Source organism: Corynebacterium phoceense (genome assembly GCF_900092335.1).
In the GTDB taxonomy this organism is placed as follows: domain Bacteria; phylum Actinomycetota; class Actinomycetes; order Mycobacteriales; family Mycobacteriaceae; genus Corynebacterium; species Corynebacterium phoceense.
Map to the genome: position 1 here is coordinate 1,202,259 of NZ_LT596208.1, position 45,700 is coordinate 1,247,958.

Consider the following 45,700-nt stretch of genomic DNA (forward strand, 5'->3'; position numbering starts at 1 on the left):
CCCGTCGTCTGGCCGCACGCACCGTCGCCGAGCGCATCGCGCAGGAACTGGATCAGAAGATCGGCGAGACCGTTGGCTACGCCATCCGCTTCGACGACCGCGTGTCGGCAACGACCGCGGTCAAGCTCATGACGGACGGTATTTTGCTCGCGGAGATGCAGCGCGACCGCTTCCTCAACGCCTATGACACGATCATTATTGACGAGGCGCACGAACGATCGCTAAATATCGATTTCCTGCTGGGCTACTTGAAGCGTCTGTTGCCCAAGCGTCCGGACCTCAAGGTCATCATTACGTCGGCGACGATTGACCCGGAGCGCTTTGCGTCCCATTTCGCGTCCCAGGATGGAACGCCGGCGCCCATTATTGAGGTCTCTGGGCGCACCTTCCCCGTCGAGATTCGCTACCGTCCCCTCGAGTTTGAGGCCGGCGGCAAGATTGTGGACCAAGATCCTCTTGACGGACTATGCGAGGCCATCGAGGAGCTCATGGCCGAGGGCGAGGGCGATATCCTTTGCTTCTTCCCCGGCGAGCGCGACATCCGTGACGCGATGGAGGCCCTCGAAGGCCGCACATGGCGCGGAGTGGAGGTCACGCCCCTGTTCGGACGCCTGTCCAACGAGGAACAGCACCGCGTGTTCTCCTCGCACCGCGGACGGCGGATTGTGCTGTCCACCAATATCGCGGAGACCTCCCTGACCGTCCCCGGCATCCGCTACGTCGTGGACACCGGCACCGCGCGCATCTCTCGCTACTCCACGCGCACCAAGGTCCAGCGCTTGCCCATCGAGCCCATCTCGCAGGCCAGCGCCAACCAGCGCTCCGGTCGCTGTGGCCGTGTCGCCGACGGCATCGCCATCCGCCTCTACTCCGAGGACGATTTCAACTCGCGCCCCGAGTTCACCGATCCGGAAATCCTGCGTACCAACCTGGCCAGCGTCATCCTGCAGATGATCTCGCTGCGACTGGGCGATATCTCCGAGTTTCCCTTCGTCCAGCCGCCGGACCAGAAGGCCATCCGCGACGGCCTACTCCTCCTTCACGAGCTCTCCGCTCTCAAGGACGAGGAGAAAGACGGCCTGCCCGTCCTCACCCCAGTCGGCCGCGACCTTGCGCGCATCCCTGTCGATCCGCGCATGGCCCGCATGCTCGTCGAAGCCCGCACCACCAGCTGCCTCGAGGACGTCATCGTCATCGTCGCCGCCATGACCATCCAGGACGTGCGCGAGCGCCCCACCGAATTCAAGGCCCAGGCCGACCAAGCCCACGCCCGCTTCAAGGACACAAAGTCCGATTTCCTGGCGATGCTCAAGCTGTGGGACTACATCGTGGAAACCCGCGACGAACAGTCCGGCAACGCCTTCCGCAAGCGCATGAAGAAGGAATACCTCCACTACATGCGCATCCGCGAGTGGTTCGACTTGGTGCGCCAGCTGCGTGACGTAGCGAAGCAGCTGGGCTGGCAGTTTAATGAGTCCTCCTCCAGGGATGATGACCGTATCCACATGTCCCTGCTGTCCGGCCTGCTGTCTAACATCGGCGCGCGCGACGGCAGCTCCAAGGAATTCCAGGGTGCGCGCAACACACGCTTCCTCGTCTTCCCCGGCTCCGCACTCGCGAAGAAGCCGCCGGAGTTCCTCATGGCCTCCGAACTCGTGGAGACCTCCCGCCTCTGGGCCCGCGACGTCGCAGCCATCGATCCCGCCTGGGTGGAAAAACTCGGCGCAGATCTGCTCAAGCGCCATTATTCGGAGCCCACGTGGTCGCGCAAACGCGCTGCCGCGATGGCGCATGAGAAAGCGACGCTCTACGGCGTTCCCATCTTCAACGACCGCCTCGTGCCCTACCACCGCGTCGATCCGGTGGCCGCGCGCGACATGTTCATCCGCGAGGCCCTCATCGCTGGCGACTGGAACACGCACCACACCTTCTTTAAGAAGAACGCGCAGGCCTTGGAAGACGCCGCCGAATACGAGGAGAAGGCACGCCGCCGCGGACTTGTGGTCGACGAGGACCGGCTCTTCGACTTCTACGACTCGCGCCTGCCCGCAAAGATTACGACCGGCCGCCATTTCGACTCCTGGTGGAAGAAGGAGCGCCAGAAGCACCCCGACCTCCTCGACTTCGATCCAGCGAAGCTTGTGGAAGACGACGCCGGCGTCACGGAGGAAGCATTCCCTGACCGCTGGCTCAAGGGGTCTATCGACTACGACCTCACGTACAAGTTTGAACCGGGCGATCCTCTCGATGGCGTCACCCTCATGGTGCCCATCCCGCTGCTCGCGGGTCTTGACACCGAGGGCTTCGATTGGCTGGTCCCGGGTCTGCGCTTGGAGCTACTCACCGAGCTCATCCGCACTCTGCCCAAGGCCCTGCGCCGTACCGTCGTTCCTGCGCCCGAGTTCGCCGAGCGCGCGCTCGACCGCGTCATCCCTTACGAAGGCACCGTCACGCAGCAGCTTGCCGATGTCCTCCGCGAGCTCGGCGGCTCCGGCATTCAGACCGAGGACTTCCGCCCGTCCGCCCTGCCCGCTCACCTCAAGATGAACTACGCGGCCATCGACAAGCGCGGCAAAATTGTGGATTCGGACCGTGACTTGGCCGCTCTCGTCGAGCGCCAAGCCGGTTCCATCAAGTCCTCCGTCTCCCGCGTAGGCCGCAAGTCCGAGTCCAAGGCCGTGAAGGAATGGACTGCCGAGACCCTCGGCACCGTGGAGGAGACCGTCTCCACCGTCGTCGACGGCCACGAGGTCCAAGCCTATCCAGCGCTCGTCGCCACCAAGGATGGCGTGGAGCTCAAGGTGCACCCGACCAAGGCTGCTGCCGATGCCGCCATGCTCACCACCACGCTCACCCTGCTCATGCGCGATATCCACGTGCAGGCTGGGCCCATGGTCAAGGGTCTGCCCTTGCAACAGCGGGTTGCCGTGGACTCGTATCCGCACGGCGGCGCCCAGGGGCTCGTCGACGACGCCCGCGTCGCCGCAATTCGCGACCTCATGATGTCCGCCGGCGGTCCCGTGCGCTCACCCGAGGAATTTGAGAAGCTGCGCGCCAAGGTCAAGCCCGATGTCCCCGGTGCCGTGCGCCGTACCGTCGTAGCACTCGCGCCCGGTCTCGTGGAATACGCTAACGTCGTCACAGAGCTCGCCAAGTGGGAAGGCCCCGCCATCGACGATATGCGCCGCCAGCTCGAGTTCCTGCTGCCGCGTAACGCCGTCACGGTCCACGGGCTTGTTCATCTGCAGCACCTGCCGCGCTACGTTGCCGCCATGCGTATTCGCTTGGAGGAAATGGGCATGGACGCTGACAAAGATGCCGACCGCCAGGCAGAGATCGACGAGGCCCACGCCTACCTGAAGAACCGACTGCGCAACCTCCCCGCTGGCCGCAAGAAGACCCGCGAGGTCAAGGAGATCCACTGGATGATCGAGGAACTGCGCGTCTCCCTCTTCGCTCAGCGCCTCGGCACCGCCCGCCCCATCTCGCTACGTCGCGTGCAAAAAGCCGTGGACAAGCTGCGCTAAACAGCGCCCCCACGGCAACGCGTCGGGTCGGGGCGATCTCATGAATAAGGTCGCCCCGGCCCTTTGTGCTCTATGTATCCGGGCACAGTGCGCGCGGCCCGGCTCTTCTAGCTGTCTGCGCGGTCGCGACGCTTCATGAGGCGAATCTCGGACTCGAAGTCGTCTGCACTTTCGAAGGACTTATACACCGACGCGAAACGCAGATAGGCCACCTCATCGAGATGTCGCAACGGCTCGAGAATCGCCAAACCGATGTCGTTGGCGTTGACCTGGGAGCTGCCGTGGCTGCGCACGGTTTCCTCGACTTCTTGGGCAAGGCGCTTCAACGCGTCATCCGGCACGTGGCGTCCCTGGCATGCGCGGCGCACCCCGCGGATGAGTTTGTCGCGGCTAAACGGCTCCGTAATGCCGTTGCGCTTGACCACGAGCAGCACGGCCTTCTCCACGGTCGTGAAGCGACCCGTGCAGTTCGTGCATTCGCGGCGCCGGCGAATGGCTGTGCCCGCGTCCACGACGCGTGAGTCGATGACGCGCGACTGTTCATTGTGGCAAAACGGGCAATACACTGGGACTCCTCTCCACGGTGCCGCAGCGACCACGGCCACTTGTGCGGCCATGGGTGCGGTACGGATTCGATGTCCCAGTGTAGCGCCCTGCCCTCGCGGGCCCTATTTACTTATGTCTCGCTTGCGAACGTCCCCGGCATGCCGCGCCGTGACGTCCCCAAGCGAAGCTTTCCCTACCGCCCGCGTGACCAAGCGACCTAGCGGGCACCGTTGACAGCGGCCACTTCTGCCTGCGGCGCCATATCCGCACCAGTCATGGTCTCTTCCGCGGCGCCGCCGCCGAAGACGATGGTGAAGAAGAGCGCTGCTCCAAACACGGCACCGAGCACTGCGCCGCCGCGCAACGATTCCCTCTCCTCCGTGTTCGAAACATCAACACGAGCATTGCGAGGACGCACGGATGCTGGTCCATGACCGCTCCGGCGTTCGATATCTAGCGTTCGAACGCTCCCACCGTAGGCGCCGGTTCGACGTGGAGTGCGATGCCCCGCCGGGACATCCCACACGGCCGCCGGCGGCACGACTGCGGCGGAGTGATTGTCAACCAAAGACGAGGTACGAGCTGCGAAGCGACTAGTGTTCAATGCGATAGCCATGAGAGAGTCCTTTCGTCGTGTGCGGCCATCATACGAAGCGGTAAGAACATGTTCGAAAGTTGGTCGCTGTTATGTTCGAATTAGTTGCTATGTTCGATTTATAGCAAGGTTTCGAAAATTTGTCCACAAATCGTACAAATTTCTCGAACATCCGTGCTTAGCGTGCTACAAATAGAGGGGAAGCCATTTCATGGCAGTCGCACGTCTCTGGCACGACTCGGAGGTAGCATCACGCGGATCATATTCCTCGCCCAGCCATCTCCCGGTTCGTGCAAATACGCCCAGTCCGTATCCGCACGTTCGTCCCGTCCACCGACCACACGACTTTTCGCCCCACCCAAAGGAGCCTTGACCCCATGCCCCGCAAGTCAGCAAAAAATACCGGCAAGCCTGACGTTTCCGCGCTGAGCGAGCGCCAGCGTCGCATTCTCGAAGTCATCAGCGACGCAGTCCTGCTGCGCGGTTATCCGCCAAGCATTCGCGAGATTGGTGACGCTACCGGACTGCAGTCCACCTCGTCCGTGGCCTACCAGCTCAAGCAGCTGGAGGAAAAGGGGTTCTTGCGCCGTGACCCTAACAAGCCGCGCGCGGTGGACGTTCGCCACCTCCACGATCAGAAGAAGAAGCCGGGCCCTGCACCGAAGTCTGCGGACGCACAGCCGGTTCCGCCGGAGGCCTCGGGAGTGAGCTACGTGCCGGTCGTCGGCCGCATTGCCGCAGGCGCCCCCATCACAGCAGAGGAAAACGTGGACACTTACTTCCCCATGCCGGACGAGATTGTCGGCTCCGGGGATCTGTACATGCTCCAGGTCGTCGGCGAGTCCATGAAGGATGCGGGCATCCTCGACGGCGACTGGGTCATCGTTCACTCGCAGTCCACCGCCGAGGAAGGCGACTTTGTCGCAGCATTGTTGGGTGGCGATGAAGCAACGGTCAAGGAATTTCACCGTGACTCCACCGGCGTGTGGCTATTGCCGCACAATGATGACTTCGACCCCATCGACGGCACTCATGCCACCATTATGGGCAAGGTCGTGTCCGTTTTCCGCAAGATTTAATCGGATAACCTTTTACGAGTCAAGGGTGGGATTACCCACCCTTTTCTGGTATTTTTTTACCCCTTAATTGGGGCGATACCTGCATGGACACTCATCACAGATTGAAGTCCGCACACAGCCGAAATCCCATGTAGAACAATTTTTAGGGGCGATGTGGCGCACACCTCAATGTGAGATTAGATCCGAACGCCTTTGTTTTACGCGTGTTTTGGGACAATGGTCTTATATCTTCATACGGCAACGCGACCGCAGCAATGCAGTGCGCCGCGACGCACCAGCTCCCGGCTCCCTTACCGAGGCCTGCGCAGCACTGGTCCTGTTCGCCGCACCACGCGTTGACCGGAATTGTCCCCGAGTAAAAGAAGTGATGCCGCCATGTACGCTGAGGAGCGCCGCCGCCAGATTGCTTCGTTGACCGCCGTCGAAGGGCGCGTCAACGTCACCGAACTTTCCGAGAGATTCGATGTCACCGCGGAGACCATTCGACGCGACTTAGCGGTGCTCGACCGCGATGGCGTCGTCCACCGCGTCCACGGCGGCGCTGTTGCTTCCCAGTCTTTCCAGACCGCGGAGTTTACCCTCGACGCACGCTCACGCTCCGCGTCAACCGCCAAGTCGGCCATCGCACGCGCCGCGGTGGACTACCTCCCACAGCCGGGCGGCTCCATCTTTCTCGACGCTGGTACCACTATCAACGCTCTCGCTGACCTCATCTCGGTTCAGCCTAACGCGCACAGCTGGTCCATCGTTTCCAATAGCCTTCCCATTGCGCTCTCTCTGGCCAGCAATGGTCTCTCCGAGGTCCAGCTGCTGGGCGGCACGGTCCGCGCCATCACGCAGGCGGTGGTCGGCGATACGGCGCTGCGCACCATGGCACTCATGCGCGCTGACGTCGCCTTCATCGGTACGAACGCGCTTACCCTCGACCACGGACTGTCCACGGCAGACTCCCAAGAGGCTGCAATGAAGTCCGCTTTCGTTACCCACGCACAGAAGGTTGTCGTGCTCTGCGACTCCACGAAACTGGGCAATGACTACCTCGTGAGCTTCGCGTCAATCGCTGACCTTGATGTGGTCATCACGGATTCCGGCGCACCGCAGTCCTTCATCGACCAACTGCGCGACCGTGAGGTTGAGGTCATTGTCGTAGAGGACAAGTAAACCAGACTTTCCAACGCTCCACTGCACAACGCCCCATCGGTTCACACAATGAGCCAATGGGGCGTTTCGGTATCTCCAACCATGTTCCGGTCGACCGACACGTGGCGAGACACACGAGTTGGCCAAGACGACAAAGCCGCCCATGCACGGGGCACGGGCGGCAGCGGCTGCAGAAGTCGCTTAGATGTTCGCGATGTACTCGCGGACAGCCTCGCGGGCCTCAGAAGCGCCAACGGAGTTGACGGCGATGTCGGCGATCTTCTGGCACTGCTCCAGGGTGAGCTCCGAGAGCTGAGCGCCCACGCCGGCGACGGCGGTGGCGGCGCAGGACAGGGAGTTCACGCCCAATCCGACGAGCACGCCGGCGAGCATCGGATCAGCGGCGGCCTCGCCACAGACGCCCACGGCCACGTTGTTGTCGCGGCCGACGACACAGGTGTGTTGGATAAGACGCAGCACGGCCGGTTGCCACGGGTCGGTGAGGTAGGCCAGCTGCGGGGACAGACGGTCCGCAGCCATGGTGTACTGCGTGAGGTCATTGGTACCGATGGACACGAAGTCGAGGTACGGCATGATGGTGTCGGCCATGAGCGCAGCGGCGGGGACCTCAATCATCGCACCCGCGGTGAGGTTGCGCTCACGGCACAGATCTGCGAACCACTTGGCTTCAGAGGATGTAGCAACCATCGGAGCCATGACCCAGGTGGGAGCGTTCTCGTCACGCTCAGCGGCGGCCTTCGCAATGGCGTCGAGCTGGCGCGTAAGAAGCGACTCGTTGTCACGGGCAATACGCAGACCGCGCACACCGAGAGCCGGGTTTTCCTCGGTCTCCATGGTGGCGTAGGAAATCGGCTTATCCGAGCCTGCGTCGAGCGTACGGACAACGACCTTGGACTGCGGGAAGGCAGCGAAGACCTTGCCATAGATGCGTGCCTGCTCATCAACAGTTGGCTCTTCCGTCGCGGACAGGAAGGACATCTCCGTGCGGTAGAGGCCAATGCCCTCTGCCTGCGTGTCAGCGGCGACGCGAGCGGCATTGCCGTCTGCCACATTGGCGAGCAGCTGGAAGCGGTGGCCGTCCTTGGTCTGGGCCGGACCGGTCCACTGCGCCACCTTGGCGGCGCGCTCGCGGTACTCCGCGACGGCGGCCTCAGAGGTAGCCGGGTCAGCACCGAGGGTCACGGTACCCAACGAACCGTCGACGAAGACCTTGGTGCCCGGCTCGATGTCGCGCAGCTTGGCGCCTACGGCGACGATGCACGGGATGTCGAGCTGACGCGCGATGATCGCGGTGTGCGAGGTCGGGCCGCCGAGCTCGGTGACGAGCGCCTTGATGTGGGTGCCGTCGAGGGTCGCGGTATCCGCCGGCGCGAGGTCATCGGCGAAGAGAACGGCTTCGCCCTCAACGGCGGGCAGGCCGGGCTCCGGCTCGCCGCGCAGCTGTGCAATAACGCGGTCACGCACGTCCTTTAGGTCGGTCGTGCGCTCAGCCATGACGCCGCCCGCAGCCTCGAACATGGCGATGAATTTGTCGGTCGCGCCGACGACGGCGTATTCCGCGTTATTGCCGGCGTTGATGTTCTTACGCACGGCCTTGTGCCAGCCGCGGTCCTTGACCATGCCGGCGGTCGCGTTGAGCACCTCAGCCGCGTTGCCTTCCGCGCCCGCGGCGCGGGTCTCCAGACGACCGGAAACGGTGAGCACGGCCTCGTTAAAGCGATCGAATTCTGCCGCTGCCTCATCTTCGGCGATCGGCGTGCCCGAGGTCGGCAGATCGGGGCGGGGTCTTACCCAGACGGCCTCAGCAAAAGCGACGCCCGAAACGACGCCGGTGCCCTTGATAGTGGACTGAGATGCGTTTTCCATGCGTGGAAACTCCCTTGCATTCATATCGAATGGTGTCTTTTGTTCAGATCATCACAAATCGGACGCAAAATCAATAGAAAACACAGGAAACCATTGACAAACGGACAGATTCGGACAAAAATCAACAGTGACCACAAATGTAATTCACAAGCGTTTTCCCAGAGTGTCCACCATCCGGGAGAAACACCAACAAACACCAGCATACGGAAATATCCGGAGAGGGATGTTTATTAGATGATCGTCACACTGACACCGAACCCCAGCGTCGACGCCACCCAGGAGCTGGGTGGACCGCTGGAGCCCGGCGCCGTCCAGCGCACCGTGGCTTATAGCCACGCCGCCGGTGGCAAGGGACTTAACGTCTCCCACGCCGTGCATCTCGCAGGCGCACCGACGCTCGCGCTGTTCCCGGCTGCGAACCGCGACGGCTTCCTCAGTCTCGTCGAGGATTCCGAAGTCCCGTTCGAGAATATCCCTATGACGGATCTCGTGCGTACGAACTCCACCATCACGGAGCCGGACGGCCGCACCACGAAGATCAACGGCTTGGGCCCGACGCTGTCTGAAGACACGCAGGCCGAGCTCGTCGCCCGCTTGAGCGCCGCAGCGGCCACGGCCGACTGGGTCGTCCTCGCCGGTTCTCTGCCACGCGGCGTGGACAAGGACTGGTACGCCACCCTGGTGCGCGCCGTGCGCGCGGCCAACCCCAACTCGCAGATCGCCGTCGACACCTCGGATGGCCCCATGGAGGCCCTCGGCGCCCGCCTGGACGACTCCGCGCCGGACCTCATCAAGCCCAATGGCTTGGAGCTGGGACAGCTCACCGGTCGCGACGGTCTGGCACTCGAGCGCCAGGCGGAAGACGGGGACTTCAGCGGCGTCGTCGAGGCGGCGCGCGAGGTCAACGCGCGAGGCATCCCCCAGGTGCTCGTCACCTTGGGCGGCGCAGGCGCCGTCCTCGTTACCCCGGAGGGCGCCTGGATTGCGACCCCGCCGCCCGTCGAGGTCAAGTCGACCGTCGGCGCAGGCGACTCCTCTCTCGCTGGCTACATCCTGGCACGCAGCCAGGGCAAGAACTTCGCGGACTCACTCGCCCAGTCGGTTGCCTATGGCACCGCGGCAGCCGGACTGCCCGGCACAACGATTCCGCGCCCGGAACAATTGAATATTGAAGAGACCACAGTCTCTGCCCTGTAATCCACCCCAGATAAATGAAGTAAGGAGCCTGACATGGCATCCGATCTGATTACGACCGACCTGGTCGCGCTTGACGCCGACTTTGGTGACAGTGTCGAATCGGTCATTACGAACCTCGCCACGCTAGTCCACGGCACTGGCCGCGCGACTGACATCGAGGGACTCGCGCAGCCCGCCATCAACCGCGAGGCACAGGCCGGTACCGGCGTGCCCGGCGGCGTGGCTATCCCCCACTGCCGTTCCGAGGTTGTCACTGAGCCGACCCTCGCATTCGCGCGCCTGTCTCAGGGCGTGGATTTTTCGGGCCCGGACGGCGACGCTCACCTCGTCTTCCTCATCGCAGCCCCCGCCGGCGGCGGCAAGGCGCACCTCAAGATCCTCTCCAAGCTCGCACGCGCGCTCGTGAAGAAGGACTTCCTTGCGGCTCTTCGATCCGCAAGTACGAAGGAAGAAATCGTCACGCTCGTCCTCGACGTCGTCAACGCCGAGAAGAAGCCTAAGGCCCAGCCTGCCGATGCCCCCACTACCGCAGCCGCCGCACCGGCTGCCAACGTCACGCGTATCGTCGCCGTCACGGCCTGCCCCACTGGCATCGCCCACACCTATATGGCTGCCGATGCCCTCACGCAGACCGCCGCCGAGCGTTCCGACGTCGACCTGCAGGTCGAGACCCAGGGTTCCTCCAACAACACGGCCCTGTCCCAGGCGACCATCGACGCGGCTGACGCCGTCATCTTCGCCACCGATGTGGGAGTCCGCGACCGCGAGCGCTTCGCGGGCAAGCCCGTCATCGAGTCTGGCGTCAAGCGCGGCATCAACGAGCCGGGCAAGATGATCGACGAGGCCATCGCTGCCTCAAAGAATCCCAACGCCCGCAAGGTAGCCGGCACCGCTGGGGCGGCATCGGCAAGCTCTGCACAGGAAGAAGGCGCAGGCCTGGGCTGGGGCAAGCGCATCCAGCAGGCGATTATGACGGGCGTGTCCTACATGGTGCCGTTCGTTGCCGCCGGCGGTCTGTTGCTCGCCCTCGGCTTCCTCTTCGGCGGCTATGACATGGCCAACGGTTGGGGCGCCATCTCTACGCAGTACTCGCTTAACAACCTGCCGGGCCACGAGGTCGACGTCGATGGCACGATGATGACCTTCGAGCGCTCCGGCTTCCTGCTCTACATCGGCGCGGTGCTCTTCGCGACCGGCCAAGCGGCGATGGGCTTCATCGTTGCGGCCCTGTCCGGTTATATCGCGTTCGCGCTCGCTGGCCGTCCGGGCATCGCACCGGGCTTCGTCGGCGGCGCCATCGCCGTGACCCTGGGCGCCGGCTTCATCGGCGGTCTGGTCACCGGTCTTATCGCTGGTCTCGTCGCCATGTGGATCGGCAACTGGAAGGTCCCGCGCTGGCTGGGCTCCCTCATGCCGGTCGTCATCATCCCGCTGCTTGCTTCCCTCGTTACCGGCCTGCTCATGTACCTCGTCCTCGGCGCACCGCTCGAGGCGATCATGAACGGCCTGCAGAACTGGTTGTCGTCCATGTCCGGCTCCTCTGCCGTGCTGCTCGGCATCATCCTCGGCCTCATGATGTGCTTTGACCTCGGTGGCCCGGTCAACAAGGCGGCCTACCTCTTCGCGACCGCTGGCCTGTCCACGGGCGACGAAGCCTCCATGCAGATTATGGCTGCCGTCATGGCCGCCGGTATGGTCCCGCCGATTGCCCTGTCCATCGCCACGTTCTTGCGCAAGAACCTATTCACCCCTGCCGAGCAAGAAAACGGCAAGTCTTCCTGGCTGCTGGGCCTGTCCTTCGTCTCCGAGGGTGCCATCCCGTTCGCCGCGGCTGACCCGCTGCGCGTCATCCCGTCCATGATGGCCGGTGGCGCCGTCACCGGTGCCCTGTCCATGGCCTTCCACGTCGGTTCCCGTGCTCCGCACGGCGGCATCTTCGTCTTCTTCGCCATCGACCCGATTTGGGGCTGGATCATCGCGCTGCTCGCCGGCATCGCCGTCTCCACCCTCGCGGTCATCGCCATGAAGCAGTTCTGGCCCAACAAGACGGTCGAGGCCGAGGCCGCCAAGGCTGAAGCAACCGCCGCGTAACTCTTCTCACGTATGGTCCCCGGCGCATCCGGCCGGGGACGAGTACACTGGTTTACAACGATTTACCCCGTATGAAAGGACTTACATACCATGGCTTCTAAGACCGTTAAGGTTGGTTCCTCCGTCGGCCTGCACGCCCGTCCGGCTTCCATCATCGCTGATGCTGCTGGCGAGTACGACGAGGACATCTTCCTCACCCTCGTGGGTGGCGACGATGATGACGAGACCGACGCTGCCTCGTCCCTGATGATCATGGCCCTCGGTGCCGAGCAGGGCGACGAGGTCACCGTTACCTCTGACAACGAGGACGCTGTCGAGAAGATCGCCGCTCTCATCGAGAAGGACCTGGACGCCTAAGTCTTCATCCTGACAAGCGGGCCCTCGGGCCCGCTTTTCGCGTTTTCAAAAGGCTTGTCCCCTGGCGTACCCGGATTTCACGACGACCAAGGCCTCAAAACCGAGGACATTCGGGCGCTTCGTTGTCGTGAAATCCCGTCTCCCCTTCCGCGAAGTCCGCGGGTTCGGTTTTCAGGACAACGAAGGCGCCCCGGAACGCGGACCTCAAGGGCTTCGTTGTCGTGAAATCCGCGCAAAGACTGTGCGGTGGGCGGCCAGGGACATGTGAAAGCCCGCTGCGGTGAGGCAGCGGGCAGGCAGAACAGCGGCGGGGTTAGACGTACCAGTACAGGTCCGTCACGGGGCCGCCGTCCTGTCCGGGCATGAGGACGTAATCCTCGAAGGCGACCTCGCTAGGGTCGTGACCGGACTCGCGCAGGGCGGTCTCAAACTGGTTCCATGCTTCGGGGAGCATGGCGTAGTCCTGTTCAAAGCGCGCGACCACGGCGGAACCCTCGGGGAAATCAAGGAGCTGCGCTGGGTACTCCGCGGCGTCGAGGACGGTGGCGACGGCGGCACGATGGGCATCGGAAAGCACAAAGGCAGCGGCGACGTCGAAGCTTTCGTCGGGTGCCGAGAAATAGTAGGCCCGGCAGGCGGCGGGAACGACGCCAGCGGCCTCGAGGACGCGCGCGAGAACCGGATAGGCGGCGTCGAAGAAGGTCCGGAGGTCAGTGACCTCGCGGCGCAGGGCAAGCACCGTGTGGCGCGGGAGGGGACGCGGCTCCATTAGTATTTCGCTCCATGCCCCTCACCCATGCGCTCATAGAGCCACCTGGCCAACGGGTAGACGACGATAACGCCCACGGAGCCCCAAGCGATGCCCTCGAGTGAGACGGAGCCGACATTGAGCGTGAGGTTGCCGATGCCGGCGACCAGTGCCACGGCCGCGCAGGTGAGGTTGACCGGGTTGTTGAAATTCACCTTATTGTCCATCCAGATGCGGATGCCGAGCATGCCGATGAGACCGTAGAGCACGAGCGTGGCGCCACCGAGAACGCCGGTAGGGATGGTGAAGATGAGTGCGCCGAACTTCGGGATGAAGGCGAGCGCGATGGCGAAGAGTGCCGCAACCCAGTACGCGGCCGTCGAGTACACGCGGGTCGCGGCCATAACGCCGATGTTCTCCGCGTAGGTCGTGGTGCCGGAACCGCCGAAGCCGCCCGCGATGGCGGTGCCGAGGCCGTCCGCAATGAGGGCGTCGCCAGCGAGATCGTCGAGGTCGCGCTTGGTCATCTCGGACACAGCCTTGACGTGGCCGACGTTCTCCGCGATGAGGACGACGAGGACCGGCAGCGCCACGAGGATGGCCGAGAGGTGGAAGGAGGGCGTGTGGAACTGCGGCACACCGATCCAGTCAGCATCGGCGATGGTCTGCGCGGTGTCCGGCGCGAGGTTGCCCGTCACGGCGGCAAAGACCCATCCGATGACGACGCCAATGAGGATGCCCAGGCGGGCAACCATTCCGCGGCCACCCACGGTCGCGACGATGATGGCGACGAGGGTGACGAAAGCAACGAGCGGCTGCGTCTGGAAGTTGGCGGTGGCGCTCGGTGCCAGGTTCAGGCCGATGAGCGCGACGATGGCGCCAGTCACGGCCGGCGGCATGACGGCGTCGAGGACGCGACGGCCAGCAGCCTTCACGATAAAGCCGACAAGCACGAGGACAAGGCCTGTGACGAGGACGGAGCCCGCCTGGACGCTGATGCCCTCAGACTGCGAGGCCGACAGCGGTGCGATGAACGCAAAGGACGAGCCCAGGTACGAGGGCAGGCGGTTGCGCGTGATGAGAAGGAAGAGGATGGTCGAGATACCTGAGAACAACAGCGTGGTGTTCACAGGGAAGCCGGTGAGCGTCGGCACGAGTAGCGTCGCGCCGAACATGGCGACGACGTGCTGCATGCCAATGCCGATCGTCCGGCCCCATCTCAAGCGTTCTTCCGGCGCGACAACCGCGCCCGGAGCAATTTTCTGACCGTCACCGTGGACGGTCCAACCTAGAGAGTAAGTCACGAACCCTCATTATGGTCGACCTGCGACGAATACGGAAACGTGAACGCCTCAGCGGCTCCGTCTACGCGGCGTCGGAGACGTGGAACTCCTTGAGCTCGTCCGCGACGGCGACGGGCAGGCGCACGTCGAGCAGCGTGCCGTCCTCGGTGTAGGACTCGGAGCGCACGGTGCCCACGGCGTGGGCACGGGCCACGACGTCGCCGCGGGTAAACGGCACGAGCAGCTGTACGTGAGCGTCGCGGGCGTTGAGGAAGAGCTCGACGCGGGCGGTGAGCTCGTCGATGCCCTCCCCCGTCTTCGCCGAGACGTACACGACGTTGTCGCGGTCAAGGACGTGGCGCAGCTCTGCGAGCACGAGCGGGTCGGCCTCGTCGATCTTGTTGATGACGATGATCTCTGGCGGGGCGTCCTCGCCGGTCTCGCGCACGATGTCGTAGATGACCTTGTTCACGGCCTCGATCTGCTTGAGCGGGAACGGGTCCGAGCCGTCGACGACGTGGAGCATGATGTCTGCGGCGAGGACCTCCTCGAGCGTGGACTTGAAAGCCTCCACGAGCTGCGTGGGCAGGTGACGAACGAACCCGACGGTGTCTGTAAAGACGACTTGGCGGCCATCGGCAAGCTCTGCACGGCGCGTGGTGGGATCCAGGGTGGCGAAGAGGGCGTTCTCGACGAGAACGCCCGCGCCGGTCATGGCGTTGATCAGGCTCGACTTGCCGGCGTTCGTGTAGCCAGCGATGGCGATTTGCGGAATGGCCGACGCGCCGCGGCGGGCACGCTTGACCTCGCGCGCGGTCTTCATAGCCTTGAGCTCGCGACGTAGCAGCGCCATCTGGGTGCGAATGCGGCGACGGTCCGTCTCGATCTTCGTCTCACCGGGACCACGCAGGCCCACGCCGCCGTTGGAGCCGGCGCGGCCACCCGCCTGACGCGAGAGGTTGCCACCCCAACCACGGGTGTGGGTGTAGAGGTATTCGAGCTGGGCTAGGGAGACCTGCGCCTTTCCCTCTTTGGACTTCGCGTGCTGCGCAAAGATATCGAGGATGAGCATGGTGCGGTCGATGACCTTGGTGTCGAGCTCGCGCTCCAGCGCGGAGAGCTGACCGGGGGTGAGCTCACCATCGCAGACCACGGTATCGGCACCGGTGGCCATGACGATGTCTTTGAGCTCCTTGACTTTGCCCGAGCCAACGTACGTGCCCGGGTCTGGCTTATCGCGCTTTTGGTAGAGGGCCTCGACAACTTCAGCGCCGGCGGTCTCTGTGAGCGCGGCAAGCTCGGACATGGTGGCCTCAACCTCGGCGACGGTGCCTTCGGTCCACACGCCGACGAGCACGACCTGCTCAAGGCGCAGCTTACGGTACTCAACCTCGTAGCCGTCAGTGGTGTCTTCGGCACGAATGGTCGTTGCCTTCGTGACGCGGCGGAAGGAGTTACGCTCGGCGAGGTCGAGCTCGCCGGTGGTTGGGTCACCGTGGTCTCCGCGGTCGACTGGGCGCACACCGTGCACCGGCGCCGCATGGTCGCGAAAGGCCGCGGCGAGGAGATCCTCGTGGGATTGCTTTTCTTTCTCTGTCATATGCTTTCCCATCTTTCCACGTCGCGCGGGAAAACGGTGAATAATTCGCCCACAGCGCACAGCACCCCCTCATTGATTAAATACGGAGAACCCTGTGGGAATGAACACGCCCGCGCAACGGTTGAACGTTACTGGAAATATTGGCCCCCACGCTAGGATGATCCCCATGACCACACCTGTTGAATCCACCGCTAATCCGGAGATGCAGGCCATCGGCCTCAACTACTCCCGTTGGCAGGACGCGGTTGAAGCCGCCATCGCCACGAACCAGCTCACCGTCACCGGCGAGGTCCGCGGCGGCCAGCTTATTCAGTTCGCTGATCCGTCGGGCGCACAGCTCAACATCCTGGCCGTTGAGCCTTTCGCGACCTTCATCGGCTTTGAGGCGACCACGCAGACCTTCGCCCACGTCGACATGGTCAACGACGTTCTGTCCTACATGGACGTCATCGACCCGTTCGGCAACTCGCTGGCTCAGGTCACCGCGAACTTGGCACAGGGCCCGCTACTCGCCGAGGAAGATACGCAGGAATGGCAGCAGGTGAGCCTCACCGCCATGGGCGTCGCCGTCGAGTCCTTTGACTCCGCCGAGGCCTACGAGGCCGCCACCGGCATCTTCCCGTCGGCCTTCGAGTCCGAGGGCGCCGAGATCGTCAATGCCGGTTCCGCCGCAACACCTACCGCTGCCGCGACCTTTGCAGCGCGTGTCATGGAGTCCGAGTGGCGCCACAACCAGCTCACGGGCGAGAAATTCATGCACCTCGTCATGGACGGTCTCTTCCCCTTCGATCTCTGCCTGCCGGCTACCTTCGGTGACGGCGAGCTCCCGGCCAAGGACACCGTCCTCGCTGGCCGCGCGATGATCGTCGCCTCCGTCAACCTGCCCACCGGCGGCTGCGGTTGCGGCGGTGGCGGCTGCGGTTGCGGCGGCCACTAGGACGACCCCTAGCGCGGCGCGGGATGCTCCGTGCCGCGCTTTCCTGATCCCGCACCCACACAAAGTTGACGCGGCACTTTTCATTGGGCATCGCCGCCGCGGTGCGGTAAAATTCCCTGAAGAATTTATTTATTTACGCGCGGAGGGCAGTGACATGGTCTTATTTTCGAATTCCTATTCACGTCGCTCCACGCTGGCCATGGCGCTCACGCTCGGCGCGTGCATCGTCCTCATCGCCCTGCTCAAGGTGCCGGGGCTCATGATTTCCTTCCTGCTCGTTGGCGCTGCCTTGCTCATGATGAGCGCCCGTCCCGAGTCCACGGAGCACGACGCGCTGCGCACGTCCATCCAGCTCTCCAGCGAGGATATCCGGGACGTCATGGCGCAGTTCGAGGACTTCGAGGTTTCCCAGGACACGGACATCATCGCGGACCGCACGCTTCACCGCCCGGCTCTGCTCGATCTCGATACCAACGATCCGGACATCGAGGCCTTCCACTACCAGTACGCTTCTGCATCGCGCTTCCTCAAGCGCCTCCCGGCTCGTCTGGCCTCCCCCATGCTCGACACGAATCAGCTCGAGCAGATCTTGAGCGTCACTGACCAGCGCGCCGCGAGCCTCCAGGAATCCTGGCTCGCCGCCCGCCAGGCTGCGTTCCGCTTGGGCCCGGACTACAAACAGCAGCCTTCCAGTGCCCCTTCTGACGAGGATGAGGACTGGCGCGACTCCGCCTAGCCTCCCCCGCGGTCACTCCGCCCTCATGCCCACTTCATGGCGAAGGCACTATCTCAAAGGCAATAACCCCAGGTCAATAAAATCGGCACTCTCGCCGCGACCTGGGGTTATTGCTGCTACAACATTGCCTTCGTCTGAAAGGCGAATGTCTGGCGGTTTTAGAGAACCGTCGTGCCTTCCGCAACGAGGCGCGACGGGCCAGTAAGACGCGAGCCGCCGTCGAAGATGTCCACCACGACCTGCCCGCCTGGGACNCGACGTTGACGCCTGCGGGGAAGAACTCGTGGTCGAAGACGGGCTGCTCGAAGTCCATGGCGGCGAGTTCCTCGGACGTGAGCGACGGGATGACGGCAGCGAGGTGCGGGTTACCCATGTCGACGCCCAGGCCGGCGAAGCTCGTGCCCGCCATCGACGCGGTGGACACGCCGGTGACAACAGCGTCGCCCATCTCGATGGAAACCTCCGCGTCGAAGTCATCGAAGGAATGGACCTTCACCTGCTTAGCGCCCGCGCGGGTGCCGATGGTGAACTCATCTGCGTCGACGAGGCCGCGGGCGCGCAGGTAATGCGCGAAGACGCGGCTGCCGTTGCCGCACATCTCGGCCACGGAGCCGTCCGCGTTGCGGTAGTCCATGAACCAGTCCTCGCGGTCGCAGTCGATCGACTCGACCTCGCCGGCGTCGAGGAGCGCGCCCGCGCGGGCGACACGCAGAAGGCCGTCGCCGCCAATGCCGGCGCGGCGATTGCAGAGCAGCGCAACGCGCTCGGGTGCGATGGGAGTTGCCGCATCTAGATCTTCAATGATGACGAAGTCGTTTTCGGTGCCGTGGCCCTTGGTGAAATGAGTCGTGGTCATACGGCGATACTACGCCAGCGCGGCGCGCGCTTGGGCCGCGGTGTCCCCTGCCGCGTCGAGCCACGTAATGCGCGGGTCGCGGTTAAACCACGAGCGCTGGCGGCGCACGTAGCGGCGGGTGCCGGTGATCGTGCGCTCGACGGCCTCGTCCCAGGTGAGTTCACCACGCTGGGCCTGGAAGACCTGGGCGTAGCCGATGGCACGGCCGGCCGTTGAATCAGAGACGAGGCCCTGTTTTTGAAGCGCCTCCACTTCCGCGACGAGGCCGCGCTCGAACATCTGGCGCGTGCGCAGATCGATGCGCGGGTTGAGCCACTCGGGAGTGGTGCGCAGGCCGAGCATGCGCGTGCCCCAGCGCGGCGGCGCGTCCTTGGGCGGCTGCGACGCCTTAAACGGCTTGCCGGTGAGTTCGATGACCTCCAACGCCCGGACGGTGCGGCGCGGGTCCTTGTCCTCGATAATCGAGGCGGCGGCGGGGTCGATTTCTGCAAGTTCGCGGTGCAGCGCATCGATGCCAATGTCCAGACGGCGCGCCTCATACTTCGCCCGGACAGAAGGGTCCGTGGGTGGGAATTGCCAGTCATCCACCAGCGCCTGCACGTAGAGCATGGAACCGCCCACGAGGATGGGCGTCTTGCCGCGGGCTAGGATGTCCTCAACGTCGGCGACGGCGTCGCGCTGGTAGCGCGCCACGGAGGCGGGCTCGGTGACGTCCCAGACGTCGAGCTGGTGGTGCGGGATTCCCTCGCGTTCCTCAAGCGTGAGCTTCGCAGTGCCGATATCCATCCCGCGGTAGAGCTGCATGGAGTCGACGTTGACGACCTCGCCGTCGAGCTCGTGGGCAAGGACGAGGCCGAGGGCAGACTTGCCGGAGGCGGTGGGACCGACGACGGCAATGGGGCGCAGATTATTTTCAGGCATGACTCGACCCATCTTAGGGAAATTCGCCCCTACAACCTAAGACAAAGTGGGCCAGAAACTATTAAAGTGAGAAAAGACGTTTTATTGGCAGCCCCCGCGCGGGGCACGCAAGCAGAAGAAAGCACGGTGTGCGCACATGACTCCCATCCCTACCCCAGGCAATATGCCCAAGCCCGGCCCGCGCCCGGGAGCCAAACCCGGTGCGCACCGCCCTGCCGCACAGCCTGTGCCGGTGGCCACGCCGGTCGCCTCTGACCCGTCCAAATTCGGCCGCGTGGACGACGATGGCACCGTGTATCTGAAGACCGCTGATGGCGAGCGAGAGATTGGCCAGTGGCAGGCCGGAACCCCGGCTGAGGGCTTGGCCCACTACGGTAAGCGCTTCGACGATCTTGCCACCGAGGTCGAGCTGCTCGAGGCCCGTCTCAAGGCGAACCCGGGCGAGGCCGAGTCCATCAAGAAGACGGCGTCCGAGCTGCGCGAGTCGCTGCCCACCGCCGCCGTCATTGGCGATATCGAGGCGCTGGACAAGCGCCTGACCGCAGTCCTCGAGCACTCGGACAAGGCCGGCCAGCAGGCGCAGGCCGACAAGGCCCGCCGCCGCGAGGAGGCCATCGCTGCCAAAGAGAAGCTTGCCGCAGAAGCCGAGGACCTCGCTGCGAACTCCACCGAGTGGAAAGCGGCGGGCGATCGCATCCGCGCCATCCTCGAGGAGTGGAAGCAGATCCGCGGCATCGACCGCAAGACGGACGACCAGCTGTGGAAGCGCTACTCCCGCGCCCGCGACTCCTTCAACCGCCGCCGCGGTTCCCACTTCGCGGAGCTCGACCGTAGCCGCGCCGCCGCGAAGGCGAAGAAGGAAGAGCTCGTCGCCCGCGCCGAGGCGCTCATGGATTCCACGGAATGGGGCGAGACCGCCCGCAAGTTCCGCGACCTCATGAGCGAGTGGAAGGCTGCCGGCCGCGCCCCGCGCGACATCGATGACAAGCTGTGGGCCGCGTTCCGTGCCGCGCAGGACAAGTTCTTCGACGCCCGCGACGCCCTCAACGACGAGCGCGACAAGGAATTCGCGGCGAACGCCGAGGCCAAGGACGCGCTGCTTGCCGAGTACGACTCCCAGATCGACCCGGAGAAGTCCATCGAGACGGCGAAGAACAAGCTGCGCGAGCTCCAGGAGAAGTGGGAGGACATCGGCTTCGTCCCGCGGGCTCGCATCCGCGAGTACGAGGACAAGATCGAGGCGCTCGAAAAGCGCGTCGCTGACGCCGAGTCCGCCGAGTGGCGCCGCACAGACCCCGAGGTCCAGGCCCGTGTCGCCCAGTTCCAGGCCAAGGTCGACAACTTCACTGCGCAAGCCGAGGCCGCTGAGGCCAAGGGCAAGACGAAGAAGGCCGAGGAGCTGCGCGCCCAGGCCGCGCAGTGGCAGGAGTGGGCTGACACGGCCGCTGCCGCCGCGAACGACCAGTAAATGCGCCTCATTCAGGTCTCCCCGCCCGCTGCCACGCTCGTGGCGGCGGGCGCCTTCGATCCCTCAGACGTCGTGCGCAGCTTCGTCTTCGCCTCGAACCTCGCGGCGCAGGAGGCGACGGGCGACCCCGCCGCGTCCGTCGCGCCGGAGCGCGTCCTCAATCGTCTCAAAGGCTCGACCGAGTCCACGACTCTCCTCTTTGCCGCTGTCGAGGGCCCCGCCGTCGGCGAGGTGGGCGAACTCGGCCTGCCCACCACGCCCGCCGCCGTCGACCCCGGCGCCGACTCCCCGCTCTTTGATTACCGTGGCTTTATCTTGCTCACGCTCCCCCTGCTTGAGGAAAAGGGCCACGCCGACATCGAGCTCGTCCTCGACGTCGATCTATTGCCTCTGCCGGGCGAGCCGCTCGATCTCGAGGGCGAAGAAGTCGCACGCTGGCTCGCCGCGCAGTCCCTCACGCTCATGGGAAAGCTCGGTCGCGATGTCGCGCAGGTGGGACTCACAGTCGAGCCCGAAGACCCGTTCCTCCCCGCATTCCGGGAGCTGGGCTTCGAGTGCAAGCACCGTGAGGAACAAATCGTCTGCTCTGTCCCCGCAGACCCAGCGGTGCCGCTGCTTCCCCACGGGCTCGCCGTGCGCGTGTGGGAGGACTACGACATCCCGGACGCGGAGCTGCCAGACGTCCTNCTTCGCGCCTGCCGATGCCCCCTCCGCCCAGCTAGCACAAAGCCTCGGCGCGCAGAGGATCTCTGCGGCCGAGGCCTGGGAGCTCAAGCTCTAGTTCTCGCTAGTTTTCGCGCTGGCGGCGGTGACGCTCGGCGGCCTGCGCACGGCGGTCGTCGATGAGGACCGGATTATCGTCTGCGGCATCCTTCGGCGTGTGCGTCTGAACGGCGACGACGGCGTTCGGGCGGGCGGCGAGCTCGCGCACGCGCTCCTCGGCAGCGCGCTGCTCCGGGGACTTGTGCATGATAATCCGCGCGAAGGCGACGACCGCAATGATATCGCCGAGGAGCAACAGGTAGAAACCCGGGCCCGTCGAATTCGCGGCCCAGAAAGCCCACAGCGCGACGAAAAGGCCGAGGCCCACGAGCATCCACGCAATTTGGGCAAGCATCGTACGGCGTGCCACGAGCGTAATAAGCGTGAGAATCATTCCGATGGCCGAGGCGAGGGCGAAGACCTGCTCCATGATGGAGACGTCGCCCAGCCCCAGGAGCGTTTCCGCGCCGCTGAAGCCATTCGTGTTGTCGAAGAGCAGGCTCACAACGTAGAGCAGCACCGCAACGCCCAGCGGGATAGTCGCGCCGCCGAGCTCCAGTGTTTTCGCCGCGCGCTTCTCCGCGGCGAGCGCGTCCTGCAATTCTTTCGTATCACTCATGGAGCTCAACCTTACTCTGGCTTAGCAACCACACGATTTTTCGCCAGGCTCGCCAGCGACCGGCGCGGATGCCGGCTTGCCGATGGACGGCAGGCCTAGACCCACGCCAATCGGCGCGGTGGTCGGGGTCTCGCCCGCGGCCGACATGTCGCCCGCCTTGGTGCGACGGTGCTCAGTGACGCCGGCGTCAGCAATGAGGAAGAAGGATCCTGCGTCCGTGACCGTCGTGTGAACGACGTCGCCGGGTCGTATATCTCCGGCAATCTCATTGCCGGCGGCATCGGAAGGCGTGAAGTGCACGAGGCGGCCGTCGCGGGCGCGGCCGGTAAGACGGTGGGTCTCCTCGTTTTTCCGGCCGCCGGTAGCCTGGACGAGCAGCTCGACGTCGGTGCCCACGAGCTTGGCGTTCTCCTCCGCGGCGATGCGGTCCTGGAGCGCGACGAGGCGCTCGAAGCGGTCCTGGACGACCTCCTTAGGGATCTGATCCTCGCGGGCGCCAGCCGGGGTGCCGGGGCGCGGCGAGTACTGGAACGTGAACGCGGAGGCGAAGCGGGCGCGCTCGACGACGTCCATGGTGGCTTGGAAGTCTTCCTCGGTCTCGCCCGGGAAGCCCACGATGATATCCGTGGCAATCGCCGCATGCGGAATCTTCTCGCGCACCTCGTCGAGGATGCCCAGGAACTTCTTGGATCGGTAGCTGCGACGCATCTCCTTGAGGACGCGGTCCGAGCCGGACTGTAGCGGCATGTGCAGCTGCGGACAGATGACGGGGTTCTCGGCCATGACGTCGATAACGTCCGAGGTGAACTCGGCCGGGTGCGGCGAGGTGAAGCGCAGGCGCTCCAAGCCTTCAATCTTCGCGACTTCGCGCAGCAGCTTGGAGAACGCGAATTTATCGCGCGGCAGGTTGGGGTCCGCGAAGTTCACGCCGTAGGCGTTGACGTTCTGGCCGAGCAGCGTAACTTCGGACACGCCCTGGTCAACGAGCGCCTGGACTTCGGCCAGGATGTCGCCCGGGCGACGGTCCTCTTCTTTGCCACGCAGCGACGGCACGATGCAGAACGTGCACGTGTTATTGCAGCCCACGGACACGGACACCCAGCCGGCGTACGCGGACTCGCGCTTGGCAGGCAGGACGGAGGGGAACTCCTCGAGGGAGTCAACAATCTCAATCTGCGCTTCGTCATTGTGACGGGCACGCTCGAGCAGCGTGGGCAGCGCCGCCATGTTGTGGGTGCCGAAGACGGCATCAACCCATGGCGCGTTGCCCAGCACGGTGTCCTTATCCTTCTGCGCGAGGCAACCGCCCACGGCAATCTGCATGCCGGGGTGATTGTCCTTCGTCTTCTTCAGGTTGCCCAGCGTGCCGTAGAGGCGCTTATCGGCGTTCTCACGCACGGCGCACGTATTGAACACGACGAGGTCAGGCTCCTGCTCCTCCGCGGCGGCGACATAGCCAGCCTCTTCTAGCAGACCCGAGATGCGCTCAGAGTCGTGAACGTTCATCTGGCAGCCGAAAGTACGCACTTCATAGGTACGCGCGGAACCATCCGGGTTGGTGCCAGCGCTCTGCGCGATCTGGCCGAGGGCGGCCTCCGGATCGACTCCGGTGACGGCGTTTTTGGGGTTTCTAGTGTTCATGGGGGCGCTCACGTCGGTTCATTCTAACGACGCTCGGGGGTAACTCATAACCGTGCTCTTTCCCGGTTCACCAACTTCGCCGCATGAATGTTTCCTGCCATCCACCAGGCGTTTCTATATATTGACAGATATACTCCTTTTTGCAGGCGGGTGAAGCGTTATCAAAATGTGACCCTATTGCTCACCCTTGTGGCACCGCGCACCTTATTATCCCAACATGACCCGTTCAACATACGGAAGGAAGTAGTGATGTGAGCAACTCCCCAATGATTCGCATCAGCGACGTACAAAAGTACTTCGACGATTATCACGCATTGCGCGACATTAATCTCGAGATCCAGCGCGGCGAAGTTGTTGTCGTGCTCGGCCCCTCGGGATCCGGTAAGTCCACGCTGTGCCGCACCATCAACCGCCTCGAGACCATCGAGTCCGGCTCCATCGCCATCGACGGCACCCCACTGCCGGAGGAAGGCAAGGCCCTGGCCACGTTGCGCGCCGACGTGGGCATGGTCTTCCAGCAGTTCAACCTCTTCCCGCACTTGACCATCAAGGACAACGTGACGCTGGGCCCCATCAAGGTGCGCAAGATGTCCAAGTCCGCCGCGAACGACCTGGCGCTCCAGCTCCTCGACCGCGTGGGGATTGCCAACCAGGCAGACAAATACCCGGCGCAGCTCTCCGGTGGACAGCAACAGCGCGTCGCCATCGCCCGCGCGCTCGCGATGAAGCCGAAGGTCATGCTCTTCGACGAACCAACCTCCGCGCTGGACCCGGAGATGGTCAACGAGGTTTTGGACGTCATGACGGACCTCGCCAAGGAGGGCATGACCATGGTCGTCGTCACGCACGAGATGGGATTCGCCCGCAAGGCCGCGGACCGCATCTTGTTCATGGCCGACGGCGAGATCGTCGAAGATACCGACCCCGACTCTTTCTTCACCAACCCGCAATCGGGTCGCGCCCGGGACTTCCTGGGCAAGATCCTCCACCACTAATCCCATCCTCATCTCAAGGAGAAACACCATGTCTCGTTCCCACATCACCCGCGTTATCGCCGCCACCTCCGCCGTCCTTGCCTCTGGCGCCCTGCTCGCTGCCTGCGGCGGCTCCTCCGACTCCGCCTCCGGCGAAGGCGAGGGCCTACTCGCCCACATCGAGTCTGGCAACGTCACCCTCGGCACCAAGTTCGACCAGCCGGGTCTCGGCCTGCGCGAGGGCGACGGGTCCATGTCCGGCCTGGACGTCGACGTCGCGACCTACGTCGTCAACCAGATCGCGAAGGACAAGGGCTGGGCTGAGCCAAAAATCGAGTGGAAGGAAACCCCTTCCGCGCAGCGCGAGACCCTCATCGAGAACGGCCAGGTCGACATGATCGCCGCGACCTACTCCATCAACGCCTCCCGCGCAGAGAAGGTCAACTTCGGTGGCCCGTACCTCGTCACCCACCAGGCGCTCCTCGTCTCCGAGGACAACGCGGAGATCAAGGGCCTCGATGGCCTCGACGGCAAGATCCTCTGCTCCGTCACCGGCTCCACCCCGGCTCAGAAGGTCAAGGAGGCTCTGCCGTCCGTGCAGCTCCAAGAGTTCGACACCTACTCCTCCTGTGTTGAGGCACTCTCCCAGGGCACCATCGACGCAATGACCACGGACGCGACCATCCTCAACGGCTACGCCGCCCAGAACGAGGGCAAGTTCAAGGTTGTCGAGCTCGAGAAGGACGGCAAGCCGTTCACCGACGAGTACTACGGCATCGGCCTCGCCAAGGACGACCAGGAGGCCACGGACGCCATCAATGCGGCGCTTGAGGAAATGCACTCCTCCGGCGAGTTCGACAAGCTCGTCTCCGCCAACCTTGGCGAGGGCGACGCCATCGAGCCGGGTACCCCGGGCGACCTGTCCTTCGTGGAATAACGCCCCCTTAGGCCGGGCTTGACAAGCCCGGCCCCTCCCATCCCCAATGAACGAGGAGAAAACATGAGCTCCATGTGGAGCCAGCTGGGTCCAGAACTCTGGCCCGCGTTTTGGCTCACTATCAAACTCACGCTGTGGTCGGCGTTGGGTTCCATGATCCTTGGCACCATCCTGACCGCGATGCGCGTCTCCCCCGTCGGCATTCTGCGCTTCCTGGCTACGACGTACATCACGATCGTGCGCAATACGCCGCTCACTCTGGTCGTGCTGTTCTGTTCCTTCGGTCTGTACCAGACCCTCGGTGTCACGCTCGCCAGCCGCGAGTCGGCGACATTCCTCATCGACAACAACGTGCGCCTGGCCATCGTGGGCTTTATCCTCTACACCTCCGCATTCGTCGCTGAGTCGTTGCGCTCCGGTATCAACACCGTAGACTTCGGCCAGGCGGAGGCCGCCCGCTCGCTCGGCCTGTCCTTTAGCCAGACGTTTAGCACCATCGTCTTCCCGCAGGCCGTTCGCGCGGCCATCGTGCCGCTGGGCAATACGCTCATCGCGTTGACGAAGAACACGACCATCGCGTCCGTCATCGGCGTCGCCGAGGCCTCGCTGCTCATGAAGTCGACCATTGAGTTCCACGCCAGCCAGCTCTTTGTCATCTTCCTCATCTTCGCAGCAGGCTTCATCATCCTTACGCTGCCCATGGGCCTTGGCCTGGGCAAGCTCTCTGAGAAATTGGCGGTGAAGAAATAATGTCCGTACGCGCCACAGTGCTTTACGATGCCCCCGGCCCTAAGGGCCAGCGCAACAACGTCATCTATACAGTCATCACCGTCATCGTCGCCACCGCGGTCCTCGCGTGGGTGTTCATGAAGCTGAACGAGCGCAACCAGCTCAGCCCTGAGCTGTGGACGCCGTTCCTCAATTCGCAGACATGGACGACGTATCTGCTCCCGGGTCTCAAGGGCACGATCTTCTCCGCCGTCGCCTCCATTCTGTTGGCCATCGTCTTTGGCGTGGTCTTCGGTCTAGGACGCCTGAGCGAGCACCGCCCCGTCCGCTGGGTGTGCGGCATTGTCGTGGAGTTCTTCCGCGCCATCCCCGTGCTGCTGCTCATGATTTTCGCCTACCAGCTCTTCGCGGTTTACGACCTCGTGCCGTCCAAGCACCTCGCCTTCGGCGCCGTTGTCTTCGCGCTCACGCTCTACAACGGCTCCGTCGTCGCCGAGATTCTGCGCTCCGGCATCCGCTCGCTGCCCAAGGGCCAAACCGAGGCAGCTAAGGCGCTGGGACTGAGCCACCAGCAAACCATGTTCAAGGTGTTGCTCCCCCAGGCCGTCGCGGCGATGCTGCCTGCGCTCATCTCGCAGATGGTCATCGCCCTCAAGGACTCCGCGCTCGGCTACCAGATCGGCTATGTCGAAGTTGTCCGCTCCGGTATCCAATCCGCGTCCTTCAACAAGAACTACCTGGCTTCGCTGATCGTCGTCGCCATCATCATGATCCTCATCAACTGGGGACTCACAGTGCTGGCCCAACGCATCGAGCGTCAGCTGCGCGCCGGCCGCGCCCGCAAGAACATCGTGGCCAACGTGCCGCACCATCACTCGCAGGGCCTCGACACCAAGGACGAGGTCAACGCCGATTGGCACGCACCCGGCTACAAGGAAATCCGCAACCCCGCGGAATAACCACCTCACATGGGCACGCCGAACCCCCAGCAACCAGCTGGGGGTTTACTCGTTTTCCAGCTCCGCGCAGCGCGCCTCGAGAGCCGCCTTCGCCACGCGCAACGACGCGCCCTCGTTAAAGCCGCGGCGGGCAAGCACGCCCACGATGCGCCGCAGTACCTTGTCGCGCTCCGCACGGTCTTCCGGGATGGTCTTCACCGAACGAGCCTTTTTAGCAGCAAGATCTTCCATGATTGACTGTTCGGACTCTTGCGTCACCTGCTCGAGCGCCTCCGCGCGGTCTACTTGCGCTACCCCCTTACGCTGCAGCTCGCGGTCGAGCACCCACGCCGACTTGCCGCGGCGCGCATGGCGTTGGCGCACCCATTCGCGCGCGAATGCCGCGTCATCGAGCAGGCCCACGTTCGCAAGATCGTCGAGGACCGACTCGATGACCTCCGGGTCAAACTCGGCCCGCACCAGACGGTCATGCAGCTCCGACCGCGAACGCGCACGCTGATCGAGCAACAGGAGCGCGCGCGAGCGCACCTTGGCTTTAGCTTCTTCTTCCTGGACATCAAAAAGCCCGCCCCCGGCGGCACCAGATTCATAGGCTTCTAGTGCTTGGCGTAGCTTTTCGAGCTTCTCGGGAGCGGGTTCTGACACGGCTTACTCGTCGTCGAAGTCGACGGTTGGCACCAAGTCCACAGCCTCGTCCGAGAGACCGTCATCCGCACCCGGGACGTCCATGTGGACCTCTTCATCCGTGGCGGCAGCGGTACCGATACCCAGCTTGGTGAAGATCTTCTTCTCGATCTCATCCGCCAGGTCCGGGTTGTCCTTGAGGAAATGGCGTGCCTTTTCCTTGCCCTGGCCCAGCTGGTCGCCCTCGTAGGTAAACCAGGAGCCCGACTTCTTAATGAAGCCATGCTCGACACCCATGTCGATGATCGAGGACTCACGGGAGATGCCCTCGCCATAGATGATGTCGAACTCCGCAATCTTGAACGGCGGCGAGACCTTGTTCTTCACGATCTTGATCTTGGTGCGGTTACCGATGGCGTCCTGACCGTCCTTGAGCGTCTGAATGCGGCGAATATCGCAACGCACGGACGCGTAGAACTTGAGCGCCTTACCACCGGTGGTGGTCTCCGGCGAGCCGAACATGACGCCGATCTTCTCACGCAACTGGTTAATGAAGATGGCGGTCGTACCCGAGTTGTAGAGCGCACCGGTCATCTTGCGCAGTGCCTGCGACATGAGGCGGGCTTGCAAGCCGACGTGGCTATCGCCCATCTCGCCTTCAATTTCCGCCTTCGGCGTCAGTGCGGCGACGGAGTCGATGACGATGATGTCAATGGCGCCGGAGCGCACGAGCATGTCCGCAATCTCCAGGGCCTGTTCACCGGTATCCGGCTGGGACACGAGCAGGTTATCCGTATCCACGCCCACGAGGCGTGCATATTCCGGATCCAGCGCGTGCTCGGCGTCGATGAACGCGGCGATGCCGCCGTCCTTCTGCGCCGAGGCAATCGCGTGGAGGGCCACGGTGGTCTTACCGGAAGACTCAGGGCCGTAAATCTCGACGATGCGGCCGCGCGGGAAGCCGCCGATGCCCAGCGCCACGTCGATGGCGGTATTGCCGGAGGAAATAGCCCGAATAGGCGGGCGATTATCGTCGCCCAGGCGCATGACGGCGCCCTTGCCAAAGTCCTTCTCGATCATCGCCATGGCGGAGTCGAGCGCCTTCTGGCGATCCTCCGCGGCGCTGACCGTGGTGCTCTTCTTGGTCTTTGCAGCCATAGTGTGTCGTCCTTTAATAAGTCTATTGAGCGTCTATGTATCTTACGGGGCGCTAACCCCGCTTACCGAGTTAGACTGCGCGCCCACCCATGTGGGTTCCACGCGCGGTGCAAGTATTTTCTTTCATCCTGCGTCCCGCGGTATGCACAGAACTCTACGTCCCGCCGGAACATGCCCCTCATACTACACGCACGAATGTTCGATGTTCGAATTTTCGGCGCGTGTTCGGGAACTCTCCTACTTACTGTTGTAGTCCACGCCCAGGCGTCGTTCTTCAGGGACTTCAAAATCCTCACACAACTCGCGCCAGACGTCGCGCGGATCGACGCCACGTTCGATGAGTTCGTCCGCCGTGCCGCCGAGCTTCGCCAGCACGTGGGAGTGCGAAATCCACTTTCCCTCGGATTCACCAAATTCGTCGACGATCAATTGGTGGTATTCGGTCAAACGCATGGCGGCCAGTGTACCGCGCCCCCTTGGCCCGTCATGGACGCCGTCCCCCAATGCCCTGCATGAACGCTGTTCAAAATCCCTCTTTTACTGGGTTTTCCATCCGCGGTGCTACAGTTTCTCGCTATGAAGAAGAACTCTCTCGCCACAGATCTTGCCTACGTGGCCGTCTTTACCGCACTTGTCATTGTCCTCGCTTTCGTCTCCATCCCTATCGGCACGGCTGGCGTTCCGATCGTCCTCCAGAACGCCGCGCTCATCCTCGCCGGCTTGGTGCTTGGCGGCCGTCGCGGCATGTACGTCGGTCTCCTCTTCCTCTTCCTCGGTCTCGCTCTTCCTGTCCTCGCAGGCGGCGGCACCACCCTGCGCGCACTCGCGGGCCCCACGGCCGGCTACATCATCGGCTACGTCATCTCCCCCGCCATCGCTGGCCTCATCGCCTACCGTTCCCCGCGCAACAAGGGCGGCATGACCGTCATGCTCGCCATCGCAGCATTCGTCGGCCTTGCGGTGCAGTACACCTGCGGCGCTCTGGGCCTCATGGTGCGCTCGGGCATGGAGGCATCGGCAGCCTTCGCGGCCCAACTGCCCTTCATCGCGCCGGACTCCGGCAAGCTCGTCGTCGCCATCCTCATCGCGCTCGCTGTCCACGCCGCGTTCCCGGATCTTATGGGCCACAAGAAGACCGCTTCGAAGAAGGCCGCCGTTGCCTAAGGTCGAATTCCGCGGGGTGGGCGTGTCCTATGACGAGACGCTCATCCTCGACGACATCAACCTCACGCTTACCGAACAGCGCATCGGCATCATCGGTGAGAACGGCGGCGGCAAGTCTACGCTCACGCGTCTTATCAACGGCCTGGGAGAGCCCACCACTGGCACCGTCACCGTCGACGGCCTCGACGTCGCCGAGCACGGCAAAGAGATCCGCCAGAAGGTCGGCTTCGTCTTCTCTGACGCCGAGAACCAAATTGTCATGCCGCAGGTGCGCGACGACGTCGCCTTCTCCCTGCGCCGCTTCAAGCTCCCCAAGGCCGAGCGCAACCAGCGTGCCGATGCCGCCCTTGACCGCTTTGGTCTCGCCGACCGCGCCGAACAATCGCCGCACACCCTCTCCGGTGGACAAAAGCAGTTGCTAGCGCTGGCCGCCGTACTCGTCATCGACCCAGTCCTCATCATCGCGGACGAGCCCACGACGCTACTCGATTTGCGCAACCGTGACCGCATCAAGCGCGAGTTTGCCAAGCTTGAGCAACAGCTCATCGTCGTTACCCACGATCTCGAGTTCCTTTCGGACTTCGACCGCGTCATATGCATCGACGACCACCACGTGGCCGCCGACGGCACGCCCGATGAGGTCATCTCTTTCTACCGTGACCTCATGGCCACCCGTCCCCTCTAAAACATGAAACGCCGCACGAATATCCCGCTGTCCGTCTACGTTCCAGGCGACACGTTCATTCACCGGATGAAGCCGAGCTGGAAGATCCTCATTCTGATCGTCTTCATCCTGGTGACGAGCATCTTCTGCCGCACGATACCGCTCGCCGCGGCCTCCGTCTTACTCCCGGCGCTCGCCTTTGTCATCGCAAAGGTTCCGCCGAAGATTGCGTGGAGCCAGATGTGGCCGCCGCTGTTTATCCTCGTTCCACTCGCCGCCTTCCAGTGGTGGGCTCGCGACTTCGAGTACGCCGTGGTCATGTTCCTCACCATCTTCGCCGCGATGATGGCCGCATTCCTCCTCACGCTCACCTCCACGGTGGACGCCATCATGGAGTCCCTCGAGGACTCCCTGCGCCCACTCGCCCGCTTCGGGTTACCGGTGGAAACCATCAGCCTCGCCATGTCGCTCACCATCCGGCTCATCCCGCTCATGTTCGAGACAGTCTACGAGGTCCTCGATGCCCGCAAGGCCCGCGGCGCCGGCTTTAGTCCGCTGGCTTTCGGCACGCCGGTCATTATCCGGTCCATCCGCCGCGCCCGCGCGATGGGCGAAGCGCTCCAGGCCCGCGGAGTCGGCGACTAGGACGCCAGCCTGGATTTCAGAACAAGGAAGGACCCAGAACCGCGCGCATCTGGGTCCTTCGTTGTTCCACACTGCTATCGGCTGATCGCACTACGCCCGGCGGCGTGGGGTTGCGTGGGCGTATTCCTGTCGCAGGGTACGCAAGCTGGCGGACTTCTATCAGATGGGTATTACTGCGGCTAAAAGCTACAGCCCGCGGTAAAAGGCAAACGTGGAAAGAGCTGTCGACATTGCGCAGACCTGGTGCGCGGAATACTTGGATGACCAGGAGTTCTACAGTTATGACCAGCTCAATGAAGCCTTGGTTGTGCAAACGGACTTCATCAATGATAGGCCGTACTTTCGAGGTCAGAAGGTCTCACGTCGGCAACTGTTTGAACTAGCTCCTTTTTCGCGGTGACTCTGGGCGGTAGGGGGCAGGGCGTTGGCTTGGATCCGGGCCCCAACTCGGCTCCGGTAGCGGATACCAGCTAGGCATCCGCGGCAGCATCGCTAATACATCCTCACGAATCCATCCCATTTGTAGCTGAACGATCCGATAATCATCGTCGGGATATTCTTCGTTCAGACCAGCCGTCCACCGTTCACAATGAGCACGGTGAGACACTGCGTGCTCACCAATTGCATTGAATTCTGATTCATGCGGCTCTCCGTGAAAACTCACAGCGATCAAAAACTCTTCACCGGTCTCAAGTGGACGGGTGATCCCGTATGTGCCGTGGAGACTTTTCCTATAGTCGATTGTGACACATTCACACGAGAGAAACTTGTAGTCCAACCCACTAGTTAGCTCTTCCATTTCGGGATAGTCGTCCATTGCATGGACTGCCCACAGTTCCTCGGATTGACGCCACCACCACCTATAGTAACGTTGGCAATCGGGCAAAACGTTAGGTGGGTACATTGGACTCATTTTATTCCACACTCCAATCGTGTATTTGGTGGATAGGCACGTGCATAGTACTTCTTTCCACTTACATCGATAGTTCCAGCAACCGAACCACCGAAGATTGTCTTCTTGTCCCCGTCGCATTTATATGCAAGGGCCTCAGACTTTAAGCTCGCCTCACTTAAGCTATGATTTTCAAACTCCGCTAATTTGACAAATGATCCCATTGGCAACGGAAACCATTGATGGGCATGCAGACTTAGCGAATGGTCGATTCTCGTTACCCGTTTGGAACACTTAGTATAAGCCTTAAATCCGACTATCTTGTCTTCACCCGTGGCACCGCTTTTTGTGCGTCGATGAATATACTGCGGTTCAAGCACGCACGGGCCATATTCTTTGGTAATTGCGGCTCGCTCGGCAACCGCCGGAACACTCCCGTATCCGTTCTGCAAAATGCTGTTTTCGATGCTCCGGAAATACTCTTCCGCGTCAGCAGGAGATGGAAAATAGATGTAAGGAGTCACATATCCGTCAGAGCCATCAAAGACCTTGCCTCGAATAATTCCATTCTCAAACTGCTGCGTTGCTTGCAGAGTTCCCTCTTCAACCACGGCATCAGCAATGGGGTAACCATACTCACCCACTTCAAATCCAGCTGCACCCCATTTCTTAAGTATTTCCCCCTCCACGGAGTGCGCACCAAACCGTGGATGCCAATAAATGGATCCGCCTTGAAATCGCGAAAATCGCCCAACCCGATCTGGCGTCATCGCCTCATCTGCCACAGGAAAGCCGAGCGTCGAGTTTGTTCCACCTTCAGCCAACCACTTGTCTAAAATTAAGCCATTGATGCTCGCCACTTGGAAGCCTTGAAGTGCCGGACTTCGATAAATCCTGCCGCCTTCAAATTGCTGCATCCAACCTGAAACCTCACCGTCGAGAGCGGTCGCACCGTTGACTGGGTTTTCGCCACTGGTCGGATAACCAAGCCATCCCGCTTCCCAGCCATTGCGCGCCCACACTGCGGCAGTCATTCGAGACACCGCATGCGCACCATGCTCCGGCGACCGGGCCTGACCCCTGGAAAGTAGACACGTCGGGGGTTAGCTATGCTGCTTGGGTCAGTGTAGCTGATGTGAGTGCTTCGAAGTCATCGGGGGCTAGAAGGTTGCACCAGGAGTGTCGTCTGCGTGTGTTGTAGCGCATGCACCATCGGAAGACTTCCTGCCGGCAGATAATGGGATTATCAAAGACTTTCCGATCACGTAGCACTTCACGTTTTAAGGTGGCGTTAAATGACTCTGCCAGGGCATTATCGGCACTAGTTCCCACCGCGCCCATGGATTGGCGCACACCAAGTTGGGCGCAGTGGTCCCTAAACGCCTGTGAGGTGTACACACTTCCATGATCAGAATGGAAAATAGCCCCGTCAAGGCTTCCGCGGACTGTGCTGGCATGGGACAAAGCCTCGATGACCAGTGAGACACGCATGTGGTCTGCGAGTGCATAACCTGCAAGTTTTCGTGAATAGGTGTCAATGACCGTGGCAAGGTACATGTTCTTACCGCCCTTACACGGCAGGTAGGTAATGTCGCCGACATACACACGGTTCGGCTCGTCAGCGGTGAATGTACGGCCTACTAAATCTGGCATGACACGGTGACCAGGCTTACGCCTAGTGGTGATGCATCGACGCCGTTTGCTAAAGCCTTTTAGCCCCATGGATTTCATGATGCGTGCGACCTTCTTATGGTTGATCGGGCCGAAGTCCGTATCGTCGTTGAGGCTTGCAGCGATGCGTTTAGCACCATAAAGCCCGTTCTCATCATCGAAGATGGCCTTGATTCTTGCACCAATAAGGGCATCGGAATACATCTTTAACCTGCGATTTTCGCGGGTGTTGACCCATTTATAAAACGAGGAGCGATTGAGCTTTAACACATGGCACATCCGCTTGACCGAATACTCGGTTCGGTGGTCATAGACAAACTGGAAGCGGATCACCAGCGTGTCTCTTCGGCAAAATATTTCGCGGCCTTGCGCAGAATATCGCGTTCTTCGCGCAGCTTCGCGTTCTCTTTTTCTAGCTGGCGGATTCGCTCGGAATCAGTCGTCTCCTTGGCGTTGTCGCGCATGGCCTTCGTGCGGGCACGTTTGCCGGTGCCGTATTGCTGAAGCCAGGAGAAAAGCGAGGAACGATTGACTCCAAGCTCTGCTGAAGCCGCGTGAAGTGAAAGGTCCTCATTGTTTTCATAGAGGGCCACAGCATCACGTTTGAACTGTTCGGAGTACCTAGGCATGGTGGTAGATTACCTTTCTTCCCAACCCAACCGGGCTGGATATCAGGTGTCCACCAAACAGGGGTCAGGTCCACCAGTAAATCCACCCATTAACAAACTGCTGACGGAAACCTCGCCCGTCAGGGTTTTGTTTCTTCACCTCCGTTGGGTAAAGAAGCCAACTCGTCAGACCTCCTAGACGCTCATATTGATCGAGAGTTGCACCGCACACTTCAATACCCGTTGGCCAAAAGGACTCACATCGATATGCTGCCCGCGCCAAGCTATCGACCTGAGAACTTTCCTCTGCAACGGTCACCTCAGCATAATCCGCACGTTGCCGATCAACATCAAGCGGCACCCCATAACGATCCGACCACATGCTACCTTGAACCAATTCACTCTGCGGTTGGCTATCTTCAACTACCCTTTCGAGTAACTCGCGAGTTTGCTCAAGATCCTGCTGTGTCTGGCCCTTCTGGCCATCGACAGTAACAGGCTCATCCTCAGGAAAATAAAACTCCTTCTCGTAATCCTCCCGGTCTTCAGGTGCAACAACACGAAGCCCTGAAGTCTCCTCAGAAATTGGCTGCGATTCCATAGCCGGTCTAACTGGAAAATCGAAATTCGAGCTGTCCGCAGCTAGCGCAGGTAATGCTTGCAACGCCAACAGAATTACAGTACCGAAAATGCTCGTTTTCCACCTACTTCGACCAACCAGGCCCTTGTGCGAGCCTTGTGTCACTGGGGTTGCCCGCAAATCGTGGACACGTAGTGGAGCTACCTAGTGGTTAGGCAGCTATTTCTTTTCTGCTGTTGATTGAGCCGGTGTGGTTCTCGAAGTCGACGGGGCTGACCATTCCGAGTGCAGAGTGCCGGCGCCGGCGGTTGTAGACGACTTCCATCCAGTAGGCAACGGCCTTGCGTGCAGCATCACGGGTAGGCCATCGCTTACGGTCGTAGAATTCAGTCTTTAGCGTCGACCAGAACGACTCGGCCATCGCGTTATCGAAGCACACGCCAGTGCGCCCCACAGACTGAGCGATGCCCAGGTTGCGGCACACTTCCCAGAGCTTCTCACTGGTAAATTGCGTTCCACGGTCAGCGTGAAACACCAGCCCATCAGGAACGTCACCGCGTAGCGTATGCGCCATCCGCAGGGCCCGTTCAACCAGGTGTGTGTCTTGAACGCTATCCATTGCCCAGCCCAGTACCCTGCGGGAATGACCATCGCGGACCGCGCACAAATACAGCCAGCCCTCACCGGTGCGAAGGTAGGTAATATCCGACATCCACACCCGGTTGAGCTGACCAGTATCAAACATGCGCTTGACCAGGTCAGGAAGAGTTGACTTACGCTTGGATTGAATGGTTGTCACCGGGACAAAGGCACGCGGTGAAATCCCTTCAATGCCCATCATGCGCATCCGCTTCGCCACAGTCTTACGGTTAAGTGAAATGTAGTAGCGCTCGGCGAGCTCTGCGGTGATCCGCGGAGCACCATAAACCTCATCGGAGTCTTTCCAAATCTGATGAATCTTTCGGTCAACATCATCGTAAAATGCTGACCGATCATCCTTTCCGGATAGTCGTTTCTGCTGCGCATGGGCCCATTTGTAGTATCCAGACCGAGACACTTTTAATAGCCGTGCCATGCGTTTGATGCTGTAGTTTGCCTTCTCCTGCTGCATTAGTTCGAACTTTTCTGCTCGCGTTGCTTCGCGGCGAAGAAGGCTGTCGCTTTTGACAAAAACTCATTATCCATCTTGGCTTCTGCCAACTCACGGCGCAGACGAGCATTCTCAGCACGAAGATCAGCCTCACTCATCCCATCTGAGGATCCTCGGCGTTCACGCTCGAGTTTGACCCACCGGCCTAAAAGCCCGGCGGAAACACCGATTTCCTTAGCCACATGAGCGATCGGTCGCTCTGACTCGATTACCAGGTTTGCGGCTTCACGCCGGTACTCCGGCGTGTATTTCTTGCGCTGTTGACTCACAATGAACATCCTCTCTTACGGACACAAGATCCGTACAAATAGGGTGTCCACTAAACGAGGGTAACCTCATCACCATTTCGCCTCCTCAGCTTTATGTGATGTAGTTACTATTTTCAGATTATTGTAATTGCTCGCACTTGACATCGTGTTGGAAACAACAACTAAAAGTTCCACCACTTCAGCCCAGCCCCTCACTCCGCGAAACTCATCACCTGCCCCTAGGGCTTCAACTAGATCAAGGCCGACTACACCCCATTCAGCCGGGAATGAGGTTACCCTCGTTTAGTGGACACCCTATTTGTACGGATCTTGTGTCCGTAAGAGAGGATGTTCATTGTGAGTCAACAGCGCAAGAAATACACGCCGGAGTACCGGCGTGAAGCCGCAAACCTGGTAATCGAGTCAGAGCGACCGATCGCTCATGTGGCTAAGGAAATCGGTGTTTCCGCCGGGCTTTTAGGCCGGTGGGTCAAACTCGAGCGTGAACGCCGAGGATCCTCAGATGGGATGAGTGAGGCTGATCTTCGTGCTGAGAATGCTCGTCTGCGCCGTGAGTTGGCAGAAGCCAAGATGGATAATGAGTTTTTGTCAAAAGCGACAGCCTTCTTCGCCGCGAAGCAACGCGAGCAGAAAAGTTCGAACTAATGCAGCAGGAGAAGGCAAACTACAGCATCAAACGCATGGCACGGCTATTAAAAGTGTCTCGGTCTGGATACTACAAATGGGCCCATGCGCAGCAGAAACGACTATCCGGAAAGGATGATCGGTCAGCATTTTACGATGATGTTGACCGAAAGATTCATCAGATTTGGAAAGACTCCGATGAGGTTTATGGTGCTCCGCGGATCACCGCAGAGCTCGCCGAGCGCTACTACATTTCACTTAACCGTAAGACTGTGGCGAAGCGGATGCGCATGATGGGCATTGAAGGGATTTCACCGCGTGCCTTTGTCCCGGTGACAACCATTCAATCCAAGCGTAAGTCAACTCTTCCTGACCTGGTCAAGCGCATGTTTGATACTGGTCAGCTCAACCGGGTGTGGATGTCGGATATTACCTACCTTCGCACCGGTGAGGGCTGGCTGTATTTGTGCGCGGTCCGCGATGGTCATTCCCGCAGGGTACTGGGCTGGGCAATGGATAGCGTTCAAGACACACACCTGGTTGAACGGGCCCTGCGGATGGCGCATACGCTACGCGGTGACGTTCCTGATGGGCTGGTGTTTCACGCTGACCGTGGAACGCAATTTACCAGTGAGAAGCTCTGGGAAGTGTGCCGCAACCTGGGCATCGCTCAGTCTGTGGGGCGCACTGGCGTGTGCTTCGATAACGCGATGGCCGAGTCGTTCTGGTCGACGCTAAAGACTGAATTCTACGACCGTAAGCGATGGCCTACCCGTGATGCTGCACGCAAGGCCGTTGCCTACTGGATGGAAGTCGTCTACAACCGCCGGCGCCGGCACTCTGCACTCGGAATGGTCAGCCCCGTCGACTTCGAGAACCACACCGGCTCAATCAACAGCAGAAAAGAAATAGCTGCCTAACCACTAGGTAGCTCCACTACGTGTCCACGATTTGCGGGCAACCCCAGGAACTCGAACCAGTACCCCGAGCTCATCCTCGATCCCTACTTCAACCAGACTTGCACAATTTGTCCTAGTCCAAAACCTCATGGACATAACAAATTTTTCCTAGTCCGCGAGTTTTGGCTTAGGCTTTGAGGATTCTGGTGATCAGATTTGTGGATTCTTCGTCGATGTCGGGGTGGGATGTCGTAGCCACTATATAGGAAGCGACGAACGGCATGATTGACCCCGATACTTTTAAGAACGATCGCGACCACCGACTCATCTCCTACGCCGAGCGCGAAAGGTATATCACAGCGGCCACAACGTCACTACCGGAGTCGGTACCCAACGAATATCGAGAATTTTTCACCCAATACGGCGACTTCAGGGCACCGGGTTTCGTACTAGTTTCGCCTCACTACGATCCGCGGGAGATGTACTACATCGATACTGGCTACGGAGCCTTCGGTGACTTGTGCCAGGGCTTTGGCCTCGACTTACAGTACTGGTTCCCGGTGGAACACTATGACGGGTTTTCCTACGCGGTGCATCACCGCCTTCCCGACGGCACAATTGAATTCGGTTCCTACGACTTCTCGAACCAGGCCTATTACCGCGGACCATTCTCATCCATGAAGGAATGGATGGCGTCCCACGCTCGGTCGTCCTAATGGACCGCCATCGGTGGCGACGGCGCACGCCAGGATTTAGGGACAGATTTTAGGACAATGAGGGGTCCGGAACCGCGCGGTTCCGGACCCTTCGTTGTTCTAAACTGCCGTCGCTAGGCGCAACGAAGCCCCGGCATCCTACTGATGCCGGGGCCCGAGCTATCTTAGGTTACTGCTCGCCGCGGAGCTCGCGGAGGCGAGCCTGGACGGCGTCGTCGGAGGCCGTGTTGGGCTGTGCGGCGGCATCGGCAGCCGAGGAGGCGGTAGACGGTGCCTCGATGGCGTCTGCCTTGGTGCCCTCGACGGACTTCGGGGCGTTCATCTCGGCGCGGATTTGCTCGAGACGGGAGTGGCCCGCCATCTGGATGCCCGACTGCTGGACCTCGCGCATGCGGGCGTCGACGGTGTTCTCCGCGAGCTCAGCCTGGCCCAGCGCGTTGGCGTAACGACGCTCGATCTTGTCACGCACAGCGTCGAGCGACGGCGTGTTGGTATTGGTGAGCTCGTTCATGGACTGCAGGGACTCGGAGACCTTCTCCTGCATCTTGGCCTGCTCGAGCTGGGAGAGCAGCTTGGAGCGCTCCTGGACCTTCTCGCGCAGCACGGTGGCGTTGCGCTCGACAGCCTGGCGAGCCGCGGCAGCCTGCTGCAAAGCCTGGTCGTGGAGCTTCTTCGTGTCCTCCACGGACTGCTCGGCGGTGACGAGCTGCGCGGCAAAAGCCTCGGCAGCGTTCTCGTACTCGATGGCCTTGGCCTCGTTGCCGTTCGCGCGCTCCTTGTCGGCGAGTTGAATGGCCTGGCGGGTGTTCGCCTGCAGCTTCTCAATGTCGCCCAGGCGGCGGTTGAGCTGCATCTCCAGCTGGCGCTGGTTACCGATGACGGCAGCAGCCTGCTGGGAGAGCTCCTGGTGCTGGCGCTGGGCCTCGGAGATGGCCTGCTCAATCTGTACCTTGGGATCCGCGTTCTCCTCGATCTTGGAATCAAAGAGTGCCATGAGGTACTTCCATGCCTTCACAAACGGGTTAGCCATAGCTTCTGTGTGGCCCTTTCTCCTAAAGAATTTCGTTTCTAATCCGGCCACCATCCTAGTCAAGCGTTCGGCCGGGCGCCGCCATTCTCCCCTACGGGGTAGGCATTTGTCATCGATTCGCCACCTCATTGCCGGGAAACACACAGGTTCTGGCTCGACGCGCACGAGACGACCCTCGGAGGATAGCCATTCATGCAGGATGCGCCTCTTGGCGTGAATCCGCGAGCAGGGTGAATGACCATCCTCGGAGGGCCAGGTAGGTCCAGATACGCACAAGCACCCGCGCGGAGGCGGGTGCTCTGTGTCCGAGTTTAGGCCTCGGAGGCGGCGGGAGCGGTGTTGGCCAGCTCCTCCTCGACGGAGGGCAGAACCATGTTGCCGGCGGCCTCAATGAGGACCTCCGCCACCGTGGTGTCTAGGCCGTGGCAGACGGCGGCGAGCATCTCCGAGGAGACCTCCTTACGGCCGCGCTCGAGCTCAGACAGGTAGCCGGGCGAGACGTGGGCGATGGCTGCGAGTTCGCGCAGCGTCACGCCCTTGTCCGCGCGGAAGGCACGGAGGGTAAGTCCAAGGGCTTCGCGTAGGAGCGGCTCGGGTGTATGACGGCGCTCGGCCGGAGCCACGGACGTGGAAACGGTCTTATCAAGTAGTGCAGTAGTTGTGTTCATCACTGAGTACAACGGGCCGCGGTGCAAAGTTGTTCCCGCTCGACTCAATTTTCTTTCACGGGTGCTGCTGCCAGGCATTCTGCGAGGAAATCAAAGGCTTGGTCCACGGCGCCGCGGCGAATCTCGGCGCGCGTCCCGCCCAGGCCCACAGCGGCGAATTCCTGACCGTCGTTCGCAGCGTTGTTCCAGATACCGATGTAGACGGTGCCGGGTGCCTTGCCCTCTTGGAGGTCGGGGCCTGCGACGCCGGTGAGCGAGACGCCCCAGTCGGCGCCGGTTTCGCGCACGGCGGCATGGGCCATGACCCGGGCAGTCGCGGCGGACACAACGCCTTGGGCCTCGAGTACTGCGACGGGCACACCCGTGAAGTGACTCTTGACCTCAGTCGCGTAGGTGACAAGGCCGCCGCGGAGGGCGGCGGAGGAACCGGGGGCATCGGCAAGCGTGGCGGCGGCAAGACCTGCGGTAAGGGACTCGCAGAACGCGACGGTCTCTCCGCGGGCGACGAGGAGGGCGAGAAGATCGGCGCTACGCATTTTCACGCCGGCCATCGATGAGGTACTGGATGCCGGTCACGACGGTGACGACGACGGCGAGCAGCATGACCACGAGGTTGGGCACGTCCATCCAGTGCGGCAGCGGGCAGAGGTACAGCCCCACGGCAAGCGACTGGAGCGCGGTCTTGAGCTTGCCGCCCTTGGAGGCCGGCACGACCTTGCCCTGGCGCAGGAGGAACATGCGCCAGAAAGTAATGCCCAACTCGCGCACGAGAATGACGATGGTGATCCACCACGGCAGGCCGTAGGCAATGTTGAGGCAGATGAGCGCGGTGGTCATGAGCGCCTTGTCTGCGATGGGATCGGCGATTTTGCCGAAGTCCGTCACGATATTGCGGGCGCGGGCGATGTCGCCGTCGAGCTTGTCCGTGATCATGAGCAGGACGAAGACGATAAACGCCCACCACTGGTGGTCAGTGAGCGCGAGCCACGCGAAGACAGGAATAAAAAGAATGCGAAGACTCGTCAACAGATTGGGCAGGTTCCAATTCGACGGCTTCTGAGCGGGGCTTGCGGTATTCACGCCAGTTATCCTACCCGTTCCCCCTCCCCGCCCGCGGGCTACCGCCTACACTTGGGGCCATGAAGTACTTCGCCTTTATCTACGATTACAACCCCAACGACCCCCGCCTCGCCGATGTCCGCCCGAAGCACCGTGACTTCATCAACGATCTCAAGGCACAGGGCCACATTCTCGGCTCCGGCCCGTTTACTGATTCGAAGGGTGGCGCGCTCATCGTCACGCAGTACGAGGACGAGAACACAACCGTCGCCCAGGCTATTGAGCTCATGGACGGCGACCCGTTCCACACGGAAGGCATTGTCACCGCGCGTGCCGTGCGCGAGTGGAACCCGGTGATTAATAGCTTCGAGGACTAAGACAAAAGAAACGCCCCGCGTCATCGCGGGGCGTTAGTGCGTTGTGGGGTTAAGGCAGTTGTGCCTTGGGAACCTCGGAGGCAAAGCCGATGAGGTCGCCCTTCTTGTCGCGGACAATCTTGTTGCCCTCGTCATCCCAGTCGTAGTGGTTGTGGGAGACGCGGATGCCGCCTTGGGCCTCGTCGCGCTTGTTCTTCCAGATAGACAGCAGCACCGTAATGGTGAGGATACTGACAATCGTGATGAGCGAGCCGACGGTGGAAATCTCTGGGGCACCGTGGACGTCCTCGCCGCCGTTGATGAACGGCAGGTTGTTATCGTGGAGGGCGTGGAGCAGGAGCTTGGACCCGATGAAGAACAGGATGAGTCCGAGACCGTAGGGCAGGTAGACCAGACGGTCAAGGAGGCCGTCGAGCAGGAAGTACATCTGGCGCAGGCCCATGAGCGAGAAGGCGTTCGTGGTGAAGACGAGGTAAGCCTCGCTCGTGATGCCGTAGATAGCCGGGATGGAGTCGAAGGCGAACATGACGTCAATGGCTCCGATGGCTACCAGGGCAATGAAGAGCGGGGTAAGCCCCTTCTTCCCGGACTTCTCGTCGCGGTGGGTGAGCTTATCGCCATGGTAGCGCGGGGTGACGTGGATGACCTTGCGGAGCATCTTGATGATGAACATGTCGTTCGGGTCGGTCTCCGGGGCATCGCGAATCTCGTCGATAATGAGCTTCACGGCTGTGTAGAGCAGGAAGATCGCGAACAGGTAGAACACGTCCGACCACGCCGCGATAACGGCAGCTCCGAGCAAAATAAAGACGAGGCGGAATGCCAGCGCGAGAACAATACCGATGAGCAGCACCTTTTGCTGGTACTTGCGCGGAATCTTGAAGGCACCCATGATGAGCGCGAAGACGAAGAGGTTATCGATACTCAGCGCCTTTTCCGTCACGTAACCCGTGAGGTACTGCATGCCGTGTTCGTGGTCCCAGACAATCCAGACCATCGCGCCGAAGAGCAGCGCGAGACAGACGTAGAACAAGGTCCACATGCCGGACTCTTTGAGAGTCGGCTCGTGCGGGGTGCGCACGTGGGAGTAGAAGTCAAAGATAAAGAAGCCAAGAATGACAATGAGCGTAACCGCCCATATCCATAGCGGGACGTGCATAAAGACGTATCCTCCGGTCGACGTTGCAAAAAAGACCGGAGGTCTCCCCCGCCCGCCCGCTCCCGCGGGCGCGGAAACTGATGCGGGCCGGCGCGACCGGGAGCCGTGCGACGCTAGGCGCCGCACAACTGACCGTGTTGACGATCAGCGCCGACGGAGTGGGGTACTCCCCTCCAATACTTGGGCTAGCTTACACGAAACCCCGTGGCACTCGTAAGCGCCACGGGGTTTATGGTCACAGCCGGATTAGAACGCGCCGGAGGACGGGTTGTACGTCGCCTCGACGGTCGTCGTCCCCTCAGTGTCCGAGCTCTCCTCGGCGGAGTCAGCCTCCAGGTCAAGCTCCTCCTGGACTTCCTTGGGTGCCTCGGCCGGGTCGGCGCCCTTCAAGTACCACAGCATGGTCTCGAGTTCCTCAGGCTTGGTGAGCACCTCGCGGGCCTTGGAGCCCTCGGAGGGACCGACGATACCGCGAGATTCCATAAGGTCCATGAGGCGGCCGGCCTTGGCGAAGCCGATGCGCAGCTTGCGCTGGAGCATCGAGGTCGAGCCGAGCTGCGAGGTGACGACGAGCTCGACGGCCTCGAGCAGGTCGTCGAGGTCCTTTCCGATGTCCTCGTCGATATCCTTCTTAGATTCGGCCTGCTTGTCCTCAGTGACGCCCTCCGTGTAGTCCGGTTCGCCCTGTGCTTTAGCGGCGTCAACGACAGCCTGGATTTCGTCGTCGGCGACGAAGGCACCCTGCATACGCACGGGGCGACCACCCTGCGGGATGAACAGGCCATCGCCCATGCCGATGAGCTTCTCCGCGCCGCCCTGGTCGAGAATGACGCGAGAGTCGGTGAGCGACGACGTCGCGAACGCGAGACGCGACGGCACGTTGGTCTTGATGAGACCGGTGACGACGTCCACGGACGGACGCTGGGTGGCGAGTACGAGGTGGATACCAGCCGCACGCGCTTTCTGCGTGATGCGGACGATGGACTCCTCGATCTCCTTCGGGGCGGTCATCATGAGGTCGGCCAACTCGTCGACGACACAGACGATGAACGGATACGGGTGCATCTCGCGCTGCGACCCCGCCGGAGCCTGAATCTCGCCGGAGAGGACCTTGCGGTTGAAGTCCTTGATGTGGCGCACGCGCGCGGACTTCATGTCCATGTAGCGCTGCTCCATCTCTTCGACGAGCCACTGCAGGGCCGCCGCGGCCTTCTTCGGCTGCGTGATGATCGGCGTGATGAGGTGCGGGATGCCCTCGTATGGCGTGAGTTCCACCATCTTCGGGTCGACGAGGATGAGGCGCACCTGCTCCGGCGTCGCGCGGGTAAGCAGCGAGACGAGCATAGAGTTCACGAACGCGGACTTACCGGAACCGGTCGCACCGGCGACGAGCAAGTGCGGCATCTTCTGAATCGAGGAGGAGATGAACTCGCCCTCGATGTCCTTGCCCAGGCCGATGAGCATCGGGTCGTCCGAGGCATGCATATTGTCCGAGTCGAGGACCTCACGCAGGCGCACCATCTCACGGTCCGGGTTGGGGACCTCAATACCCACGGCAGACTTGCCCGGGATCGGCGTAAGCAGGCGAACATTCTCCGTCGCCACGGCGTAGGCGAGGTTGGACTGCAGGTTCGTAATCTTCGAGACCTTGACGCCCGGGCCGAGCTCAATCTCGTAGCGTGTGACCGTAGGGCCGCGCGAGAAGCCGGTGACCTGTGCGTCGACCTTGAACTCGTCAAAGACCTCGGTGATCGCCTCGATGATGCGGTCGTTGACCTCCGTACGGGCCTTCGTCGGTGCGCCAGCGGTAAGCAGCGAGGTCTGCGGCAGGTCGTAGTGCGTGTCCGACTGTCCGGCGGCGCCAGACGCCGCGGGGCTTGCCGATGCCGCCGGGGCCGCAGCCGCAGCCTTTCCAGCCTCGGCTTCCGCCTCCACGTTGCGACCGGTCGCCGGGTCCATGCCGGAGCGGGCGATGATGGCCTCACGGATGGCTTCGCGTGACGACGCCTTGGTGTCAGAAACCGGGGCTTCGGCAGCCGGGGCTGCCTTCGGCGGCGTGGAGACGGCCTGGCTGATACGCCCGGTGGCATCGGCAGCAGCAGCGGCCGCACCGGACACGGCCGCGGCGGTCTTGGCGCCCTCGCGCACGGCACC

The 45,700-nt window shown here is 61.9% G+C and carries 41 protein-coding genes and 1 pseudogene (1 of these 42 running past the window's edge); 19 read left to right on the top strand and 23 right to left on the bottom strand.

Translation table 11 applies throughout. The features are described from left to right. Positions 1-3,527, top strand: the 3' portion of a protein-coding gene (gene hrpA, locus BN9444_RS09890) for an ATP-dependent RNA helicase HrpA (RefSeq protein ID WP_068801835.1). It extends 370 nt beyond the left edge of the window; 3,527 of the gene's 3,897 nt are visible here — the last part of the coding sequence; the start codon falls outside the window, past its left edge; the stop codon is at positions 3,525-3,527. Positions 3,528-3,634: 107 nt separating this feature from the next. Here the strand turns inward: hrpA and nrdR are convergent, their stop codons facing one another. Both nrdR and BN9444_RS14320 read right to left on the bottom strand, forming a co-directional pair. Continuing rightward, positions 3,635-4,093, bottom strand: a complete 459-nt coding sequence (gene nrdR / locus BN9444_RS09895) for a transcriptional regulator NrdR (RefSeq protein WP_066486500.1) — start codon at positions 4,091-4,093, stop codon at positions 3,635-3,637. 197 nt (positions 4,094-4,290) lie between these two features. Next, on the bottom strand, positions 4,291-4,491 hold the full coding sequence (locus BN9444_RS14320) for a hypothetical protein (RefSeq protein ID WP_141629113.1): 201 nt from the start codon (positions 4,489-4,491) through the stop codon (positions 4,291-4,293). 554 nt (positions 4,492-5,045) lie between these two features. Between BN9444_RS14320 and lexA the strand changes: the two genes are divergently transcribed. Next, a complete protein-coding gene (gene lexA / locus BN9444_RS09900; protein ID WP_066486503.1) occupies positions 5,046-5,747 on the top strand; it encodes a transcriptional repressor LexA in 702 nt (233 codons plus the stop codon). Positions 5,748-6,122: 375 nt separating this feature from the next. Further along, positions 6,123-6,908, top strand: coding sequence for a DeoR/GlpR family DNA-binding transcription regulator (locus tag BN9444_RS09905; protein ID WP_066486512.1), 786 nt, complete (start codon positions 6,123-6,125; stop codon positions 6,906-6,908). A 180-nt stretch (positions 6,909-7,088) separates the two neighbouring features. On the opposite strand, the gene ptsP is transcribed toward BN9444_RS09905, so the two are convergent. Beyond that, positions 7,089-8,774 (bottom strand): phosphoenolpyruvate--protein phosphotransferase, encoded by a 1,686-nt coding sequence (gene ptsP / locus BN9444_RS09910; protein WP_068801836.1) that lies wholly within the window; start codon positions 8,772-8,774, stop codon positions 7,089-7,091. Between the two features lie 234 nt (positions 8,775-9,008). Between ptsP and BN9444_RS09915 the strand changes: the two genes are divergently transcribed. The 3 genes from BN9444_RS09915 (at position 9,009) to BN9444_RS09925 (ending at position 12,419) form a co-directional block, all read left to right on the top strand. Next, positions 9,009-9,971, top strand: a complete 963-nt coding sequence (locus tag BN9444_RS09915; RefSeq protein WP_066510088.1) for a 1-phosphofructokinase family hexose kinase — start codon at positions 9,009-9,011, stop codon at positions 9,969-9,971. 33 nt (positions 9,972-10,004) lie between these two features. Beyond that, positions 10,005-12,062: a PTS fructose transporter subunit IIABC gene (locus tag BN9444_RS09920; protein WP_068801837.1), complete on the top strand. Its 2,058-nt coding sequence runs from the start codon at positions 10,005-10,007 to the stop codon at positions 12,060-12,062. A gap of 90 nt (positions 12,063-12,152) precedes the next feature. Beyond that, the gene (locus tag BN9444_RS09925) at positions 12,153-12,419 is read left to right on the top strand and encodes an HPr family phosphocarrier protein (protein WP_066486533.1); all 267 of its coding nucleotides are present in this window, start codon (positions 12,153-12,155) and stop codon (positions 12,417-12,419) included. Positions 12,420-12,732: 313 nt separating this feature from the next. On the opposite strand, the gene BN9444_RS09930 is transcribed toward BN9444_RS09925, so the two are convergent. The 3 genes from BN9444_RS09930 to hflX form a co-directional block, all read right to left on the bottom strand. Next, complete coding sequence (locus tag BN9444_RS09930) at positions 12,733-13,188, bottom strand: GyrI-like domain-containing protein (protein ID WP_066486540.1); 456 nt, start codon at positions 13,186-13,188, stop codon at positions 12,733-12,735. Then, positions 13,188-14,471: a uracil-xanthine permease family protein gene (locus BN9444_RS09935; protein WP_068801838.1), complete on the bottom strand. Its 1,284-nt coding sequence runs from the start codon at positions 14,469-14,471 to the stop codon at positions 13,188-13,190. Before BN9444_RS09935 ends, BN9444_RS09930 begins: the two co-directional genes overlap by 1 nt. A 61-nt stretch (positions 14,472-14,532) precedes the next feature. Beyond that, positions 14,533-16,050 carry a GTPase HflX gene (hflX, locus tag BN9444_RS09940; RefSeq protein WP_068801839.1) on the bottom strand — a complete coding sequence of 506 codons (1,518 nt, stop codon included), beginning with the start codon at positions 16,048-16,050 and terminating at the stop codon, positions 14,533-14,535. 157 nt (positions 16,051-16,207) lie between these two features. Here hflX and BN9444_RS09945 point away from each other — a divergent pair, with 157 nt between their 5' ends. Both BN9444_RS09945 and BN9444_RS09950 read left to right on the top strand, forming a co-directional pair. After that, positions 16,208-16,987 carry a hypothetical protein gene (locus BN9444_RS09945; RefSeq protein ID WP_066486554.1) on the top strand — a complete coding sequence of 260 codons (780 nt, stop codon included), beginning with the start codon at positions 16,208-16,210 and terminating at the stop codon, positions 16,985-16,987. Positions 16,988-17,141: 154 nt separating this feature from the next. Continuing rightward, the gene (locus tag BN9444_RS09950; RefSeq protein ID WP_068801840.1) at positions 17,142-17,723 is read left to right on the top strand and encodes a hypothetical protein; all 582 of its coding nucleotides are present in this window, start codon (positions 17,142-17,144) and stop codon (positions 17,721-17,723) included. Between the two features lie 158 nt (positions 17,724-17,881). Here the strand turns inward: BN9444_RS09950 and dapF are convergent. Together dapF and miaA are read right to left on the bottom strand one after the other, a co-directional pair. After that, positions 17,882-18,579: pseudogene (gene dapF, locus BN9444_RS09955) on the bottom strand (diaminopimelate epimerase). A gap of 9 nt (positions 18,580-18,588) precedes the next feature. Continuing rightward, positions 18,589-19,500, bottom strand: coding sequence for a tRNA (adenosine(37)-N6)-dimethylallyltransferase MiaA (miaA, locus tag BN9444_RS09960; protein ID WP_141629118.1), 912 nt, complete (start codon positions 19,498-19,500; stop codon positions 18,589-18,591). Positions 19,501-19,636: 136 nt separating this feature from the next. Between miaA and BN9444_RS09965 the strand changes: the two genes are divergently transcribed. After that, positions 19,637-20,968 (top strand): DUF349 domain-containing protein, encoded by a 1,332-nt coding sequence (locus tag BN9444_RS09965; RefSeq protein ID WP_068801841.1) that lies wholly within the window; start codon positions 19,637-19,639, stop codon positions 20,966-20,968. Positions 20,969-21,755: 787 nt separating this feature from the next. Here the strand turns inward: BN9444_RS09965 and BN9444_RS09975 are convergent. After that, the gene (locus BN9444_RS09975) at positions 21,756-22,349 is read right to left on the bottom strand and encodes a DUF2304 domain-containing protein (protein ID WP_066486572.1); all 594 of its coding nucleotides are present in this window, start codon (positions 22,347-22,349) and stop codon (positions 21,756-21,758) included. Positions 22,350-22,370: 21 nt separating this feature from the next. Further along, positions 22,371-23,990, bottom strand: coding sequence for a tRNA (N6-isopentenyl adenosine(37)-C2)-methylthiotransferase MiaB (gene miaB, locus BN9444_RS09980; RefSeq protein WP_267886670.1), 1,620 nt, complete (start codon positions 23,988-23,990; stop codon positions 22,371-22,373). 266 nt (positions 23,991-24,256) lie between these two features. Between miaB and gluA the strand changes: the two genes are divergently transcribed. The 4 genes from gluA (at position 24,257) to BN9444_RS10000 (ending at position 27,589) form a co-directional block, all read left to right on the top strand. Continuing rightward, positions 24,257-24,985 (top strand): glutamate ABC transporter ATP-binding protein GluA, encoded by a 729-nt coding sequence (gene gluA, locus BN9444_RS09985; RefSeq protein ID WP_049145056.1) that lies wholly within the window; start codon positions 24,257-24,259, stop codon positions 24,983-24,985. Between the two features lie 28 nt (positions 24,986-25,013). Then, positions 25,014-25,901, top strand: coding sequence for a glutamate ABC transporter substrate-binding protein (locus BN9444_RS09990; RefSeq protein WP_066486575.1), 888 nt, complete (start codon positions 25,014-25,016; stop codon positions 25,899-25,901). A 63-nt stretch (positions 25,902-25,964) separates the two neighbouring features. Further along, on the top strand, positions 25,965-26,651 hold the full coding sequence (gene gluC, locus BN9444_RS09995; RefSeq protein ID WP_066486577.1) for a glutamate ABC transporter permease GluC: 687 nt from the start codon (positions 25,965-25,967) through the stop codon (positions 26,649-26,651). After that, complete coding sequence (locus BN9444_RS10000; protein ID WP_066486580.1) at positions 26,651-27,589, top strand: amino acid ABC transporter permease; 939 nt, start codon at positions 26,651-26,653, stop codon at positions 27,587-27,589. The genes gluC and BN9444_RS10000 overlap by 1 nt, the downstream gene beginning before the upstream one ends. Positions 27,590-27,634: 45 nt before the next feature. Here BN9444_RS10000 and recX read toward each other — a convergent pair whose 3' ends face one another. From recX to BN9444_RS10015, 3 genes are all read right to left on the bottom strand, one after another. Then, positions 27,635-28,234: a recombination regulator RecX gene (recX, locus tag BN9444_RS10005; protein ID WP_066510057.1), complete on the bottom strand. Its 600-nt coding sequence runs from the start codon at positions 28,232-28,234 to the stop codon at positions 27,635-27,637. A gap of 3 nt (positions 28,235-28,237) precedes the next feature. Continuing rightward, positions 28,238-29,371, bottom strand: coding sequence for a recombinase RecA (gene recA, locus BN9444_RS10010; protein ID WP_066486592.1), 1,134 nt, complete (start codon positions 29,369-29,371; stop codon positions 28,238-28,240). A gap of 237 nt (positions 29,372-29,608) precedes the next feature. After that, positions 29,609-29,824: a DUF3046 domain-containing protein gene (locus BN9444_RS10015; protein WP_066486594.1), complete on the bottom strand. Its 216-nt coding sequence runs from the start codon at positions 29,822-29,824 to the stop codon at positions 29,609-29,611. A 123-nt stretch (positions 29,825-29,947) separates the two neighbouring features. Between BN9444_RS10015 and BN9444_RS10020 the strand changes: the two genes are divergently transcribed. From BN9444_RS10020 to BN9444_RS10030, 3 genes are read left to right on the top strand one after another with little or no spacing between them, the layout of a single operon-like run. After that, the gene (locus tag BN9444_RS10020; protein WP_066486596.1) at positions 29,948-30,535 is read left to right on the top strand and encodes a biotin transporter BioY; all 588 of its coding nucleotides are present in this window, start codon (positions 29,948-29,950) and stop codon (positions 30,533-30,535) included. After that, complete coding sequence (locus BN9444_RS10025; protein ID WP_066486598.1) at positions 30,528-31,220, top strand: energy-coupling factor ABC transporter ATP-binding protein; 693 nt, start codon at positions 30,528-30,530, stop codon at positions 31,218-31,220. The genes BN9444_RS10020 and BN9444_RS10025 overlap by 8 nt, the downstream gene beginning before the upstream one ends. Before the next feature lie 3 nt (positions 31,221-31,223). Continuing rightward, positions 31,224-31,844: an energy-coupling factor transporter transmembrane component T family protein gene (locus tag BN9444_RS10030; protein WP_066486601.1), complete on the top strand. Its 621-nt coding sequence runs from the start codon at positions 31,224-31,226 to the stop codon at positions 31,842-31,844. 909 nt (positions 31,845-32,753) lie between these two features. Here the strand turns inward: BN9444_RS10030 and BN9444_RS13665 are convergent. The 4 genes from BN9444_RS13665 to BN9444_RS10050 all read right to left on the bottom strand — a co-directional run bounded on the left by BN9444_RS13665 (position 32,754) and on the right by BN9444_RS10050 (position 37,023). Continuing rightward, complete coding sequence (locus BN9444_RS13665) at positions 32,754-33,770, bottom strand: LGFP repeat-containing protein (RefSeq protein ID WP_077210075.1); 1,017 nt, start codon at positions 33,768-33,770, stop codon at positions 32,754-32,756. Between the two features lie 73 nt (positions 33,771-33,843). Next, positions 33,844-35,036 (bottom strand): IS3 family transposase gene (locus BN9444_RS10040; RefSeq protein WP_369814861.1). Its coding sequence is split into 2 segments (ribosomal slippage): positions 33,844-34,754 and positions 34,754-35,036, totalling 1,194 coding nucleotides; the frame shifts between segments, so codons are not numbered across the junction. Positions 35,037-35,100: 64 nt separating this feature from the next. Continuing rightward, the gene (locus BN9444_RS14325) at positions 35,101-35,685 is read right to left on the bottom strand and encodes an LGFP repeat-containing protein (protein WP_141681535.1); all 585 of its coding nucleotides are present in this window, start codon (positions 35,683-35,685) and stop codon (positions 35,101-35,103) included. Between the two features lie 121 nt (positions 35,686-35,806). Next, a protein-coding gene (locus BN9444_RS10050) for an IS3 family transposase (RefSeq protein WP_141681489.1) occupies positions 35,807-37,023 on the bottom strand; the annotation gives its coding sequence in 2 pieces (ribosomal slippage) (positions 35,807-36,762 and positions 36,762-37,023; 1,218 coding nt in all). 318 nt (positions 37,024-37,341) lie between these two features. Between BN9444_RS10050 and BN9444_RS10065 the strand changes: the two genes are divergently transcribed. Together BN9444_RS10065 and BN9444_RS10070 are read left to right on the top strand one after the other, a co-directional pair. Beyond that, a protein-coding gene (locus tag BN9444_RS10065) for an IS3 family transposase (RefSeq protein WP_141681489.1) occupies positions 37,342-38,558 on the top strand; the annotation gives its coding sequence in 2 pieces (ribosomal slippage) (positions 37,342-37,603 and positions 37,603-38,558; 1,218 coding nt in all). A gap of 260 nt (positions 38,559-38,818) precedes the next feature. After that, a complete protein-coding gene (locus tag BN9444_RS10070) occupies positions 38,819-39,253 on the top strand; it encodes a hypothetical protein (protein ID WP_066486609.1) in 435 nt (144 codons plus the stop codon). A gap of 169 nt (positions 39,254-39,422) precedes the next feature. Here the strand turns inward: BN9444_RS10070 and BN9444_RS10075 are convergent, their stop codons facing one another. The 4 genes from BN9444_RS10075 to pgsA all read right to left on the bottom strand — a co-directional run bounded on the left by BN9444_RS10075 (position 39,423) and on the right by pgsA (position 42,031). Further along, on the bottom strand, positions 39,423-40,283 hold the full coding sequence (locus BN9444_RS10075; RefSeq protein ID WP_066509621.1) for a PspA/IM30 family protein: 861 nt from the start codon (positions 40,281-40,283) through the stop codon (positions 39,423-39,425). Between the two features lie 311 nt (positions 40,284-40,594). Next, positions 40,595-40,951, bottom strand: coding sequence for a helix-turn-helix domain-containing protein (locus BN9444_RS10080; RefSeq protein WP_066487173.1), 357 nt, complete (start codon positions 40,949-40,951; stop codon positions 40,595-40,597). 44 nt (positions 40,952-40,995) lie between these two features. Continuing rightward, entirely contained in the window at positions 40,996-41,487 is a 492-nt protein-coding gene (locus BN9444_RS10085) for a nicotinamide-nucleotide amidohydrolase family protein (protein ID WP_066509625.1), read from the bottom strand. Continuing rightward, positions 41,480-42,031 (bottom strand): CDP-diacylglycerol--glycerol-3-phosphate 3-phosphatidyltransferase, encoded by a 552-nt coding sequence (pgsA, locus tag BN9444_RS10090; protein WP_231725011.1) that lies wholly within the window; start codon positions 42,029-42,031, stop codon positions 41,480-41,482. The genes BN9444_RS10085 and pgsA overlap by 8 nt, the downstream gene beginning before the upstream one ends. 59 nt (positions 42,032-42,090) lie before the next feature. Here pgsA and BN9444_RS10095 point away from each other — a divergent pair, with 59 nt between their 5' ends. Further along, on the top strand, positions 42,091-42,387 hold the full coding sequence (locus tag BN9444_RS10095; RefSeq protein WP_066486632.1) for a YciI family protein: 297 nt from the start codon (positions 42,091-42,093) through the stop codon (positions 42,385-42,387). Positions 42,388-42,436: 49 nt separating this feature from the next. Here the strand turns inward: BN9444_RS10095 and BN9444_RS10100 are convergent, their stop codons facing one another. Together BN9444_RS10100 and BN9444_RS10105 are read right to left on the bottom strand one after the other, a co-directional pair. Beyond that, complete coding sequence (locus BN9444_RS10100) at positions 42,437-43,546, bottom strand: TerC family protein (protein WP_068801843.1); 1,110 nt, start codon at positions 43,544-43,546, stop codon at positions 42,437-42,439. A gap of 246 nt (positions 43,547-43,792) precedes the next feature. Then, the coding region (locus BN9444_RS10105; protein WP_233423577.1) for a DNA translocase FtsK at positions 43,793-45,700 on the bottom strand (1,908 nt) is incomplete at its 5' end.

Bases quoted from the DNA above. Each gene is read 5' to 3' on its own strand.
- lexA (WP_066486503.1), top strand. From the start codon at position 5,046: ATGCCCCGCAAGTCAGCAAAAAATACCGGCAAGCCTGACGTTTCCGCG.
- BN9444_RS09905 (WP_066486512.1), top strand. From the start codon at position 6,123: ATGTACGCTGAGGAGCGCCGCCGCCAGATTGCTTCGTTGACCGCCGTC.
- ptsP (WP_068801836.1), bottom strand. From the start codon at position 8,774: ATGGAAAACGCATCTCAGTCCACTATCAAGGGCACCGGCGTCGTTTCG.
- BN9444_RS09915 (WP_066510088.1), top strand. From the start codon at position 9,009: ATGATCGTCACACTGACACCGAACCCCAGCGTCGACGCCACCCAGGAG.
- BN9444_RS09920 (WP_068801837.1), top strand. From the start codon at position 10,005: ATGGCATCCGATCTGATTACGACCGACCTGGTCGCGCTTGACGCCGAC.
- BN9444_RS09925 (WP_066486533.1), top strand. From the start codon at position 12,153: ATGGCTTCTAAGACCGTTAAGGTTGGTTCCTCCGTCGGCCTGCACGCC.
- BN9444_RS09930 (WP_066486540.1), bottom strand. From the start codon at position 13,188: ATGGAGCCGCGTCCCCTCCCGCGCCACACGGTGCTTGCCCTGCGCCGC.
- hflX (WP_068801839.1), bottom strand. From the start codon at position 16,050: ATGACAGAGAAAGAAAAGCAATCCCACGAGGATCTCCTCGCCGCGGCC.
- BN9444_RS09945 (WP_066486554.1), top strand. From the start codon at position 16,208: ATGATCCCCATGACCACACCTGTTGAATCCACCGCTAATCCGGAGATG.
- BN9444_RS09950 (WP_068801840.1), top strand. From the start codon at position 17,142: ATGGTCTTATTTTCGAATTCCTATTCACGTCGCTCCACGCTGGCCATG.
- miaA (WP_141629118.1), bottom strand. From the start codon at position 19,500: ATGCCTGAAAATAATCTGCGCCCCATTGCCGTCGTCGGTCCCACCGCC.
- BN9444_RS09965 (WP_068801841.1), top strand. From the start codon at position 19,637: ATGACTCCCATCCCTACCCCAGGCAATATGCCCAAGCCCGGCCCGCGC.
- BN9444_RS09975 (WP_066486572.1), bottom strand. From the start codon at position 22,349: ATGAGTGATACGAAAGAATTGCAGGACGCGCTCGCCGCGGAGAAGCGC.
- miaB (WP_267886670.1), bottom strand. From the start codon at position 23,990: ATGAACACTAGAAACCCCAAAAACGCCGTCACCGGAGTCGATCCGGAG.
- gluA (WP_049145056.1), top strand. From the start codon at position 24,257: ATGATTCGCATCAGCGACGTACAAAAGTACTTCGACGATTATCACGCA.
- BN9444_RS09990 (WP_066486575.1), top strand. From the start codon at position 25,014: ATGTCTCGTTCCCACATCACCCGCGTTATCGCCGCCACCTCCGCCGTC.
- gluC (WP_066486577.1), top strand. From the start codon at position 25,965: ATGAGCTCCATGTGGAGCCAGCTGGGTCCAGAACTCTGGCCCGCGTTT.
- BN9444_RS10000 (WP_066486580.1), top strand. From the start codon at position 26,651: ATGTCCGTACGCGCCACAGTGCTTTACGATGCCCCCGGCCCTAAGGGC.
- recA (WP_066486592.1), bottom strand. From the start codon at position 29,371: ATGGCTGCAAAGACCAAGAAGAGCACCACGGTCAGCGCCGCGGAGGAT.
- BN9444_RS10015 (WP_066486594.1), bottom strand. From the start codon at position 29,824: ATGCGTTTGACCGAATACCACCAATTGATCGTCGACGAATTTGGTGAA.
- BN9444_RS10020 (WP_066486596.1), top strand. From the start codon at position 29,948: ATGAAGAAGAACTCTCTCGCCACAGATCTTGCCTACGTGGCCGTCTTT.
- BN9444_RS10030 (WP_066486601.1), top strand. From the start codon at position 31,224: ATGAAACGCCGCACGAATATCCCGCTGTCCGTCTACGTTCCAGGCGAC.
- BN9444_RS13665 (WP_077210075.1), bottom strand. From the start codon at position 33,770: ATGACTGCCGCAGTGTGGGCGCGCAATGGCTGGGAAGCGGGATGGCTT.
- BN9444_RS10070 (WP_066486609.1), top strand. From the start codon at position 38,819: ATGATTGACCCCGATACTTTTAAGAACGATCGCGACCACCGACTCATC.
- BN9444_RS10075 (WP_066509621.1), bottom strand. From the start codon at position 40,283: ATGGCTAACCCGTTTGTGAAGGCATGGAAGTACCTCATGGCACTCTTT.
- BN9444_RS10080 (WP_066487173.1), bottom strand. From the start codon at position 40,951: ATGAACACAACTACTGCACTACTTGATAAGACCGTTTCCACGTCCGTG.
- BN9444_RS10085 (WP_066509625.1), bottom strand. From the start codon at position 41,487: ATGCGTAGCGCCGATCTTCTCGCCCTCCTCGTCGCCCGCGGAGAGACC.
- BN9444_RS10095 (WP_066486632.1), top strand. From the start codon at position 42,091: ATGAAGTACTTCGCCTTTATCTACGATTACAACCCCAACGACCCCCGC.
- BN9444_RS10100 (WP_068801843.1), bottom strand. From the start codon at position 43,546: ATGCACGTCCCGCTATGGATATGGGCGGTTACGCTCATTGTCATTCTT.